56 protein-coding genes and 4 tRNA genes (2 of these 60 cut by a window edge) are annotated in these 55,992 nt (G+C 71.0%); 45 read left to right on the forward strand and 15 right to left on the reverse strand.

What is annotated here, in order from left to right; genetic code table 11:
* The 6 genes from QRN30_RS10240 to ccsB form a co-directional block, all read left to right on the forward strand.
* Positions 1-360, forward strand: partial view of a SulP family inorganic anion transporter gene (locus QRN30_RS10240; RefSeq protein ID WP_017888586.1) — the end only. Its footprint begins 1,134 nt before the window's first position; 360 of the gene's 1,494 nt are visible here — the last part of the coding sequence; the start codon falls outside the window, past its left edge; it ends in the stop codon at positions 358-360.
* Between the two features lie 67 nt (positions 361-427).
* Positions 428-1,084 (forward strand): histidine phosphatase family protein, encoded by a 657-nt coding sequence (locus QRN30_RS10245; RefSeq protein ID WP_017888587.1) that lies wholly within the window; start codon positions 428-430, stop codon positions 1,082-1,084.
* Entirely contained in the window at positions 1,081-1,707 is a 627-nt protein-coding gene (locus QRN30_RS10250) for a TlpA family protein disulfide reductase (protein ID WP_017888588.1), read from the forward strand. Before QRN30_RS10245 ends, QRN30_RS10250 begins: the two co-directional genes overlap by 4 nt.
* 45 nt (positions 1,708-1,752) lie before the next feature.
* The gene (locus QRN30_RS10255) at positions 1,753-2,451 is read left to right on the forward strand and encodes a cytochrome c biogenesis CcdA family protein (RefSeq protein WP_042538234.1); all 699 of its coding nucleotides are present in this window, start codon (positions 1,753-1,755) and stop codon (positions 2,449-2,451) included.
* Complete coding sequence (gene resB, locus QRN30_RS10260) at positions 2,435-4,159, forward strand: cytochrome c biogenesis protein ResB (RefSeq protein WP_284761047.1); 1,725 nt, start codon at positions 2,435-2,437, stop codon at positions 4,157-4,159. Before QRN30_RS10255 ends, resB begins: the two co-directional genes overlap by 17 nt.
* 5 nt (positions 4,160-4,164) lie before the next feature.
* Positions 4,165-5,184, forward strand: coding sequence for a c-type cytochrome biogenesis protein CcsB (gene ccsB, locus QRN30_RS10265; RefSeq protein WP_214584991.1), 1,020 nt, complete (start codon positions 4,165-4,167; stop codon positions 5,182-5,184).
* Between the two features lie 300 nt (positions 5,185-5,484).
* Here ccsB and QRN30_RS10270 read toward each other — a convergent pair whose 3' ends face one another.
* Complete coding sequence (locus tag QRN30_RS10270; protein WP_214518818.1) at positions 5,485-6,483, reverse strand: o-succinylbenzoate synthase; 999 nt, start codon at positions 6,481-6,483, stop codon at positions 5,485-5,487.
* A 119-nt stretch (positions 6,484-6,602) separates the two neighbouring features.
* On the opposite strand from QRN30_RS10270, the gene QRN30_RS10275 reads away from it, so the two are divergent.
* The 4 genes from QRN30_RS10275 to QRN30_RS10290 are packed head-to-tail and all read left to right on the forward strand — an operon-like array spanning position 6,603 to position 10,281.
* Positions 6,603-7,142: a hypothetical protein gene (locus QRN30_RS10275; RefSeq protein ID WP_042541201.1), complete on the forward strand. Its 540-nt coding sequence runs from the start codon at positions 6,603-6,605 to the stop codon at positions 7,140-7,142.
* 31 nt (positions 7,143-7,173) lie between these two features.
* Positions 7,174-8,103 carry a 1,4-dihydroxy-2-naphthoyl-CoA synthase gene (locus QRN30_RS10280; RefSeq protein WP_017888615.1) on the forward strand — a complete coding sequence of 310 codons (930 nt, stop codon included), beginning with the start codon at positions 7,174-7,176 and terminating at the stop codon, positions 8,101-8,103.
* A complete protein-coding gene (locus tag QRN30_RS10285; protein WP_284761048.1) occupies positions 8,103-9,242 on the forward strand; it encodes an AMP-binding protein in 1,140 nt (379 codons plus the stop codon). Before QRN30_RS10280 ends, QRN30_RS10285 begins: the two co-directional genes overlap by 1 nt.
* Positions 9,243-9,279: 37 nt before the next feature.
* A complete protein-coding gene (locus tag QRN30_RS10290) occupies positions 9,280-10,281 on the forward strand; it encodes a 1,4-dihydroxy-2-naphthoate polyprenyltransferase (protein WP_284761049.1) in 1,002 nt (333 codons plus the stop codon).
* Between the two features lie 37 nt (positions 10,282-10,318).
* On the opposite strand, the gene QRN30_RS10295 is transcribed toward QRN30_RS10290, so the two are convergent.
* A complete protein-coding gene (locus QRN30_RS10295; RefSeq protein WP_017888618.1) occupies positions 10,319-10,654 on the reverse strand; it encodes a DUF4229 domain-containing protein in 336 nt (111 codons plus the stop codon).
* A gap of 65 nt (positions 10,655-10,719) precedes the next feature.
* On the opposite strand from QRN30_RS10295, the gene QRN30_RS10300 reads away from it, so the two are divergent.
* Entirely contained in the window at positions 10,720-11,079 is a 360-nt protein-coding gene (locus QRN30_RS10300) for a PLDc N-terminal domain-containing protein (protein ID WP_284761050.1), read from the forward strand.
* Positions 11,080-11,128: 49 nt separating this feature from the next.
* Positions 11,129-12,820, forward strand: coding sequence for a 2-succinyl-5-enolpyruvyl-6-hydroxy-3-cyclohexene-1-carboxylic-acid synthase (menD, locus tag QRN30_RS10305; RefSeq protein ID WP_250894151.1), 1,692 nt, complete (start codon positions 11,129-11,131; stop codon positions 12,818-12,820).
* A gap of 58 nt (positions 12,821-12,878) precedes the next feature.
* Here the strand turns inward: menD and QRN30_RS10310 are convergent, their stop codons facing one another.
* Entirely contained in the window at positions 12,879-14,138 is a 1,260-nt protein-coding gene (locus tag QRN30_RS10310) for an isochorismate synthase (RefSeq protein WP_017888621.1), read from the reverse strand.
* A gap of 86 nt (positions 14,139-14,224) precedes the next feature.
* Here QRN30_RS10310 and QRN30_RS10315 point away from each other — a divergent pair, with 86 nt between their 5' ends.
* The 4 genes from QRN30_RS10315 (at position 14,225) to QRN30_RS10330 (ending at position 18,705) form a co-directional block, all read left to right on the forward strand.
* Complete coding sequence (locus QRN30_RS10315; protein ID WP_017888622.1) at positions 14,225-15,016, forward strand: demethylmenaquinone methyltransferase; 792 nt, start codon at positions 14,225-14,227, stop codon at positions 15,014-15,016.
* 31 nt (positions 15,017-15,047) lie between these two features.
* Positions 15,048-16,124 (forward strand): polyprenyl synthetase family protein, encoded by a 1,077-nt coding sequence (locus QRN30_RS10320; RefSeq protein ID WP_017888623.1) that lies wholly within the window; start codon positions 15,048-15,050, stop codon positions 16,122-16,124.
* A gap of 86 nt (positions 16,125-16,210) precedes the next feature.
* Positions 16,211-17,584: an FAD-dependent oxidoreductase gene (locus QRN30_RS10325; RefSeq protein ID WP_284761051.1), complete on the forward strand. Its 1,374-nt coding sequence runs from the start codon at positions 16,211-16,213 to the stop codon at positions 17,582-17,584.
* Positions 17,585-17,589: 5 nt separating this feature from the next.
* Complete coding sequence (locus tag QRN30_RS10330; protein WP_284761052.1) at positions 17,590-18,705, forward strand: heparan-alpha-glucosaminide N-acetyltransferase domain-containing protein; 1,116 nt, start codon at positions 17,590-17,592, stop codon at positions 18,703-18,705.
* Positions 18,706-18,910: 205 nt separating this feature from the next.
* Here QRN30_RS10330 and cls read toward each other — a convergent pair whose 3' ends face one another.
* Together cls and QRN30_RS10340 are read right to left on the reverse strand one after the other, a co-directional pair.
* Positions 18,911-20,371, reverse strand: coding sequence for a cardiolipin synthase (gene cls / locus QRN30_RS10335; protein ID WP_017888626.1), 1,461 nt, complete (start codon positions 20,369-20,371; stop codon positions 18,911-18,913).
* A gap of 39 nt (positions 20,372-20,410) precedes the next feature.
* On the reverse strand, positions 20,411-20,899 hold the full coding sequence (locus QRN30_RS10340) for a YajQ family cyclic di-GMP-binding protein (protein ID WP_017888627.1): 489 nt from the start codon (positions 20,897-20,899) through the stop codon (positions 20,411-20,413).
* A 137-nt stretch (positions 20,900-21,036) separates the two neighbouring features.
* Between QRN30_RS10340 and QRN30_RS10345 the strand changes: the two genes are divergently transcribed.
* From QRN30_RS10345 to QRN30_RS10365, 5 genes are all read left to right on the forward strand, one after another.
* Positions 21,037-21,121 (forward strand) — tRNA-Tyr (locus QRN30_RS10345).
* 58 nt (positions 21,122-21,179) lie between these two features.
* Positions 21,180-22,010: an inositol monophosphatase family protein gene (locus QRN30_RS10350; protein ID WP_194589778.1), complete on the forward strand. Its 831-nt coding sequence runs from the start codon at positions 21,180-21,182 to the stop codon at positions 22,008-22,010.
* A gap of 148 nt (positions 22,011-22,158) precedes the next feature.
* Positions 22,159-23,319 (forward strand): M23 family metallopeptidase, encoded by a 1,161-nt coding sequence (locus QRN30_RS10355; protein WP_052481950.1) that lies wholly within the window; start codon positions 22,159-22,161, stop codon positions 23,317-23,319.
* 93 nt (positions 23,320-23,412) lie between these two features.
* Positions 23,413-23,484 (forward strand) — tRNA-Thr (locus QRN30_RS10360).
* 32 nt (positions 23,485-23,516) lie between these two features.
* Positions 23,517-23,590, forward strand: a tRNA-Met gene (locus QRN30_RS10365).
* 101 nt (positions 23,591-23,691) lie between these two features.
* Here the strand turns inward: QRN30_RS10365 and QRN30_RS10370 are convergent.
* Both QRN30_RS10370 and QRN30_RS10375 read right to left on the reverse strand, forming a co-directional pair.
* The gene (locus QRN30_RS10370) at positions 23,692-25,590 is read right to left on the reverse strand and encodes an ABC transporter ATP-binding protein (RefSeq protein ID WP_259493981.1); all 1,899 of its coding nucleotides are present in this window, start codon (positions 25,588-25,590) and stop codon (positions 23,692-23,694) included.
* 102 nt (positions 25,591-25,692) lie between these two features.
* Positions 25,693-26,091, reverse strand: coding sequence for a hypothetical protein (locus tag QRN30_RS10375; RefSeq protein ID WP_017888631.1), 399 nt, complete (start codon positions 26,089-26,091; stop codon positions 25,693-25,695).
* 169 nt (positions 26,092-26,260) lie between these two features.
* Here QRN30_RS10375 and QRN30_RS10380 point away from each other — a divergent pair, with 169 nt between their 5' ends.
* The 3 genes from QRN30_RS10380 to QRN30_RS10390 are packed head-to-tail and all read left to right on the forward strand — an operon-like array spanning position 26,261 to position 28,163.
* Entirely contained in the window at positions 26,261-26,710 is a 450-nt protein-coding gene (locus QRN30_RS10380; protein WP_082047026.1) for an FAS1-like dehydratase domain-containing protein, read from the forward strand.
* Complete coding sequence (locus QRN30_RS10385; protein ID WP_017888633.1) at positions 26,707-27,132, forward strand: MaoC/PaaZ C-terminal domain-containing protein; 426 nt, start codon at positions 26,707-26,709, stop codon at positions 27,130-27,132. The genes QRN30_RS10380 and QRN30_RS10385 overlap by 4 nt, the downstream gene beginning before the upstream one ends.
* Before the next feature lie 2 nt (positions 27,133-27,134).
* Positions 27,135-28,163 (forward strand): UDP-N-acetylmuramate dehydrogenase, encoded by a 1,029-nt coding sequence (locus QRN30_RS10390; RefSeq protein WP_017888634.1) that lies wholly within the window; start codon positions 27,135-27,137, stop codon positions 28,161-28,163.
* A gap of 103 nt (positions 28,164-28,266) precedes the next feature.
* On the opposite strand, the gene QRN30_RS10395 is transcribed toward QRN30_RS10390, so the two are convergent.
* Positions 28,267-29,493, reverse strand: a complete 1,227-nt coding sequence (locus tag QRN30_RS10395) for a pyridoxal phosphate-dependent aminotransferase (protein ID WP_274006859.1) — start codon at positions 29,491-29,493, stop codon at positions 28,267-28,269.
* 152 nt (positions 29,494-29,645) lie between these two features.
* On the opposite strand from QRN30_RS10395, the gene QRN30_RS10400 reads away from it, so the two are divergent.
* The 6 genes from QRN30_RS10400 to QRN30_RS10425 all read left to right on the forward strand — a co-directional run bounded on the left by QRN30_RS10400 (position 29,646) and on the right by QRN30_RS10425 (position 33,268).
* A tRNA-Trp gene (locus QRN30_RS10400) sits at positions 29,646-29,718 on the forward strand.
* Positions 29,719-29,753: 35 nt separating this feature from the next.
* Positions 29,754-30,017: a preprotein translocase subunit SecE gene (gene secE / locus QRN30_RS10405; protein WP_017888636.1), complete on the forward strand. Its 264-nt coding sequence runs from the start codon at positions 29,754-29,756 to the stop codon at positions 30,015-30,017.
* A 134-nt stretch (positions 30,018-30,151) separates the two neighbouring features.
* Positions 30,152-31,204, forward strand: coding sequence for a transcription termination/antitermination protein NusG (gene nusG, locus QRN30_RS10410; protein WP_284761053.1), 1,053 nt, complete (start codon positions 30,152-30,154; stop codon positions 31,202-31,204).
* A gap of 158 nt (positions 31,205-31,362) precedes the next feature.
* Entirely contained in the window at positions 31,363-31,794 is a 432-nt protein-coding gene (gene rplK / locus QRN30_RS10415; protein WP_017888638.1) for a 50S ribosomal protein L11, read from the forward strand.
* A gap of 90 nt (positions 31,795-31,884) precedes the next feature.
* Positions 31,885-32,574, forward strand: coding sequence for a 50S ribosomal protein L1 (gene rplA / locus QRN30_RS10420; protein WP_017888639.1), 690 nt, complete (start codon positions 31,885-31,887; stop codon positions 32,572-32,574).
* Positions 32,575-32,659: 85 nt separating this feature from the next.
* A complete protein-coding gene (locus QRN30_RS10425) occupies positions 32,660-33,268 on the forward strand; it encodes a Pr6Pr family membrane protein (protein ID WP_284761054.1) in 609 nt (202 codons plus the stop codon).
* 35 nt (positions 33,269-33,303) lie between these two features.
* On the opposite strand, the gene QRN30_RS10430 is transcribed toward QRN30_RS10425, so the two are convergent.
* The gene (locus tag QRN30_RS10430; protein WP_502869534.1) at positions 33,304-33,987 is read right to left on the reverse strand and encodes a YqaJ viral recombinase family protein; all 684 of its coding nucleotides are present in this window, start codon (positions 33,985-33,987) and stop codon (positions 33,304-33,306) included.
* 68 nt (positions 33,988-34,055) lie between these two features.
* Positions 34,056-35,267: an ROK family transcriptional regulator gene (locus tag QRN30_RS10435; RefSeq protein ID WP_017888642.1), complete on the reverse strand. Its 1,212-nt coding sequence runs from the start codon at positions 35,265-35,267 to the stop codon at positions 34,056-34,058.
* 143 nt (positions 35,268-35,410) lie between these two features.
* Between QRN30_RS10435 and QRN30_RS10440 the strand changes: the two genes are divergently transcribed.
* The 6 genes from QRN30_RS10440 (at position 35,411) to QRN30_RS10465 (ending at position 41,802) form a co-directional block, all read left to right on the forward strand.
* On the forward strand, positions 35,411-36,157 hold the full coding sequence (locus tag QRN30_RS10440) for a sugar phosphate isomerase/epimerase family protein (RefSeq protein WP_042541083.1): 747 nt from the start codon (positions 35,411-35,413) through the stop codon (positions 36,155-36,157).
* Positions 36,154-37,305, forward strand: coding sequence for a Gfo/Idh/MocA family protein (locus tag QRN30_RS10445; RefSeq protein WP_071251881.1), 1,152 nt, complete (start codon positions 36,154-36,156; stop codon positions 37,303-37,305). Before QRN30_RS10440 ends, QRN30_RS10445 begins: the two co-directional genes overlap by 4 nt.
* Before the next feature lie 113 nt (positions 37,306-37,418).
* On the forward strand, positions 37,419-38,720 hold the full coding sequence (locus tag QRN30_RS10450; protein ID WP_042541086.1) for an ABC transporter substrate-binding protein: 1,302 nt from the start codon (positions 37,419-37,421) through the stop codon (positions 38,718-38,720).
* A gap of 178 nt (positions 38,721-38,898) precedes the next feature.
* Complete coding sequence (locus QRN30_RS10455; RefSeq protein ID WP_017888646.1) at positions 38,899-39,894, forward strand: carbohydrate ABC transporter permease; 996 nt, start codon at positions 38,899-38,901, stop codon at positions 39,892-39,894.
* Positions 39,887-40,726, forward strand: a complete 840-nt coding sequence (locus tag QRN30_RS10460; protein WP_017888647.1) for a carbohydrate ABC transporter permease — start codon at positions 39,887-39,889, stop codon at positions 40,724-40,726. The genes QRN30_RS10455 and QRN30_RS10460 overlap by 8 nt, the downstream gene beginning before the upstream one ends.
* A 131-nt stretch (positions 40,727-40,857) precedes the next feature.
* On the forward strand, positions 40,858-41,802 hold the full coding sequence (locus tag QRN30_RS10465) for a TolB family protein (protein WP_284761055.1): 945 nt from the start codon (positions 40,858-40,860) through the stop codon (positions 41,800-41,802).
* A 133-nt stretch (positions 41,803-41,935) separates the two neighbouring features.
* On the opposite strand, the gene QRN30_RS10470 is transcribed toward QRN30_RS10465, so the two are convergent.
* Together QRN30_RS10470 and QRN30_RS10475 are read right to left on the reverse strand one after the other, a co-directional pair.
* Positions 41,936-42,613, reverse strand: a complete 678-nt coding sequence (locus QRN30_RS10470; RefSeq protein WP_263137450.1) for an ABC transporter ATP-binding protein — start codon at positions 42,611-42,613, stop codon at positions 41,936-41,938.
* A gap of 101 nt (positions 42,614-42,714) precedes the next feature.
* On the reverse strand, positions 42,715-44,262 hold the full coding sequence (locus QRN30_RS10475; protein WP_262159524.1) for an ABC transporter permease: 1,548 nt from the start codon (positions 44,260-44,262) through the stop codon (positions 42,715-42,717).
* A gap of 161 nt (positions 44,263-44,423) precedes the next feature.
* Here QRN30_RS10475 and QRN30_RS10480 point away from each other — a divergent pair, with 161 nt between their 5' ends.
* Genes QRN30_RS10480 through QRN30_RS10505 form a run of 6 tightly spaced genes read left to right on the forward strand, consistent with a single transcriptional unit; the run spans position 44,424 to position 49,760 of the window.
* Entirely contained in the window at positions 44,424-45,878 is a 1,455-nt protein-coding gene (locus QRN30_RS10480; protein ID WP_262159525.1) for an oligosaccharide flippase family protein, read from the forward strand.
* A 22-nt stretch (positions 45,879-45,900) separates the two neighbouring features.
* Complete coding sequence (locus QRN30_RS10485; protein ID WP_071251876.1) at positions 45,901-46,647, forward strand: sugar phosphate nucleotidyltransferase; 747 nt, start codon at positions 45,901-45,903, stop codon at positions 46,645-46,647.
* 54 nt (positions 46,648-46,701) lie between these two features.
* Positions 46,702-47,337 (forward strand): D-sedoheptulose-7-phosphate isomerase, encoded by a 636-nt coding sequence (locus QRN30_RS10490; RefSeq protein ID WP_017888653.1) that lies wholly within the window; start codon positions 46,702-46,704, stop codon positions 47,335-47,337.
* Entirely contained in the window at positions 47,334-48,308 is a 975-nt protein-coding gene (locus QRN30_RS10495; protein WP_017888654.1) for a GHMP family kinase ATP-binding protein, read from the forward strand. Before QRN30_RS10490 ends, QRN30_RS10495 begins: the two co-directional genes overlap by 4 nt.
* Positions 48,292-48,885, forward strand: a complete 594-nt coding sequence (locus QRN30_RS10500; RefSeq protein WP_056070677.1) for a D-glycero-alpha-D-manno-heptose-1,7-bisphosphate 7-phosphatase — start codon at positions 48,292-48,294, stop codon at positions 48,883-48,885. The genes QRN30_RS10495 and QRN30_RS10500 overlap by 17 nt, the downstream gene beginning before the upstream one ends.
* A complete protein-coding gene (locus QRN30_RS10505; RefSeq protein WP_194589767.1) occupies positions 48,882-49,760 on the forward strand; it encodes a glycosyltransferase family 2 protein in 879 nt (292 codons plus the stop codon). The genes QRN30_RS10500 and QRN30_RS10505 overlap by 4 nt, the downstream gene beginning before the upstream one ends.
* A 5-nt stretch (positions 49,761-49,765) precedes the next feature.
* On the opposite strand, the gene QRN30_RS10510 is transcribed toward QRN30_RS10505, so the two are convergent.
* From QRN30_RS10510 to QRN30_RS10520, 3 genes are read right to left on the reverse strand one after another with little or no spacing between them, the layout of a single operon-like run.
* Complete coding sequence (locus QRN30_RS10510; RefSeq protein WP_214518830.1) at positions 49,766-50,476, reverse strand: glycosyltransferase family 2 protein; 711 nt, start codon at positions 50,474-50,476, stop codon at positions 49,766-49,768.
* On the reverse strand, positions 50,473-51,831 hold the full coding sequence (locus QRN30_RS10515; RefSeq protein ID WP_284761056.1) for a bifunctional PIG-L family deacetylase/class I SAM-dependent methyltransferase: 1,359 nt from the start codon (positions 51,829-51,831) through the stop codon (positions 50,473-50,475). Before QRN30_RS10515 ends, QRN30_RS10510 begins: the two co-directional genes overlap by 4 nt.
* Positions 51,825-52,859: an acyl-CoA dehydrogenase family protein gene (locus tag QRN30_RS10520; RefSeq protein ID WP_284761057.1), complete on the reverse strand. Its 1,035-nt coding sequence runs from the start codon at positions 52,857-52,859 to the stop codon at positions 51,825-51,827. The genes QRN30_RS10515 and QRN30_RS10520 overlap by 7 nt, the downstream gene beginning before the upstream one ends.
* 104 nt (positions 52,860-52,963) lie before the next feature.
* Here QRN30_RS10520 and QRN30_RS10525 point away from each other — a divergent pair, with 104 nt between their 5' ends.
* The 3 genes from QRN30_RS10525 to rplJ form a co-directional block, all read left to right on the forward strand.
* The gene (locus QRN30_RS10525; protein WP_284761058.1) at positions 52,964-53,704 is read left to right on the forward strand and encodes a response regulator transcription factor; all 741 of its coding nucleotides are present in this window, start codon (positions 52,964-52,966) and stop codon (positions 53,702-53,704) included.
* On the forward strand, positions 53,701-55,230 hold the full coding sequence (locus tag QRN30_RS10530; protein ID WP_284761059.1) for a sensor histidine kinase: 1,530 nt from the start codon (positions 53,701-53,703) through the stop codon (positions 55,228-55,230). The genes QRN30_RS10525 and QRN30_RS10530 overlap by 4 nt, the downstream gene beginning before the upstream one ends.
* Before the next feature lie 279 nt (positions 55,231-55,509).
* A protein-coding gene (gene rplJ / locus QRN30_RS10535) for a 50S ribosomal protein L10 (protein WP_017888663.1) crosses the window boundary here: on the forward strand, positions 55,510-55,992 show its 5' portion. The gene runs 33 nt beyond the window's last position; the window shows 483 of its 516 coding nt (coding positions 1-483); it begins with the start codon at positions 55,510-55,512; its stop codon lies beyond the right edge, outside the window.

Consider the following 55,992-nt stretch of genomic DNA (forward strand, 5'->3'; position numbering starts at 1 on the left):
CTCGCCACCGGGGTGCTCGTCGGTGTGGTCGTGGCGGCTCTGGTCTTCGCCCGACGGGTGGCGCACGTGGTGACCGTGGTGCGCGAGCCGGTCGACGACCGCACCGTGCGGTACCGGGTCCGCGGGGCGCTGTTCTTCGCCTCGTCGAACGACCTCGTCACGCGGTTCTCCTACGCAGAGGACCCGGAGCACATCATCATCGACATGGCCGACGCCCACGTGTTCGACGCGTCCACGGTCGCGGCGCTCGACGGTGTCGAACAGCGGTTCGCCAAGCACGGCTCGACGGTCGAGGTGGTGAACCTCAACACGGGGTCGATCGCGCTGCACGGACGGCTGTCCGGAGAGCTCGGCGGCTGAGTGCTTCCGCATCCGGTGAATCTCCTGAGGGGGCGGTGGGAACCGCGGGCGACCTACACTGGAACCCATGCCCGCGACCCGTCTCCACCTCGTCCGGCACGGAGAGGTGCACAACCCGGGCCGCGTCCTCTACGGCCGGCTCCCGGGCTTCGGGCTGAGTGACCTCGGCGCGCAGATGGCCGAGGCCTCAGCGACCGCCTGGAAGGACGCCGGCATCGACGTCCGTCGGGTCGTCGCGTCCCCGCTGCAGCGCACGCAGGAGTCCGCCGCGCCCTGGTCGGCGGCCTACGGGCTCGACGTGACGCTCGACGAGCGGCTGATCGAGCCGACCAACCGCTACGAGGGGCAGCCCCCCGGGTTCACGAAGCGCTCGCTCGGCCGTCCGGCGGAGTGGCCGTGGATCGCGAACCCCCTGCGCCCCAGCTGGGGCGAGGCGTACGAGTCGATCGCGAACCGCATGCTCGCGGCGATGACCACGGCGTGGGAGAGCGTCGACGAGGGCGACGTCGTCCTGGTCAGCCACCAGCTGCCGATCTGGATGGTCCACCGGAAGCTCGCGGGGGAGCCCCTGTGGCACGACCCGCGCAAGCGTCGCTGCGACCTGTCGAGCATCACCACCGTCGAGCGTGTGCCCGCCACGTCGAGCGGTCGGTTCACCGAGGTCGGGTACGCGGACCCCGCGCAGGAACTGCGCGCGACCGCCGTCGACGAAGGAGCAGTGTGAAGACCACGACCAGCAGGAAGCGCATCGCGACGATCGCGGCGACGGTCGTCGTGGCCGCCCTCGCCCTGGCGGGGTGCTCGACGGACAACAGCGACCTCGCGAAGCAGTACGGCAACGGCACGACCCAGAACTACATCTCCGGTGACGGCGCGGTGACCGAGGTCTCCGCGAAGGACCGCACCGACCCGGTGACCTTCCGGGCCGAGGACTCGAACGGCGACACCGTCTCGTCGAAGGACCTCCGGGGCAAGGTCGTCGTCCTGAACTTCTGGTACGCCAGCTGCCCGCCCTGCCGTGCCGAGGCGAAGTACCTCAACGAGGTGCACGACGAGTACGCCGACTCGGACGACGTCGCGTTCATCGGCGTCAACGTCCGCGACGAAGCAGCGACCGCGGCCGCTTTCGAGCGCACCTTCGACGTGCAGTACCCGACCGTCCTCGACCAGCGCACGGGCACGATGCAGCTCGCGATGTCCGGGCAGATCGCGCCGAACGCGGTGCCTGCGACGATCGTCCTCGACACCAAGGGGCGCGTCGCTGCCCGCGTCCTCGGTGCGGTCGACGGCACGGGCATCCTGAAGACCCTGGTCAGCGACGAGCTCGACGCCGGCAAGGCCTCCTGACCCGTGGCCTCCAACCCCTTCGCCGACGCGATCCTGAGCGGCCAGATGGCCGTGGCGCTGCCCGTGGCGGCGCTCGCCGGGCTCGTGTCGTTCCTGTCCCCGTGCGTGCTGCCGCTCGTGCCTGGGTACCTCGGGTACGTCGGCGGTGTCGCCGAGGGCGGGCAGCGTCGGGGTCGTGTGGTGCTCGGTGTGCTGCTGTTCATCGTCGGGTTCACCGCGGTGTTCGTGGCGTACACGACGGTGTTCGGGGCACTCGGCTTCTGGCTCGTCCGCTGGCGTGACCTCATCACGCAGGTCCTCGGGGTCGTCGTCATCGCGATGGGCCTGGTGTTCGTCGGACGGTTCACGTTCCTGCAGCGCACCATCAAGCCCAGCTGGACCCCCGCGACGGGGCTGCTGGGCGCACCGCTGCTCGGCATCGTGTTCGGCCTCGGCTGGACGCCGTGCCTCGGCCCGACCCTCGCGGCCATCAACCTGCTCAGCGTGCAGTCGGGCAGTGCCTGGCAGGGCATGTGGCTCGGTGTGGCGTACTGCCTCGGGCTCGGCATCCCGTTCGTCCTCGTCGCGCTCGGCGCCGGCTGGGCCACGGGAGCCATCTCGGCGGTGAAGCGTCACATGCGCACCGTCAACATCATCGGAGGAGCGATCCTGATCGTCATCGGTCTGCTCATGGTCACCGGAATCTGGTCGGCCGTCATGTCGAGCGTCGGGGCGGTGATCCAGAGCTTTGTCCCCGCGGTCTGACCCGAACGAGCACACCCCGACGGGCGCAGGCGACGGAGCCGACACCGCTTCGGACCCGCAGCGACCGTCCGACCACGTCGACGGCTCCGGCCCCACCGACGGCGGCGTCAACCAGCCGAAGCTCGGCTTCGTCGGGTACCTCCGGTTCTTCTGGCGGCAGCTGACGAGCATGCGCACGGCGCTGTTCCTGCTCATGCTGCTGGCCCTCGCGGCGATCCCGGGTTCGCTCGTGCCGCAGCGCACCGCCGACCCGAACGGCGTCGTGCAGTACAAGGCGGACCACCCGCAGCTCTTCCCGGTCCTCGACAAGCTCCAGGTCTTCGACACCTACACCTCGGTGTGGTTCTCGGCGATCTACCTGCTGCTCTTCGTCTCGCTCATCGGCTGCATCGTGCCCCGCACGAAGCACCACTGGCAGGCCCTGCGCACCCGTCCGCCGAAGACGCCCGCGCGTCTGACGCGACTGGCGGGATTCCGCACCGTAGCGGTGCAACCGGACGCGATGGTCGACGGCACCACCGGGATCGACCCGGCCACGGGCCTCCCGTCCGCCGAGCACGCGGTGACGCGCGCGATGGCGATCCTGAAGCGCTCCGGGTACCGCGTCGAACGGTTCGGCGACTCGGTGAGCGCGGAGCGCGGCTACCTGCGCGAGACCGGCAACCTGGTGTTCCACTCGGCCCTCGTCGGGGTGCTCCTGGCGGTCGGTGTCGGCGGTGGCTTCGGCTTCACCGGTCAGCGTCTGCTGGTGGAGGGCCAGACGTTCTCCAACGTGCTCGGCTCGTACGACTCGTTCAACCCCGGGCGCTGGTTCCAGCAGACCGACCTCAAGGGCTACAACCTGACCCTCGACAAGTTCGTGACGAAGTACGAGGAGCGGAACCTCGACGCCCTCGGCCAGGCGCTCGACTACTCGGCCACCGTCACGAGCACCGAGAAGGGCGGCGAGCCGAAGACCAGCCGTCTCGGCGTGAACGACCCGCTGCACGTGGGTGGCACCAACGTCTACCTGCTCGGCAACGGCTACGCGATGCAGGTCACGGTGCGCGACGGCGACGGCAACGTGGCGTTCAAGGACGTCGTGCCGTTCCTGCCGCAGGACGCGAACTACACCTCGCTCGGCGTGATCAAGGCCCCGGACGCCAAGCCGGACCAGCTCGGGATCCGCGGGTTCTTCTACCCCACGGCGGTGAAGAACGCGAGCGGCGCCTACACGTCCTCGTACCCGGACACCGAGAACCCGCTCCTGACGCTGCAGGTCTACACCGGCGACCTCGGCCTCGACGACGGCGTGCCGCAGAGCGTGTACACGCTCAACACCGGCGGGCTGAAGCAGATCGCCGGCACCGACGCATCGACGGCGAGCCTCGCGCTGAAGCCGGGGCAGACGAAGAAGCTCCCGGACGGTGCCGGATCGATCACGTTCGACGGCGTCAAGCGGTACGTCTCCCTCGACGTGCACCACGACCCGTCGCAGCTGTGGGTGGGCGGGTTCGCCCTGCTCTCCACCCTCGGTCTGCTCACCTCGCTGTTCGTCCCGCGCCGTCGCGTCTGGGTGAAGGTCGTCCCGCGCAAGGACACGCAGGGCGGCGAGTACGACCTCGAGTACGCCGGCCTCGCACGCGGCGAGGACCCGAACCTCGAACGGGCCGTCGCGGACATCGCACAGCGCCACACGTCGGACCTCGGAGTTAGGATGCCCCAGTGAACGACATGACCACGAACCTCGCGACCTACTCGGTCGTGCTCACGTACTCCGCGATGGCGGTGTACGTGGTCGCGTTCATCTCGTTCGCCCTCGACATGGCCAAACGCTCCGGCGAGGTCACGGCCGCCGCGAAGAACGCGGGCGCCGACGACAGCTCGGCGGGTGCGGCGAGCGCTTCTTCCGCACGCGCGGCGAAGACCGTCGCGACCGTCCGGGGCGGCACCGTCGTGCTCGAGCAGGTCGCCGCGCCGCCAGCGGGCGGTTCGTCCGGCCGCAGCACGAAGTTCGAACGCGTCGGCATGGCGATGACGATCCTCGCGCTCGTCCTGCACGTCGCCTCGGTCGTCCTCCGCGGCATCGCGGCCGACCGTGTCCCGTGGGGCAACATGTTCGAGTTCTCGCTGACGGGCACGGCGCTGATCACGCTGATCTTCCTGCTCGTGCAGTTCTGGCAGAACCTGAAGTTCCTCGGCGTCTTCATCACGGGCCTGACGATCATCCTGCTCGGCATCGCGACGGTGAACTACTGGGTCCCCGTCGTCCCGCTGCAGCCGGCCCTGCAGTCGTACTGGCTCGTCATCCACGTCTTCGTGGCGATCTCCGGCACCGGGTTCTTCGCGCTCGGGGCGGGGCTCGCGGTGGCGCAGCTCGTGCAGACGTACCGCCAGGGCCGCACCGCCTCCGGCAAGCTCCGCTTCATGGCGACCCTGCCCGACGCCGACCGGCTCGAGGTCCTGACCTACCGCGTCCTGCTCGTCGGCTTCGTCCTCTGGACCTTCACCCTGATCGCCGGTGCGATCTGGGCCGAGCGTGCCTGGGGTCGGTACTGGGGCTGGGACACGAAAGAGGTCTGGACCTTCATCATCTGGGTCGTCTACGCGGGCTACATCCACGCCCGTGCGACCCGCGGCTGGCGCGGTGCGCGGTCGTCCTGGCTGGCCTTGATCGGCTTCGCCGCGGTGATGTTCAACTTCTCGGTCGTGAACGTCTTCTTCAAGGGCCTGCACAGCTACTCGGGTCTGTGAACCACGCGGCTCGCTGATGCGGCCCTGGTCGCGACCACGGCCGGACGGGAGGCGCGGTGCCAGCTGGCACCGCGCCTCCCGTCCGTCGTTCGGTCGCGTCCACGGACAGGAAGACGCCGTCGTGTCGGCTGGACGCCGCGTCCTCGGCGAGACGCCGCCGTTCCCGGCGGCGTCTCGCCGACTCGGCGGCGCCGAACGGAGACGACGGCGTTCTGCGGAGACGACGGCGTCTTGCGGAGACGGCGGCGTCTTGCGGAGACGACGGCGTTCTGCGGAGACGACGGCGTCCCGCGCCCGGAGCTACTCGGCAGCAGCTGCGGCCAGCACGGTGTGCACACGTGCCACCCGCTCGCGCCACCACGCGGTGCGTTCCGGCGACGCGGCGTACCGCTCGACCATCTCCGCCGCGACGTCCACCCGACGCACCGGCACGCGGCCGTCCACCGGCAGCAGGGGCTCCGCCGTCACGTCCCCGGCGAACATCGCCGCCGTCCCGAGGCCCGCGGCGTACCCCGGGGTCATCGCCGCGGCGGCCAGGAACGCCCCCATCCCGAGTCCGACCGACGTGTCGAGCGCACTCGAGACGACGCACGGCAGCCCGGCGTCGGCGATGACCGCGCCCGCCGCGGTGATGCCCCCGAGCGGCTGGGCCTTGACCACCAGGACGTCGGCGGCACCGGCCCGGGCGACCGCGAGGGGGTCGCTCGCCTTCCGGACGCTCTCGTCCGCGGCGATCCGCACCCCGAGGCCGGCGATCCGCGTCCGGAGCTCGGCGAGCTCGGGCACCGTGGCGCAGGGCTGCTCGGCGTACTGCAGGTCGAACGGTGCGAGCCGCTCGAGTGCCGCGGCTGCCTGCTCGACGCTCCACAGCCCGTTCGCGTCGACGCGGACGGAAGCATCGGACCCCATCACCCGGCGGACGGCCGCGACACGGGCGACGTCGTCGTCGACGGTGGTGCCGGGCTCCGCGACCTTGACCTTCGCGGTGGCGCAGCCGGGGTAGCGGGCGAGCAGGTCGGCGACGTCGTCGGCGGCGATCGCCGGGACGGTGGCGTTGACCGGCACGGAGTCGGCGGCCGGCTCGTGGTCGGTCCACCCGAAGTCGACGGTGGCGCGCAGCCATGCCGCTGCCTCGGCGTCGTCGTACTCGACGAACGGCGAGAACTCCGTCCAGCCTGCGGGGCCACGCAGCACGACCGCCTCGCGCGTGGTGATGCCGCGGAACCGCACCCGCATGGGCAGGGCCACCACGTGCGCGTCGGCGAGGAGTTCGGCGAGGTCGGGGAGCACGTCCGCCATCCTCCCACCGCACCCAGGTCGCCCGCCGGTTCCTCGGAGGGGACCGCCAGGGCAGGGCACTAGCATGCATCGGTCGGCTCCGGTCGGCGAGGGGAACGACCCGGAACGAGGGAGGCTCGGTGGCGGTGGATCCGCGGCAGCGCGCAGCACAGCAGCGGGCAGCACAGCGCCAGGCCGACCCGTCGAGCGCCGGCGCTCGTCCGGCAGCCCGTCCGGCGTCTGCAGCCCGTCCGAGCGCGGATGCCCGACCCGCGGCGAACCCGTCCCGAGCGACGGCGCGTCCGACAGCCGGGTCCGACGACTTCGCCCGGCTCATGCAGCGCAACACCGTCGACGTGCGGCAGGCGGCCTCCAAGAAGCGCCGCAACCCCGTCGTCGGCAAGATCGCCCTGGGCCTCGCCGTGGTCTCCGCTGCGGTCGACGCCAGCGCGTTCGCCGTGTTCATGGGCGGTGACACGAACTTCGCGTTCGGCATCTGCTTCGTCGTCGTGTTCCTGACGCTCATCGCCGCCGTGCTCGGGTTCGTCGCCGCCGTCGGATCCTTCGGCCGCTGGTACGGCGCCATCGGGGTCGTCCTGGCGTTCTTCGCGAACCCCGTGATCCTCATCGTGATCATGGTGTTCGTCGCGCCGGAGCTCCTGACCGACATGGGCGCCTGACCCGGCAGACGCCCGGCGGTACGTTGGGGGCATGGCTGCTCCCGTCTCCGACCTGTTCGACCCCGACGTCTGGACCACCGCTCCGATCGCGGAGCAGTTCACCGACATCACGTACCACAAGCACGTCTCCAAGGGGATCGTCCGTGTCGCCTTCGACCGTCCGGAGGTCCGGAACGCCTTCCGCCCGCGCACGGTCGACGAGCTCTACCGCGCCCTCGACGACGCCCGGCAGGACCCCCGTGTCGGTGTCGTCCTGCTCACGGGCAACGGCCCGAGCCCGAAGGACGGCGGGTGGGCGTTCTGCTCCGGCGGCGACCAGCGCATCCGTGGACGGAGCGGCTACCAGTACGTCGGTGACGAGGGTGCACCGCCCGAGGGCGTCGACCCCGCGGCCGCGCAGGCGTCGATGGGGCGGCTCCACATCCTCGAGGTCCAGCGCCTCATCCGGATGATGCCCAAGGTCGTCATCGCGGTCGTCCCCGGCTGGGCCGCCGGCGGTGGGCACTCCCTGCACGCCATCTGCGACCTCACCATCGCGAGTGCCGAGCACGGCAGGTTCAAGCAGACCGACGCCGACGTCGGCTCGTTCGACGGCGGGTACGGCAGCGCCTACTACGCCAAGCAGATCGGGCAGAAGTTCGCCCGCGAGGTCTTCTTCCTCGCGCAGGAGTACTCCGCCCAGCGCGCCTACGAGATGGGTGCGGTGAACGCCGTGGTCCCCCACGAGGACCTCGAGCGTGAGGCGATCCGCTGGGGCGAGATCGTGCTCGGCAAGTCCCCGACGGCGATCCGGATGCTCAAGTACGCGTTCAACGCCGTCGACGACGGCATGGTCGGTCAGCAGGTCTTCGCGGGCGAGGCGACGCGGTTGGCGTACGGCACCGACGAGGCGGTCGAGGGCCGCGACTCGTTCCTCGAGAAGCGCGCTCCCGAGTGGACCGCGTTCCCCTGGCACTACTGATGCCCCGTCCGCTGGTCGCGACCGGTACGTCGGACCCGTCGGCCGTGCTGCGCGCCCTGGAGGCAGCGCTCGCCGGCGGCCCCGCGCTGCTCCCCGTCGCCGAGGGGGCTCCGGCGCTGCCGAAGGCACCTCCGGCCGAGGTCCGGCAGGCGGTCGCCCTGGTGGTCGAGACGAGCGGGTCCACCGGGACCGGCAAGCGCGTGGCGCTGTCGTCCGAGGCGCTCCTCGCCGGTGCGGCGGCGGCCGACGCGGCGCTCGGTGGTCCGGGGCGCTGGGTGCTCGCGCTGCCGACGCACTACATCGCCGGCCTCAACGTCCTGACCCGCTCGATCACCGCCGGCACCGAGCCCGTCGTCGTGGCACCCGGGCACTTCGCGGCCGCCGCGTTCACCGAGGCGGCCGAACGGCTCGTCACCGGTCCGGCCGCGCCCCGTCGGTACACCTCGCTGGTGCCGGTCCAGCTCGCCCGGGTGCTCGACGACCCGGACGCCACCCGCGCCCTCGCCGGGTTCGACGCGGTCCTGGTCGGCGGACAGGCGACCCCCGCGCCGCTCCGGCAGCGCGCGCGCGACGCCGGGGTCCGGATCGTGACGACGTACGGCGCGAGCGAGACGAGCGGCGGGTGCGTGTACGACGGCGTCCCGTTCGGCACGGTGCGCACCGCGCTGGTCGACGACGAGCTGCACCTGGCCGGGCCGATGCTCGCCGAGGGGTACCTCGACGACGACGACCGCACGGCATCGGCCTTCGTCGAGCGGGACGGGCTGCGGTGGTACCGGACCGGGGACACCGCGACCATGTCCGGCGGGGTCGTCCGCGTGCTCGGACGCCTCGACGACGTGGTGATCTCCGGTGGCGAGAAGGTCCAGCTCGGGGCGGTCGAACGGCTCGTCCGGGGGCTGCCCGGGCAGCAGAGCGCCGTCGTCGTGCGGCGCTCGGCGGGGGAGTGGGGCGAGGTCCCCGTCGTCGTCACCGAGCAACCGCTCGACCCGGACACCGTGCGTGCCCACGTGGGAGCCGCCCTCGGCCGTGCCGCCCGGCCGGCCGACGTGGTCCTGGTGGACCGGATCCCGATGCTGGCGTCCGGCAAACCCGACCGGCGGGCCGTGCAGGCGCTCGTCGACCCGGCAGGGCCGTAGGGGCGAGCCAGCGGGCGCCGCATCGGCAATAAGATCGGTGCTCGTGGCACGAACGAAGAACTCGACGCAGAAGCAGGGCCGGTCCGGCAACCCGGCGAAGGCCGCTGCCCCCGCCCGCACCAAGCGGAAGGCGACCGCACGCGACTGGACCGGCGGCGCGCGTCTGCGCACCCTGACCCTCGGCGTCGTCCCGGTCGTGCTGGGCACCGCCGTCGCGTTCGTCGACAGCGGTGAGCCCGGGGACTTCGGCGACTACCTGGCGAAGGGCAGCCACCTCGCCGTCGCGCTGCTCGCCCTGGCCGTGGCGCTGTTCCTGCAGATCGGCGTGAACTACAGCAACGACTACTCCGACGGGGTCCGCGGCACCGACGAGTACCGCGTCGGACCCGCACGGCTCACGGGTGCCGGGCTGGCCAAGCCCCGGACGGTGCTCACGGTCGCCCTGACGTTCTTCGGCCTGGCAGCCGTCGCCGGCCTGGTCATCGTGCTGCTCACCCAGCTGTGGTGGCTGCTGCTCGTCGGGGCCGCCGCCATCGTCGCCGCCTGGTTCTACACGGGCGGCAAGAAGCCGTACGGGTACAACGCCCTCGGCGAGGTGTTCGTGTTCGTGTTCTTCGGACTCGTCGCCGTGCTCGGTACGCAGTTCGTGCAGATCCGCGAGGTCACGCTGAGTGGCTGGGCAGCTGCGGTGGCCGCCGGGTTCTTCGCCTGCGCGGTCCTGATGGTGAACAACATCCGCGACATCGACGAGGACCAGCTGGCGGGCAAGCGGACACTCGCCGTGGTTGTCGGCCGTCCGGTCGCCCGCGTGCTCTTCGGCCTGTTCCTGATGCTGCCGTACGTCGTGCTGCTCTGGTTCGTGCTGCTGTACTTCCGCACGGGCTTCACGTACTTCTCGCTGCTGCTGGCGCTGCCGGCCCTGGCGATCGGGGTGTCGTCGCGGAAGCCCCGCGAGCTCATCACGGCGCTGCAGCTGTCGTCGTTCGGGTCGCTCGCCTTCGGCGTGGTGCTCGGGATCACCCTGGCCGTGCAGCCGTAACCGTTCCGGCTCCGACCTGACGACCCCGTGCCCGGGGTCAGTCGGCGTCGGCGTCGCGGCGTGCTTCGTGCCGGTCCGCGTCGGACACCGGACGGACGACGGGAGCGGCCGCGGCATCCGAGTCGGCGGCGTCGACGAAGTCGTCCTCGAAGTCCGAGTCGGCGTCGCGCTCGGGGACGCCGCGGCGGTTCGCCAGGCTCAGGGCGACCTGCGTGCGGAGTCCGGACAGTGCGATGTACGAGATGAGCAGACCCACCAGGGCGGCGATGATCGTCGCCCAGTACCACTTCAGCGGCGTCAGGAGCAGGAGGAGCACGAGCGCCACCACGAAGATGCCGAGCCGAGCCAGGGTGTACAGGAGCCACGCTTTCACACGGTGAGTCTACGGAAGCGCCGACCGGCAGGGGCATCACAGGGTCGCGACCTAGACTTCACCGCATGGTCCGCTTGTGGTTGATCGTCGTCGTGGCCGCCGTTGCCTTCACGGTGTACGCGGCCATCGACTGCGGCACGATGCCCCGTCAGCGCATCCGTTCCCTGCGTCGCGGTGTGTGGCTGCTGCTCGTGATCATCCTGCCCGTGCTGGGCGGCGTCCTGTGGTTCCTGCTCGGTCGCACCCCCGCGACGGCCCCCGGTGCATCCGCCCGGTACCGTGGACCCGAAGACGACCCGGACTTCCTCGGCACCACGCCGGAGCCGGGCGACACCCTCACGGACAAGGACCAGGACGACGCGACCCTCCGAGACCTCGAAGACCAGTTCCACGAGCGCGACGACGACGGCCGCACCGATCGCTGACGGCCCCGCCGGCTCGGGCAGCCCGGCGACCGACACCGCGCTCGCGCTCCTGCAGGAACTCGTCCGCGCCGGCGTCACCGACGTCGTGGTCAGCCCCGGCTCCCGGTCCCAGGCGCTCGCGCTCGCCGCGGTCGCCCTCGAACGTGCCGGCGGACTGACCGTGCACGTCCGGTTGGACGAACGGACCGCCGGGTTCTTCGCGCTCGGGCTCGCGGTCGAGACGCACCGACCCCCCGCGGTCGTGACCACGTCGGGCACCGCGGTGGCGAACCTGCACCCCGCCGTGCTCGAGGCGCACCACTCGGGCGTGCCGATGATCGTGCTGAGTGCGGACCGCCCCGACGAGCTCCGCGGCATCGGGAGCAACCAGACCACGGTGCAACCGGGGATCTTCGGCGAGGCCGTCGCCTTCGTCCGCGACGTCGAGGCCCCGTCGGCGCACGGCGTCGATGCCTCGGTCCGCGACACCCTGCGCGCCCTCGCCCGACAGGCGGTCGCCGCCGCAGCCGGTCACACCGGGCAGCCGGGGCCCGCACAGCTCAACGTCGCGTTCCGTGAGCCGCTCTCCGCCGGGCTCACCCCGGAGCACGTCACCGCCGTCCCCGACGACGAGATCGACCTCGCCTTCGCCACCCGCCGCGCCCACACCGGTCTGCCGGTCGCCGAACTCACCCCGGACGACGAGCCGGCCACCGTCGTCATCGCCGGGCACGACGCCGGCGATGAAGCTGAGCGGATCGCCTGGGAACTCGGGGCGCCGCTCCTCGCCGAGGTCTCCAGCGGCGCGCGCTTCGGCCGCAACCTGGTCGTGGCCTACCGCGAACTGCTGCGCGACGCGGACCACGGCGGCGCCGTCCGCCGCGCCGTCGTGCTCGGCCACCCGACCCTCAGCAGAGAGGTCCCCGCGCTCCTGCAGCGCGACGGGGTCGAGACGATCGTCGTCCGCGGACCGGCGGCCGACCCCTTCGACCCGGCCCGTGCCTCCCGACCGGACGCCGCGACCACCTTCGTGTCCGACGTCCGCGTGACGGGCCGCACCCGCCCGGAGCACCGTGCGTGGGTCGGCCGCTGGGTGGGTGCCAGCCGACGGATCCTGGGGGACGGCGACGCCGGCCCGGACCTCGACGCCAAGCGTTCCGCCGACCGCGCCGAGCGGAACAAGTTCCTGCGTGACGAGGTCGCGCTCCGTCGCCGACCCGTCGACCGGGCCATGCTCGCCGACGCCGTCTGGGGGGTGACCTGGCCGCACGACCGCCTGGTCCTCGGCGCCTCGCAGCTCATCCGCGAAGCCGATGCCCGGGTGCTCGGCAAGAAGATCCGGGTGCACGCGAACCGCGGACTGGCCGGCATCGACGGCACCGTCTCGACCGCGCTCGGCATCGCCGCGGCACTCGAGCAGTCCTCCGCCTCGGTGGGCACCACGCGCGTGCTCCTCGGCGACCTGACGCTGCTGCACGACCTCGGCGCGTTCGTCACCGGCACCGAGGAACGCACCCACCGGGTGCAGGTCGTCGTCGGCAACGACCACGGTGGCGCCATCTTCCGCGGGCTCGAGGTCGCGAAGACCACGCCGGACGCCGACATGCGCCGGATGATGTCGACCCCGCAGCACGTCGACGTCGAACGGGTCGTCACGGGTCTCGGGTGGGAGTACCGCCGGGCGGCCACGTGGGGCGACCTCGAACGGGTGCTGACGGACCCCGCCGAGCGCGTCGTGATCGAAGTACCGCTGGCCGACTGACCGGCCACGGGTGCCCCGGCCTCGCCGCGACCCGGTCTCCGCGCGGCCCCTGGGTGCTTCAGGCCAGGGCGTCGGTGATCGGTCGGAACTTCAAGGCCGTCTCGGCGACCTCGCGCTCGGGCTCCGAGCCGGCGACGATCCCGGCGCCCGCCCAGGCGCGGACGCTGCCGTCGTCGTCGATCCGTGCGCTGCGCAGCGCGAGCATCCACTCACCGTCGCCCGTCGCGCTCATCCAGCCGACCGGCCCGGCGTAGCGACCGCGGTCGACGCCCTCGAGCTCGGCGACGAGCCGCACCGCGACGTCGGTCGGGGTGCCCGCGACCGCGGCCGTCGGGTGCAGCGCGTCGGCGACGTCGAGCGAGGTCGTGTCGGGCGGCAGCGTCGCCTGCACGTCCGTCGCCAGGTGCCACAGGTTCGGCAGCTGCAGCCGGAACGGTTCGGCGTCGGCGCGCAGGTCCGTGGCGAGCGGTGCGAGGGCCGCGAGCAGGCTGTCGATCGCGAAGGCGTGCTCCTCGACGTCCTTGGCGCTGCTGGCCAGGGCCTCGGCGGCGGCACGGTCGGAGACCTCGTCGGTGCCGCGTGCGGCGCTGCCGGCGAGCACCCGCGCGGTCAGTCGCGTGCCGTCGGTGCGGGCGAGGGTCTCCGGCGTGGCACCGACCAGCCCGTCCACTGCGAAGGTCACGCACTGCGGGTAGGCGGCGGCGAGGTCGAGCAGGACGGCTCGTCGATCGGCCCCCGACGGCAGCGTGCCGACCAGGTCGCGGGCGAGCACCACCTTCTGGGCGCTCCCGGCCACGATGCGGCGGACGGCCTCGGACACGTTGGCGGCGTAGGTGGCTTCGTCGATCTGCCCGGGACGCAGCTCGACGGAGACGTGCGGTCCGACCCGGGGGACCGGGACCGAGGTCCGGGTGAAGGCCAGGGGCTCCGCGCCGGCCGTGGTGTCGATGGCCGTCAGCCAGGCCTTGCCCCGACGGCGGCCGAGGACCACCCGGGGCACGATGAGCACGCTCTCGTCGGCGGAGTCGTCGGCGAACGCGAACGACCCGAAGGCGACGAGCCCCGAGCCGCGCAGCTGGACGGGGTCGTCGACGACGGCGGTCGCGACGACACTGCGCCAGAGCGCGGCCGCGTCACGCATCCGGTCGGGGCCGGTGAAGGTGAACCGAAGCGCCTCACCGATGCCGACGATGCCGTCGCCGTTCCGGACGAAGGCGAGGGGTCGGTCGCGGAGCGTGTGGCGGAGGACGGTGCCCGGGTCGTCGAGGATCCGGGTCGAGACCGTCAGCGGGGGCGCCGCCGTGGTGGTTCGGGTCACGGCTCCGATGCTACGCGCCGATCCCGCACCGCCCGGGTGGCTGCGAGTCCGGTGAACGCTCGGTCGGGACCTCTAGGATTGACCACGTGAGCAGAGCGGACCTGAACAAGCGCCCGGACGAGGTGGCGGCGATGTTCGACGACGTCGCGGCCAAGTACGACCTCACGAACGACATCCTGTCGGCGGGCAACGCCCCGCTGTGGCGTGTCGCCACCGTCCGCGCGGTCGACCCCCAGCCCGGCGAGAAGGTCCTCGACATCGCCGCGGGCACGGGCACCAGCGCGGCGGCCTTCGCCAAGAAGGGCGCCGAGGTCACCGCGCTCGACCTGTCCGCGGGCATGATCGCCGTCGGCCGTGAGCGTCACCCCGAGATCACCTTCGTCGAAGGCGACGCCGAGCAGCTGCCCTTCGACGACGACACGTTCGACGCCGTCACGATCTCGTTCGGACTGCGCAACGTCAACGACCCGAAGCAGGCGCTCGCCGAGATGCTCCGCGTCCTGAAGCCCGGTGGCCGAGTCGTCATCTGTGAGTTCTCGACGCCGCCGCGTGCGCTGCTGCGCTTCGGCTACGGCACCTACCTGAAGCGCGTGCTCCCGGGCATCGCGCGGCTCTCGAGCAGCAACCCGGCTGCCTACCGGTACCTCGCCGAGTCCATCGACGCGTGGCCCGACCAGCAGGTGCTGACCCAGTGGCTCCGCGGTGTCGGCTTCTCGGTGGTCGCCTACCGCAACCTGACGGCCGGTATCGTCGCACTGCACCGTGGCCGCAAGCCCGTCGCCGACACGGTGCGCGAGTCCGCGGCACGGCGTGCGAAGGCCCGCCGTGACCACCAGAACACCGGCGAGCAGCCGCGCGTCGACCCGGCCGCCGACTGACCGGTCACCACCCCCGAAGACGGAGCAGCACTTGAATCCGAGCGTCCCGGTCGCACGTCGCGCGCCGAGCCTGCGCGCGTCGCTGGGCATCGGCGAGCGGTTGTTCGCCACGCCCGCCGACCGTCGCTTCATCTCCGCGGTCGACGACGGGCTCGAGCTCGTCGAGCAGGGGCTCGAGGACGCCATGCGCTCCACCGACACCCTCGCCGACACCACCAGCCGGTACCTGCTCTCCGCCGGGGGCAAGCGCATCCGTCCGACGCTGACGCTCCTCATCGCGCAGCTCGGCGACGGCGTGACCGACGCGGTGGTCAAGGCCGCGGTGAGCATCGAGACCACCCACTTGGCGTCGCTCTACCACGACGACGTCATGGACGAGGCGCCGGTGCGCCGCGGGGTCCCCGCCGCGCAGATCACCTACGGCAACAACGTGGCGATCCTGACCGGCGACCTGCTCTTCGCCCGCGCCAGCCTGATCACCGCGGACCTCGGCACCGAGGGCATCCGGATGCAGGCCGAGACGTTCCAGCGCCTCTGCATGGGCCAGCTGCACGAGACCACCGGTCCGCAGTCGCACGACGACCCGCTGGAGCACTACATCCAGGTGCTCAGCGACAAGACCGGTTCGCTCATCGCCACCGCCGCCCGCGCGGGTGTGATGTTCTCCGGTGCCGACCGTGCCTACCTCGACGCCGTCGGCACCTTCGGCGAGAAGGTCGGTGTGGCCTTCCAGCTCGTCGACGACGTCATCGACCTCGCCCCCGCGACGGACAAGACCGGCAAGATCGCCGGCAACGACCTGCGCGCAGGCGTCGACACCCTGCCGATGCTGCAACTGCGGCGGATGGCCGTGACGGACCCCTCCGCGCAGCACCTGGTCGAGCGCATCGAGCGCGACGTCAACGGCGCCCCCGACGACGTGGTCGACTCCGCTCCGTACCAGTCGGCCGTCTCCGCCCTCCGTGAGCACGAGGCCACCGCAGCGACCCGTGCGGTCGCCGTCGCTTGGGCCCGCGAAGCCGTCGACGCCCTCGCTCCGCTGCCCGACGGCATCGTGAAACGGGCGCTCACCCGCTTCGCGGACTCCGTCGTCGACCGAAGCCGCTGAACACCCCTCCCGACACGGCACGCCCACCGCGGCACGGTCGGGAGGCACCCCCGGGAACCCCCACCCGAACGAACTGGAGACGATCAGTGCCCACCCTCCGACTCGCCATCGTCGGCGCCGGCCCGGCCGGCATCTACGCCGCGGACATCCTGCTGCGCGAGGCCCGCGGTTACGACGTGTCGATCGACCTGTTCGAGCAGCTCCCGGCGCCCTACGGCCTGGTCCGGTACGGCGTCGCCCCCGACCACCCGCGGATCAAGGGCATCATCAACGCCCTGCGCGACGTCCTCGACCGCGGGGTCGTCCGGCTGTTCGGCAACGTTCGCTACGGCGAGGACATCACTCTCGACGACCTCAAGAAGCACTACAACGCCGTCGTCTTCTCGACGGGGGCGATCAAGGACGCCGACCTCGACATCCCCGGCGTCGACCTCGACGGCTCGTACGGTGCAGCCGAGTTCGTGAGCTGGTTCGACGGCCACCCCGACGTCCCGCGCACCTGGCCGCTCGAGGCCGAGAGCGTCGCGGTCATCGGTGTCGGCAACGTGGCCCTCGACGTGTCGCGCATCCTGGCGAAGCACGCCGACGACCTGCTGCCGACCGAGATCCCAGAGAACGTGTACCAGGGACTCAAGGCCTCGCCGGTCACGGACGTGCACGTCTTCGGCCGCCGCGGCCCGGCGCAGGTGAAGTTCACACCCCTCGAGCTCCGTGAGCTCGGCGAGGTCCGCGACGTCGACATGGTCGTCTACGACGAGGACTTCGACCACGACGAGGCATCGAAGACCGCGATCGCGACGAACAAGCAGGTCATGGTCATCAACCGTGTCCTCGAGCAGTGGCGCACGCGCGAGGTCGGCCAGGCCAGCCGTCGGCTCCACCTGCACTTCTACGCGAAGCCGATCGAGTTCATCGGCGACGAGCAGGGCAAGCTGACCGCCATCCGCTACGAGCGCACCCGTCCGAACGGCGAGGGCGGCGTCGAGGGCACCGGCGAGATCCGCGAGATCCCGATCCAGGCCGCCTACCGCGCCGTCGGGTACTTCGGTTCCCCGCTGCCCGGTGTCCCGTTCGACGAGCGGCACGGCGTCATCCCGAACCACGAGGGCCAGGTCCTCGACGACGACAACCAGCAGATCCCCGGTGTGTACGCCACCGGCTGGATCAAGCGTGGTCCGGTCGGGCTCATCGGGCACACCAAGTCCGACGCCATGGAGACCGTGCAGCACATCGTCAACGACCAGGCGAGCTGGTGGACGCCGGAGGACCCCTCGGACGAGGCGATCCCGGCCCTGCTCCGCGAGCGCGGTGTCGAGTACACCGACCTCGAGGGCTGGCACCGCCTCGACACCCACGAGCAGGCCCTCGGGTCGATCGACGGCCGTGAGCGCATCAAGGTCGTCCCGCGCGACGAGATGATCGACGTCTCGCTCGGCCGCGTCGACGCACCGACGAGCTGACTGCCGTGACCGACACGCGCCCCGTCCCGCCCACCGCGGTGCGGGGCGCGTCTGCGCCGGGGGTCCGGTTGCAGGGCGTCGACGTGGCGCGCGCGATCGCGCTGCTCGGCATGGTGGCCGCCCACGTCGGCGGCATCGCGGAGCAGCTCGAGTGGACCGACCCGGCGACCTGGACCGCCGTCGCCCACGGCCGCCCGTCGACCCTGTTCGCAGTCCTGGCCGGTGTCTCGATCGGCTTGACGAGCGGCCGCACGGACCCGCCCGGCCCGCCGACGATCGGACGGATCCGCGCCCGGCTCGCGATCCGTGCGGTGGTGGTGGTCGTCATCGGCTTCGCGCTGATGGCGCTCGACACCCCGGTCTACGTGATCCTGCCGACGTACGGGGTGCTGTTCCTGCTCGTGGTCCCGGTGCTCCGCCTCCGGCCGGCGGCGCTGCTCGGCATCGCCGCCGTCTGCGCGCTGCTGTCGCCCGTCGCCGCGCTGGCGATCGCCCCCGCCTACGCGGATGCGGGCATGGTCGGTGTCCAGCTCGGCCTGGTCTACCCCGTGGTCACCTTCTTGGCGTACGTCCTGGTGGGGCTCGCGGTCGCCCGGGTCGGCCTGGAGGACCGTGGCCGGCAGGTCGCGCTCCTCGTGTCCGGCGCACTGGTCGCCGCCACCGCGTACGTCGCGGGCTCGTTCCTCGCCCCGCTGCCGGACGACGCGGCCCTGGCGTTCCCCGGCGTGCCGTACGCGGGCGAGGGCTCGACCCCCGGCCAGGCGCTCGCCCAGCTGTTCCTGTCCCCGCGTGACCACTCGTCGTCGGTCGTCGACGTGCTCGGGACGGCCGGCGTCGCGGTCACGCTCATCGCGCTCTGCGTGCTCGTGTTCGACGGCCGCGGGCGGGTCGCCGAGCGGATCGCGTTCCCGCTCGCCGCTGTCGGGTCGATGCCCCTGACGGTGTACTCGGGGCACCTCGTGGTCCTCGCGACGCTGCCGACGTCCCCCGAGTCGGCCGAGGCCTGGGGCTGGTTCGCCCTCGGCTCGGTGGTCTTCGCGATGCTGTGGCGGCGGTTCCTCGGCCGCGGCCCGCTCGAGCGGGTGGTGGGAGCCCTGGCGTCCCTCGTCCCGCTGCGCTGAGCGCACCTGGCGGACCCGCGCCGGCCACGGAACGCTTACCGCACGGTGCAGGGCTGTCCGTTCGCCGCGGGCTTGCTCGCCGGGTGCCCCGCTGTCGCGACGCACGGTGCGGCCAAGGTCGCACCGGGTGGAGGACGACGCACGGTGCGCGCCGCCACGGTGCGCGCTGCGACGCTGCGACGCTGCGACGCTGCGACAGCGTCGGCTACTGCAGCGCTGCCGTGAGCCGCGCGACGTTGTCGAGCACCTTGGAACGGCGCGGACGGTCGACCCACTCGTCGAGCGTGAGCTCGAAGCTGTGCTCCTTGTACGCTTCCTGCACCTCGCGCAGGGCGTCGACGAAGCGGTGACCGCGCACCATCACGGAGACCTCGAGGTTCAGGCTGAACGAGCGCATGTCCATGTTGCTCGAGCCGATCACCGACACCTCGTCGTCGATCGTGAAGTGCTTGGCGTGCAGGATCGTCGGCGCGCGGTAGAGCCAGATCTTCACGCCGGCCCGCAGGAGTCCCTCGTAGTAGGAGCGCTGCGCGTGCCAGGTCATCGTGTGGTCGCCCATCTCGCCGACGAACAGTTCGACCTCGACCCCGCGCTGCGCCGTCGTGGTGATGGCGTAGAGCATCGAGTCGTCCGGCACGAAGTACGGCGAGGTGATCGACACCTTCTGCTGCGCGGAGTAGAGCAGCGCGTTGAACAGGCGCAGGTTGTTCTCGCCGTCGAACCCCGGCCCGGACGGCACCACCTGGCAGTCGAGCGCGTCGCCGCGGTCGGCCCGCTGGACGGGGTCGCTCTCACGCAGCAGCAGCTCGTCGGTCTCGCTGTACCAGTCGGTGACGAACAGGGCGTTGAGCCCGGCGACGACCGGCCCCTCGAACCGGGCGAACAGGTCCTTGTAGACCATGCCCTTCTCGACGTGGGACCTGATGTCGTAGGAGGCGTCGATCAGGTTCTGCGAGCCGGTGAACGCGACCGAGCCGTCGAGCACCATGATCTTCCGGTGGTTGCGGAGGTCGGGACGCTGGAACTTGCCCTGCAGCGGCAGGAGCGGGAGCATCAGGTGCCACTCGATGCCCGCCTGGTCCATGAACGCCAGGGTGTCCTTGTACCCCGGGTACCCGCGGCTGGCCCAGTGGTCGAGCAGGAACCGCACGGTCACACCGCGGGACTGCGCCCGCGCGAGCGCCTCGAAGAAGGGCCGGGTGGTGTCGTCGAGCGTCGCGATGTAGAACTCGACGTGCACGAAGCGGCGGGACTGGTCGATCGCCCGGGTCATCTCGGCAATGGACTCCTCGGAGTCGGGGTAGAGCTCCGCCGAGTTGCCCCCGACCAACGGCATCGCTCCGAGCTCGCGGTTCAGCCGTGTGACGCTCTCCAGCCACGCCGGCCACGGGTGGTCACGGCGGACCCGCTCGATGCCCTCGGTCTGCTCGAGGATGTACGCGTTGATCTCGGTCTGCTTCTCGCGTCGGGCGCGCGGGAGCTTCGTCGACCCGATGACCAGGAAGACGATGAAGCCGATGTAGGGGATGAGGAAGATCGCGAGCAGCCACGCCGTCGCGGTCTGCGGCTTCCGGTTGATCGGGACGTAGATGATCGAGAAGACGCGGATCGCCAGGTCCAGCAGGACGAGCAGGACGGTGATGACGACGGTGAGCCAGTGCTCCACGGGGTGCCGGTGTCGGGTGTCGTTCGCAGGGGCCGCGGGTCAGCGGAAGTTGATGAACTGCAACGGGACGTCGAACTCTTCACCCTTGAGGAGCTGGATCGTGTTCTGCAGGTCGTCACGGCTCTTCGACGAGACGCGGAGCTCGTCACCCTGGATCTGGCTCTTCACGGTCTTCGGGGCGTTGGCACGCAGGAACGCACCGATCTTCTTCGCCACGTCCTGCTCGATGCCGTTCTTGAACTTGACCTCGATGCGGTACTCCTTGCCCGAGGGGTACGGGTCGCCGGCGTCCAGGCTCTTCAGGCTGATGTTGCGCTTGATCGCCTTGCTCTGCAGCACGTCGAGGACCGCCTTGGCGCGCTCTTCCGAGTTCGCCTTGATCAGGACGTCCTCACCGCTGAACGCGACCGAGGCGTCGGCACCCTTGAAGTCGTACCGCTGCTCGATCTCCTTGGCCGCCTGGTTGAGGGCGTTCTCCGCCTCCATCTTGTCGACCTTGCTGACCACGTCGAAGGAACTGTCTGCCATGCGGAACAGCCTAACGGCGGACAGGAGGCCCGGTTCCGGTCGCGCGGATCGGCTGACGGTGGTCACGACCACCGTCAGCGATCCGCTATGCTTTTGTGCGCGCCTTCGGTTGGTGATCACACCGGCTGGGTGCGCATGGCAAGTTACCCAAGCGGCCAAAGGGATCTGACTGTAAATCAGCCGGCGTAGCCTTCGGGGGTTCGAATCCCTCACTTGCCACCATCTGATCGGCCCCGTCCACTGCGGACGGGGCCGATGGTGTTTCCGGGAGGATGGGTGCATGGCCTCCGACCTCACCCCCGCCCAGTTCGCCGACCTCGCCGAGTCGATCGCCCGTGACGCCGCGGCGCTGGCCGCACGGCGCCGTGCCGAGGGGGTCGAGGTCGCGGACCGGAAGTCGAGCATCGTCGACGTGGTCACGGCCGCTGACCGCGAGGTCGAGGCGCTGATCCGTGCCCGCATCGCCGAGGCCCGTCCCGACGACGCTTTCCACGGCGAGGAGTCCGGATCCGCCTCGGGGGCCTCGGGCATCACGTGGGTGGTGGACCCGATCGACGGCACGGTCAACTACCTGTACGGCAGCGACGAGTACGGCGTGAGCATCGGTGTCGTCCGCGGCGGGGCCGATCCGATGACCTGGGAGCCGATCGCGGGCGTCGTCGTGGCACCGGCGACGGGCACCGTCTTCCGCGCGGCCGCCGGACAGGGTGCGACGCGTGACGGGGAGCCGTTGTCCGTCGCCGCGCCCGGGTCGCTGGCGGAGACGCTCGTCGCCACCGGGTTCGGGTACACGGCAGACCGTCGTCGCGAGCAGGTGGCGGTGCTCGCCGGTCTCATCGGCGAGGTGCGGGACATCCGCCGTGGGGGAGCGGCGTCGCTCGACTGCTGCGCGGTCGGGGCGGGGACGGTGGACGCCTACTACGAACGCGGGATCAACCCGTGGGACATGGCGGGCGGGGCCCTCGTGGCACAGGAGGCCGGCGCGACCATCCGCATCTGGGAGGCCGGGGGGACCCGCTCCTTCCTGTTCGCGAGCCCCGCCGTCGCCGACGAACTCGAGGCGCTGGTGCGTCGGCTCGAGGCCGGTGCGCTCGGATCCGTGCCGGCCTGACGACCCGCCGGGCACCACCTCCGGGGGTCCTGGGTGGACATGACCACGACTGGCGACCTGGGACGTCGCCTGCTAGCGTGCTCAGGTCCCGTTATCTGCTCGTTACCAACGAGTGGGCCCTTCTCCGATCAGGATCGCCACCGCACGCATGCCCCGTACTCCTCTGTCGTCCGCTCCCACCGACGGTTCCGTCGACGCCGCCACCCCGGTCGTCCACCAGACCCGACGCGCTCGGATCGAGGCAGAACGAGCAGCGGCCAAGGGCTCGACCACGGCGCAGGACTCGACGGGTCCGAGCTTCGACGACGTCATCGGAGCGGCCACGCCGGGGACCCCTGCGGCCCCCGTGTCGCCGATCGACTTCGCGCCGGCGTCGCCCGCGCGCCCGGCCTCGCGCATCCAGACGCCGCCGGCACCCACCTCGCCCGACGTGCAGGCGCAGTCCGTCGCCCCCGTCGCTCCCACATCTGCGCCCCGCCGCGTGGCCGGTCAGGTCCCCGCCTCGCGCCGCCGCAACGGCCGGACAGCCACGACGGCCCCGGCCCCGGTCGACCGCGCAACGCGCCACATCCCCTCCACCAGCACGCCCGTCGCAGCGCCGACCCGGAAGCGGGGCGCGTCGTTCCGCCGGTCGGCCTCGCGCGTGACCGCCGTCGGCGCCCTGCTCTTCGCGGCCGGCCTGGTCGTCTCGACCTCCCTGCCGGCGCAGGCCCTCTGGGTGCCCGAGTCCGGGTCGACCGCGGCTCGTGCCACCTCCGGTGGTGCCACCCAGTCGATGCAGGTCGGGGCTGCCGCCGACGGTTCCACCGCCCGAGACCAGTTCACGGTGTCCGATGCCACGCAGTACGCGAACGTCGACTCCTCGAGCTTCACGAACGACCCGACGGGCACGATCCAGTGGCCGTTCCTGACCGGCGTCCCGATCACCTCGGGCTTCGGGGGCCGCCAGGTCGCCGGGTGCTCGTTCTGCTCGACGAACCACATGGGCGTCGACTTCGCACCGGGTGAGGGCACCCCGATCGGTGTCATCGCCGCCGGCACCGTGATCAAGGTGCAGGCGAACGACGGCGGCTTCGGCAACGACGTCTGGGTGGAGCACGACGTCGACGGCAAGCAGTTCGTCAGCGTCTACGGCCACATGGAGGACAACTCCTTCAAGGTGGTCACCGGCCAGCACGTCGAGGTCGGCGACATCCTCGGTCTCGTCGGCAGCACGGGCAACTCCACTGGCCCGCACCTGCACCTCGAGGTCCACGTCGACGGAGTCCCGGTGGACCCGCTGGCGTGGCTCAAGGCCAACGCGAACTAGCGGCCCACGACGCGGCACGCCCGGGCGTCTCGTCCGGTTCCGGAGCAGCGTCGGAGGTCTGCTATCCTCGTGTGGTGCCGTTCGCGGCACATCGCCCCGATAGCTCAGTGGTAGAGCACCTCCATGGTAAGGAGGGGGTCGTCAGTTCAATCCTGACTCGGGGCTCCGACCCGGTGCGCACGCCGCCCCGGATCTCTGGCGGGGTAGCTCAGTTGGTTAGAGCACACGACTCATAATCGTGGGGTCGCGGGTTCAAGTCCCGCCCTCGCTACGCGCAAGGCCCTCTCGTCCAGGATCCCCTGGGTCAGGGGGCCTTCTCTGTTGGTGGCGGCGCAGACCCCTGCTGCGCCGCCCGACTGCCCGACTGCCCGCTCAGTCCACCGCTGCTTCCGCGTCGGTATCGACGTTCTCCTGCGCGGCGAACTGGGTCCGGTGCAGCTCCTCGTACCGCCCACCGGCGGCCAGCAGCTCGTCGTGCGTACCGCGCTCCACGATCGAGCCGTCCTCGACCACCAGGATCAGGTCCGCGCTGCGGATGGTGGAGAGTCGGTGGGCGATCACCATCGCGGTCCGTCCCTCGAGCGCCTCGCCGAGTGCGGCCTGCACGGCGGCCTCGGACGTCGAGTCCAGCGCTGCCGTCGCCTCGTCGAGGATGACGACGCGCGGCTGGGCGAGCAGCAGCCGCGCGATGGTCATGCGCTGCCGCTCACCGCCGGACAGCCGGTAGCCGCGTTCTCCCACCATCGTGTCCAGCTGGTCGGGCAGGGACCGGATGAGCGGTTCGAGACGAGCGCGACGGACGGCGTCCCACACCTCGTCCTCGGTCGCCTCGGGCCGCGCGAACCGCAGGTTGGAGCGGATGGTCTCGTGGAACAGGTGGCCGTCCTGCGTCACCATGCCGAGGGTGTGCCGCATCGAGGCGAAGGTGACGTCGCGGACGTCCGTGCCCGCCAGGCGGACGGTGCCGCTGTCGACGTCGTACAGGCGCGAGAGCAACTGCGCGACCGTGGACTTGCCCGCACCCGACGTCCCGACGAGGGCGACGGTCTGGCCCGGCTCGATCCGGAAGGACAGCCCGTGCAGGACCTCCTCGCCGCCGCGGGTGTCGAGCGTCGCAACCTCCTCGAGCGAGGCGAGGGACACCTTGTCGGCGGACGGGTAGGCGAACCGGACGTCGTCGAACTCGACGGACACCGGCCCGTCGGGGATGGTGACCGCGTCCGGCTGCTCCTGGATGAGCGGTTCGAGGTCCAGGACCTCGAAGACGCGCTCGAAGCTGACCACCGCGCTCATGATCTCCACCCGGGCGTTCGCCAGGCTGGTCAGCGGCGCGTACAGGCGGGTGAGCAGGAGCGCCAGGGTGACGACCTCGCCGGTGTCCAGCCGCCCGGCGAGCGCGAGGAAGCCGCCGAGCCCGTACACGAGCGCCAGGGCGAGTGCGGAGACGAGCATCAGTGCGGTGAAGAAGACGAACTGCAGCATCGCGGTCCGGACCCCGATGTCGCGGACGCGGGCAGCGCGGACGCGGAACTCCTCGGCCTCCTCGTCGGGCCGACCGAACAGCTTGACGAGGGTGGCGCCGGGTGCCGAGAAGCGCTCGGTCATCTGGGTGCTCATCGCGGAGTTGTGGTCGGCGGCCTCGCGGCGCAGTGCGGCCAGGCGGCTGCCCATCCGGCGCGCGGGGACCAGGAAGAGCGGCAACATCACCACGGCGAGGACCGTCACGAGCCACGAGGTGCTGAGCATGACGATCAGGGTGAGGACCAGCGCCACCAGGTTCGTGACGACGCCGGACAGGGTGCCGCTGAAGGCCTGCTGCGCACCGATCACGTCGTTGTTCAGGCGGCTCACGAGCGCGCCGGTCCGGGTGCGGGTGAAGAACGCGATCGGCATCTTCTGCACGTGGTCGAAGACGGCGGTGCGGAGGTCCAGGATCACGCCCTCGCCGATCCGTGCCGAGTACCAGCGTGTCGTCAGCGACACGGCGGCGTCGGCGACGGCGACCAGGGCGATGACCACGGCCAGCCGGACGATGGTGGCGACCTCGCCCCGGGCGACGATGACGTCGACCACCCGTCCCGCGAGCACCGGCGTCGCGACGGCGAGGAAGGCACCGACGACGGAGAGGGCGATGAACACCAGCAGCTTCGCCCGGTACGGCACCGCGAACGTCAGGATCCGTCTAACGGTCGCGCGGGAGAACCCGTGCTTGCCGCCCTGCGCGGACGAGATCTTGTACAGCGAGCTCCAGGCAGCGCTCTCCATGCTCATGGCGGTTCCTTTCCCGGGCCCCGCGCCCAACCTAGATGGCCGACGGGGTCATCGGTGACCGATCCGGGCACGGTGCGCCGGGCGGCCACGTGCTGCAGCCCGCTACCGGGTGCGGTGGGAGCCGGTGTCTGTCCGGGTCGCGAGCACCCCGGCGGTGCGGAACGCGTCCTCGACGGCGGCGGTGACCTCGTGCCAGGCGGCCCGACGCCGGTTCGCTCCGATGCTGCCGCCGGACACGGCCGTGCCGTGCCCGGCCCGGCGCAGCGAGATCGTCGTGGTGGCACCGTCCACGACGGTGGACAGCTCGTACCGGCGGTACTCCCGGGCCGGCTGCACGAGCGCGCCGAGCAGGATGGTGAGTGCCCGGCTGCCTGCCGTCGCGGTCATCGTGCCACCGGTCGACTCGACGTGGTGACCGGTGCGGCGCAGCGCGGCGGCGGCGACCTCCATGGCGGTGCACCGGTCGCCCGTGTGCACGGCGAACTCCGTCGTGGTGTCCATCGGCCCTCCCCGTCCCGAACGAACGCGTGCCGAACGGCACGCACCGATTCCCCCGAATCGGTCTCAGACAGTCTAACTGATGCGTTCTCATGGACGACAGTGCGGCCCGAGCGCCAGACGGACCCGCCCGGACGGACCCGCCCGCACGGGCCTTCAGTAGACTGCCGTGGTGTCAGTGAACCCCGAGCTCGTCGGCAGGACGTTCCCGCCGGCCCAGCCCTACCTGGTCGGCCGCGAGAAGGTGCGCGAGTTCTCTCGTGCGGTGTTCGCGACCAACCCCGTCCACCACGATCCGGACGCCGCCCGCGCCGCCGGGTACGCCGACGTGGTCGCACCCCCGACGTTCGCCGTCGTCGTGCAGGAAGCCACGCTCGCGCAGCTCCTGAACGAGCCCGACGCCGGCATCGACTTCTCCCGCGTGGTCCACGGCGAGCAGTCCTTCACCTACGACCGTCCGATCGTCGCCGGTGACGAGCTCACCGCGACCCTGACGGTGACCAGCGTGAAGACCCTCGGCGGCAACGCGATGGTCACGGCCCAGAGCACCATGAACGACGCCGAGGGGGAGCACGTCGTCACGGCGACCTCCACCCTCGTGGTCCGAGGAGACGACGCATGACCGCCGCACCCGCCACCGCGCTCGAGGTCGGCACCGTCGTCGCCGAACGTGCCGTGCACCTCACCCGTGATTCGCTCGTCCGGTACGCCGGCGCCTCGGGCGACTTCAACCCGATCCACTACCGCGACGACGTCGCCGCCTCGGTCGGTCTGCCCGGCGTCCTCGCCCACGGCATGCTCACCATGGGGATCGCCGTGCAGCCGGTGGCCGAGTGGCTCGGCGACAGCGGCTGGGTCGCGGGCTACGGCGTCCGTTTCACGCGCCCCGTCGTCGTCGACCCGGAGCAGGGTGCCACGGTCGGCATCGTCGCGAAGGTCGGCACCGTCGACGAGGACGGCCGTCCGAAGCGCATCGACCTCACCGTGACCGCCGCCGGGCAGACCGTGCTCGGCAAGGCGCAGGTCACGGTGGTGTTCCACTGACCGTGTCCGAGCCGGTGCTGGCCGACCTGACGACGCTCCGCGTCGGCGGGCCCGCCACCCGGCTGCTGACGGCGACGACGACCGACGAGCTCGTCGCCCACGCGACCGACGCCTTCGACGACCACGAGTGGCTCGTCCTCGGCGGCGGCAGCAACCTGCTGGTCGCCGACCAGGGCTTCGACGGCACCGTCGTGCTGGTCCGCACGACGGGCGTCGACGCGGACCGCGACGCCGACGGCGTCACCGTCCGCGTCGCCGCCGGTGAACCGTGGGACCCGTTCGTCGCCACGACCGTCGCGAACGGCTGGACCGGCCTGGAGGCCCTCAGCGGCATCCCGGGCACGGTCGGTGCGTCCCCGGTGCAGAACATCGGCGCCTACGGGGTCGAACTCGCCGACGTGCTCACCCGCGTCGAGTTCCTGGATGCAGCCACGGGGGAGCGGGCGTGGGTCCCGGCAGCCGAGCTGGCGCTCGGCTACCGCACGTCGACCCTCAAGCACGGTCGGCGCGGTGTCGTGCTGACGGTGGAGTTCCGGCTCGGACTCGCGGGGGAGCACGGCGTGCCCGTGCAGTACGCGCAGCTCGCCGGTTCGCTCGGTGTCGACCTCGGCGCGCTCGTGCCGCCCACGACCGTCCGCGACGAGGTCCTGCGGCTGCGCGGTTCCAAGGGCATGGTGCTCGACGGGGACGACCACGACACCTGGAGCGCCGGATCGTTCTTCACGAACCCGATCGTCTCGCCCGCGTTCGCCGAGACCCTGCCAGCTGATGCTCCGCGCTGGCCCGCGGGCGACGACGTCAAGCTCAGTGCGGCCTGGCTCATCGAGCACGCCGGCGTCCACCGGGGGTACGCGGTGCCGGGTTCGCGCGCGGCGATCTCGTCGAAGCACACCCTCGCACTGACGAACCGCGGCGGGGCGACGGCCGCGCAGGTGGCCGAGCTCGCCCGGTACGTGCAGGTGAGCGTCCTGAACCGCTTCGGTGTCTCGCTCGTCCCGGAACCCGTGGTGGTGGGGGACCTGCTCGGCTGAGCGTCCGCGCGACGGGACCGACGAGCACGACGCTCCACGGGCCTCCCGGAACGGGAAGAACGGGCCACCTCGACGAGGTGGCCCGTTCCGTGTCCGGCAGTGTCTACGCGAAGAACTCCGCCAGTCGGGCGACGCCCTCGGCGATGTCGTCGTCGCCCAGCGCGTACGACAGACGCAGGTAGCCGGACGGACCGAAGGCCTCACCGGGGACGACCGCGACCTCGGCGTGCTCGAGGATCAGGTCCGCCAGCTCGAGCGTGGTCGTCGGGGTGGCGCCGGCCCATTCGCGGCCGAGCAGTTCGGTGACGTCCGGGTAGACGTAGAAGGCACCCTGCGGGGTCGGCGTGCGGAACCCCGGGATCGCGTTGAGGCCGTCCACGATCGACCGACGCCGACGATCGAAGGCCTCGCGCATCGCGGCGACGGGTTCCTGGGGACCGGTCAGCGCGGCGATGGCGGCACGCTGCGACACGTTCGAGACGTTGGACGACAGGTGCGACTGCAGGTTGGAAGCAGCCTTGACGGCGTCGGTCGGGCCGATGAACCAGCCGACGCGCCAGCCCGTCATGGCGTAGGTCTTCGCGACGCCGTTCACCAGGATCGTGGTGTCGGCGAGGGCGGGGACCTCGGCCAGGATGCCGGCGAAGCGGACGCCGTCGTACACCAGATCCTGGTAGATCTCGTCGCTGATCACCCAGATGCCGTGCTCGAGCGCCCACTCGCCGATCGCCCGGGTCTGCTCGGCCGAGTACACCGCGCCGGTGGGGTTCGACGGCGAGCAGAACAGCAGTGCCTTGGTCTTCGGGGTGCGCGCTGCCTCGAGCTGCTCGACGGTCACCAGGTAGTCCTGGTCGCTGCCGGCGAAGACCTCGACCGGCTCGCCACCGGCCAGACGGATGGCCTCGGGGTAGGTGGTCCAGTACGGCGCGGGCAGCAGGACCTCGTCACCGGCGTCGACGATGGTCTGGAACGCCTGGTAGACCGCCTGCTTGCCGCCGTTCGTCACGATGACCTGCGACGGCTCGACCGTGACGCCGGACACCCGGGCGGTCTTGTCGGCGATGGCCTGCTTCAGTTCGGGCAGGCCGGTCGCGGGGGTGTAGCGGTGGTTCTTCGGGTCCCGCGCCGCGGCGACGGCGGCATCGACGACGTGCTGCGGGGTCGCGAAGTCGGGCTCGCCGGCGGCGAACGAGATCACCGGGCGCCCGGCGGCCTTGAGCGCCTTGGCCTTGGCATCGACCTTGAGCGTCGCGGACTCGGCGATGGCGGCGATGCGGGACGCGATGCGCGGGCGATCGGCCGACGCGGTGGCGAGGGTGTCGGGGGACACGTGGGCGGTGGACTCGGGGCCTGGGGCTGCGGTGCTCACGGGGCTCAGCCTACCGGCGCGGCACGCCGTGGAAGGGGTCAAGTGGACACCGTGTGACGGACTCCCGTAGACTCGTCCACCGGAACGCGGATCGGTGACGAACCGTGTTGCGAAGGGCGGTGGCTCAATTGGTAGAGCAGCGGTCTCCAAAACCGCAGGTTGCAGGTTCGAGTCCTGTCCGCCCTGCAACTCTGGAAGGGTAGAAGTTGGCGAGCAAAGACATGGAGACGACGGCGGACGACGTCGTCGCCCAGGCGAAGCAGGACCGGGCCGAGCGCCGCGGGCCCATCGCTGCCATCGTGCTCTTCATCCGTCAGGTGATCGGCGAGCTGCGCAAGGTCGTGACGCCGACCCGCAAGGAACTCTTCAGCTACACGGGCGTCGTGCTCGTGTTCGTCGTCGTCATGATGATCCTGGTGTCGATCCTCGACTTCGTGTTCGGTCTCGGCGTCGGGTACGTCTTCGGCAACGGGCCCACGGCCTGACCCCGACGTCGGTTGCCGTGCGCAGCCGTTCCGAGGAGTACGGTCGCCCGAGACGGCGTCGATCGTGACGGCGTCGATCGTGACCATGACCGACCGCCAACCCGACCCGAACCACCGAACGGAAAGAATCGACTGTGTCTGACAACTCCCGCGATGACATCGACCTCGCGACGGCTGCCGAGCAGTCCTCCGAGGTCGAGGAGAACCAGGAAGGCGACGTCGAGACCGGCGAAGGACGCTCCGTCGAGTCCGCTGAAGAGCGTGCGATCTCGATCGAGGGCGACGACGACGAGTCGCTCGGCCTCAGCTCCGAGCCCGACGACGGCACCGTCGACGCCGGCCTCGACGAAGCGCTGACGGCTCTGCAGGAGTCCCGCGACCCCGAAGCCGACGCCGTCGTGGACGACGCCCTCGAGATCGACTCCGCCGACGAGGCCGAGGCCGCCGTCGAGGCCGTCGAGGATGCGGAAGAAGTCGAGCTCGAGTCCGAGACCGCCGCCGAGGCCAACGAGACGCTCGCTGCCGACGAGGCACTCGACGCCGAGGACGAGGACGACGAGCCCGCCGAGGTCGACCCGTACGAGGCCTTCAAGGCCGAGCTGCGGATGAAGCCGGGCAAGTGGTACGTCATCCACTCCTACGCGGGCTTCGAGCGCCGCGTGAAGTCGAACATCGAGAACCGCATGGTCTCGATGTCGATGGAGGACTACATCTACCAGGTCGAGGTCCCGATGGAGGACGTCGTCGAGATCAAGAACGGGCAGCGCAAGCTGGTCACCCGCGTCCGGATCCCCTCGTACGTGCTCGTCCGCATGGACCTCAACGAGGACTCGTGGTCGGTCGTCCGCCACACCCCGGGTGTCACCGGCTTCGTCGGCAACGCCCACAACCCGACCCCGCTCCGCTTCGACGAGGCGTTCGGGATGCTGAAGTCCCTGGTGCAGGTGGCCGAGGCCGCCCCGACCAAGGGTGGCGCGAAGGGCAGCGGCTCGCTGCAGGCACAGCCCGCAGCCGAGGTCGACTTCGAGATCGGCGAGACGATCACCATCAAGGAAGGCTCGTTCGCGGGTCTTCCGGGTTCGATCTCCGAGATCAAGCCGGAGAGCGGCAAGCTCACCGTCCTCGTCTCGCTGTTCGAGCGCGAGACCCCGGTCGAGCTCAGCTTCGACCAGGTCACCAAGCTCTAGCGACCACCACGCTGTAGCGATCACCGAGATCGACTACACTGAACGGGTTTGGGCCCGCGCGCCTCGTGCGAGCGGGCCTTCACCGCTGTCCGGAACGGCCGGACCAGCGGGAGAGTGCACGGATCCCCGTGTGTTCGATTCCAGGAGGAAGACAAGTCATGGCACCGAAGAAGAAGGTCACGGGCCTGATCAAGCTGCAGATCAACGCGGGAGCCGCCAACCCGGCACCCCCGATCGGTCCGGCGCTCGGTCAGCACGGCGTCAACATCATGGAGTTCTGCAAGGCGTACAACGCGGCGACCGAGTCGCAGCGTGGCAACGTCGTGCCGGTCGAGATCACCGTCTACGAGGACCGTTCGTTCACGTTCGTCCTGAAGACCCCGCCGGCCGCCGAGCTCATCAAGAAGGCTGCTGGTGTGCAGAAGGGGTCCTCGACCCCGCACACGGTCAAGGTCGCGAAGATCTCGATGGACCAGGTCCGTCAGATCGCCGAGACCAAGCAGGCCGACCTGAACGCCAACGACATCGAGCAGGCCGCGAAGATCATCGCCGGCACCGCACGCTCGATGGGCATCACGGTCGAGGCCTAAGCACCGATCGGGCTCCGGCCCACCACCAGACACCTTTCCGTGGGAGAGCCTCGCCGGCTCGCCAACCACGTATCTCGCAAGGAGACCACCATGGCGAAGAAGTCCAAGGCCTACCAGGCCGCGGCCGCGAAGATCGAGGCCGACAAGTTCTACACCCCGACCGAGGCCGTCGCCCTGGCCAAGGAGACCGGTTCCTCGAAGACCGACTCCACGGTCGAGGTCGCGCTCAAGCTCGGCGTCGACCCCCGCAAGGCCGACCAGATGGTCCGCGGCACGGTCATCCTGCCGCACGGCACGGGCAAGACCGCCCGCGTCATCGTCTTCGCGACGGGCGCGGCTGCTGAGGCCGCCATCGCCGCCGGCGCCGACGAGGTCGGTGGCGACGAGCTCATCGCGAAGGTCGCCGAGGGCTACACCTCGTTCGACTCCGCCGTCTCGACCCCGGAGCTCATGGGCAAGGTCGGTCGTCTCGGCAAGGTGCTCGGCCCGCGTGGCCTCATGCCCAACCCGAAGACCGGCACCGTGACCCCGAACGTCGCGCAGGCAGTCAACGACATCAAGGGCGGCAAGATCGAGTTCCGCGTCGACAAGCACGCCAACGTGCACTTCGTCGTCGGCAAGGCCTCGTTCACGCCGGAGCAGCTCGACGAGAACATCTCGACCGCGCTCGAGGAGATCAACCGCCTCAAGCCGTCGTCCTCGAAGGGCCGTTACGTCATGAAGGGCGCCGTCTCGACGACCTTCGGTCCCGGCATCCCGCTGGACGTCAACAGCATCTGAGTCCACTGACTCGTGGAAGGACCCGCACCGGCAACGGTGCGGGTCCTTTCCGCATGTGGGGCGCGTGTCCCGATAACGTGGTGTGGTGCGCACCCTCGTGAACTCGCTCCGGCTGATCGCCGTCATCGCCATCGTCGTCGCGGTCGTCGCGCAGTGGCTCGAGAGCGCGAAGACCCCGACCTACTCGTTCTGGAACTTCTTCGGCTACTTCACGATCCAGTCGAACCTGATCATCGCCGTGGCCCTTGCGGTGACGCTCGTCGCCGCGGCACGTCGCAAGCGGGCGGACCTCGCCGTCTCGGTGCTCCGCGGTGCCGCCACGGTGTACATCGCGACGACGGGCATCGTCTACAACACGCTGCTCACGGGCGCGAACGTGTCGGCCTCGGTGCCGTGGTCGAACGACATCGTGCACAAGATCATCCCGGTGTACGCGGTGCTCGACTGGCTGCTGTTCTCGGACCGAGCACGGCTGCTGCTCCGGCACGTGTGGTGGTTCCTGCTCTACCCGGCGGTCTGGACCACCGTGGTGCTCGTCCGCGGTGCGACCGACGGGTGGGTGCCGTACCCGTTCCTCGACCCCGCGCAGGGCTACGGTGTCGTCGCGATCTACGTCGTCGGGATCGCGGTGTCGATCACCTTGCTCGGGATCCTGGTCGTGGGGATGAGCCGGTTGCGGCTGGTGACGGTCTAGCTGGTGACGGTCCAGCAGACGGTCCAGCTGACGGTCTAGGAGCGGAAGCCGCGCAGTTTGTCGAGCACCAGGTCGGCGAGCTGCACCAGCCCCCGGATCTGGTCGTCGTCGCGGTCGACCCAGCGGCACTCGGGTTCGTCGGCGACCGGCACGAACCCGTCGTGGCGTTCCCAGACGAACAGGGTGCGGTCGGCACCGAGCACGTACTGCTGCCACCAGATCTGCCGCAGGTAGTGCCGCGGGATGCTCCGCCAGGCCTTGCCGGTGGTCTTGATCTCGGCGAGCACCACGCGGGACGACTCGTCGACCCCGACGCCGTCCGGGGTGGCGAGGTGCGCGCGGTTCGCGGCGGCGTGGAACAGGTGCGCCGAGGGCTGGATGCCGTGTGTGGCGGCCACCCAGGCGGCGATGACCGGTTCGCGGTCCTTCCCGTGCTCGGTGAACGCGTTGCCGGAGAACCGGGAGCCGTAGCGCTTCTCGGTGACGACGGCCTCGACGGCGCGCAGGGAGGCGAGCCGGGCGACGTCGGTGGCGGTGATGCCCATGGCGCGGGCGCGGAGCCACGCGACGCGGTCCGAGGAGTGCGCGACGATGCGCTCGGTGTGGCCGCGCAGGGCGGTGAACGCGTCACGCGCGGCCGGGACCGGCGTACCGGGGGCGGGATACGCCTCCAGACCGGGGTCCAGGTCGCCCCACAGGGTGGGCTGCACGATCGTCACCCCATGATTGTCCCCCCGACCACCGGCAGGACCGAAACCGACGCGCTCACGCGGCGGGCGGGTGTGCGTCAGGAGGCCAGTTCGCGGCCCTCGGCGAAGGCGACGAGCTCGTCGACCCCGGCGGGGGAGAGGGCGTAGCCGATGGCGAGGGCCGCGGCACCCTGCAGCGCTGCGAGGGAGCCCGCACGGGACTGCACGATGACGAGGTGCTCGCTGGCGAGGGGCATCGAGCGGGAGTAGACGACCTCACGGACGCCGGCGAGCAGGTGCTCACCCGCCTGCGTGATCGATCCGCCGAGCGCGATGACGGACGGGTTGATGAGCGAGATGCACGTCGCCAGCACTTCGCCGATGTCACGGCCCGCCTGCCGGACGGCGTAGATCGCGTCGAGGTCCGATCGGTTCACCAGGTCGATGACGTCGGCTCCGGTGTGCACGTCGTGCCCCTTCGCGCGGAGGGCCCGGGCGATGGCCGGACCGGAGGCGACGGCCTCGAGGCAGCCGGTGTTGCCGCAGTGGCACGGGACGTCGCCGGCGCGCGAGACGCGCACGTGCCCGATGTCCCCGGCGGTGCCCTGGGCGCCGCGCTGCAGTCGGCCCTCGGACACGATGCCGGAACCGATGCCGGTGGCGACCTTCACGAACAGCAGGTGGTCGATGTCCGGCCAGCCGTGCTCCCGTTCGCCGAGCGCGGCGATGTTCACGTCGTTGTCGAGCAGGACGTGGGCGGCGATGTGCTGGCGGAGCCACGAGGGCACGTCGAAGCCGTCCCAGCCGGGCATGATCGGCGGGTTGGCCGGTCGTCCGGTGGAGAACTCGACGGGTCCGGGGACGCCGATGCCGATCGCGATGACGTCCTGTCGGTTGCGCCCGACCTCGGCGAGCAGGTCGTCGATCGTCTCGACGAGCCACGACAGCGTCGGTACCGGGCCGGCCGCGATGTCGATCCGGGCATCACGGGTGGCGAGCGGTGCCGCGACCAGGTCGGTGACGGCGACGCGGCCGTGCGACGCACCGAGGTCGGCGGCGATGACGAGCCGGGCGCGGGGCTTCAGCGCCACCTGGGCGGGCGGACGGCCGCCGGTGGAGACGGCGGTGTCGACGGCACCGACGAGTCCGATGTCGATCAGGGAGTCGAGGCGCACGCCGATGGTGGAGCGTGCGAGTCCTGTCAGTGCGGCGAGCTCGGCCCTGGTGCGCGGCACGCCGTCGCGGAGGATCTGGAAGAGCTCGCTCGTCCCGACCGGAGGCGACGCTGCCGTCCGGTTCAAGTCGACCATGTGGGGAGTGAAGCACACATCGTTCGCGCCACGCAATGAAGTCCGTCGACATTCCTTCGACTTCTGCTTGACCGCCGACAAAAGTGCTCGTAGTGTGACGATCGGTCACTGACGACCGCACCATCTCGACGAGGAGAACCCTGGTGACCCAACCGCTCTCGGTCCAGCTCTACACGGTCCGCGATGCCCTCAGCGCCGATCTGCCCGGCACCCTGCAGCGCATCGCCGACATCGGCTACACGAACGTCGAGGCCTTCGGCTTCGTCGACGACGCCGACGAACTCGCCGCCGCCCTGCGGAGCGCAGGCCTCGCCGCCCCGAGCGGCCACGCCCGGCTGCTCGACGCCGGCGAGCAGGACCTCGAGCGCATCTTCCACGCGTCCACAACCCTCGGGTTCGGGACGCTCATCGACCCGCACATCGACGAGGCCCGCTGGACCACCCGCGAGGACGTCGAGGCGATCGCCCGCGAACTCAGCGCGCTCGCCCCGCGGGCGGCCGACCACGGTCTGGTGCTCGGCTACCACAACCACGCGTTCGAGTTCTCGAACCGCATCGACGGCGTCAGCGCCTACGAGGTCTTCGCCGACGCCCTGTCCGACGACGTCGTGCTCGAGCTCGACACCTACTGGGTGCAGGTCGGCGGGGACGACCCGGTCGCGGTCATCGGCAAGTACGGCGACAAGGTCCGGTTCCTGCACGTCAAGGACGGCGACGGCTCGCACGACGACAAGCAGCAGGTCGCCGTCGGCAACGGCATCATGCCGATCCGCGACATCATCGCCGCCGCACCCGACGCCCTGCACGTCGTCGAGCTCGACGACCACGACGGTGACGTCCTCCAGGCCGTCGCCGACTCCTACACGTTCCTCGAGGGGGCCCGCGCATGACCGACACCACGACCGCCGCTGCGACGGCGACCGACAGCACGCTGCGCACCGGCCCGGTCGGCGTCGGCGTCATCGGCGCCGGGGTCATCTCGGACCAGTACCTGTCGAACCTCACGGTCTTCCCCGACGTGACGGTCCGCTTCATCGCCGACATCGACCTGCCGCGCGCTGCCGCCCAGGCCGAGAAGTGGGGCGTCCCCGGCTCGGGCACCGTCGAGGAGCTCCTGGCCGACGACGACATCGAGATCGTCGTGAACCTGACGATCCCGGCTGCCCACGTCGAGGTCGCGCTGCAGGCCCTGGCCGCAGGCAAGCACGTCTGGGGCGAGAAGCCCTACGCCCTCGACCGTGCCAGCGCCGCGGAGCTCCGTGACGCCGCGGTCGCCGCGGGCAAGACGGTCAGCGTCGCCCCGGACACGTTCCTCGGCGCCGGCCTGCAGACCGCGCTCCGCACCATCCGCGATGGCCGCATCGGCACGCCGCTCAACGGCCTGACGCTGTTCCAGAGCCCCGGACCCGAGTCGTGGCACCCGAGCCCCGAGTTCCTCTTCGCGTACGGCGCCGGTCCGCTGTTCGACATCGGCCCGTACTACATCACCACCCTCGTCCAGGCGTTCGGACCGGTGAAGAAGGTCACGGCGACGGCGTCGAAGTCCCGCGCCACCCGCACCATCGGCTCCGGACCGAAGGCTGGCACCGAGTTCCCGGTGGACGTCCCGACGAACCACTCCGCGCTCATCGAGTTCGAGAACGGCGGGAGCGCGCAGAGCGTCTTCTCGTTCGAGTCCGACCGGGGCCGGACCGGCTTCGTCGAGATCGCGGGGGAGACCGGCACCGTCGTGTTCCCCGACCCGAACAACTTCGACGGCGACACCGAGCTGTACCGGCTCGGTGCCGAGGAGCCCGAGACGATCCCCGCGGTCGGCTCCACCTCCTCGCGCGGCACCGGCGTGGTCGACCTGGCCCGCTCGCTGCGGGCCGGCGAGACGAACCGCGTCCCCGGCGCGCTCGCCTTCCACGTCCTCGACGTGATGGTCTCCATCGCCGAGGCAGCAGAACGTGGCGAGGCGGTGCTCGTCGAGAGCACCGTGTCGCCCTCCCCGACCCTCCCCGAGGGCTGGGACCCCGCGGAACGCACCCTGGCCTGACCGCCGGGGCGCTGCCCGCAACCCACAGCAGCACCCGACCAGCACCATCCGCAGCACCAGCTCCACCTCTGCACCATCCCTGCACCATCTCAACGACGAGAAAGTAGAGAGTCATGCGCACTGCCATCCGCGCACTGGCCATCACCGCGGCCGCCGCACTCACCGTGACCGGCCTCGCAGCCTGCTCCTCCGGATCGTCCGGCGACGCCGGCGACTCCAAGACGCTCACCTACTGGGCGTCCAACCAGGGCACGTCCCTGCAGAACGACAAGGAGGTGCTGACCCCCGTCCTCGAGAAGTTCACCAAGGAGACCGGGATCAAGGTCGACCTCCAGGTCATCGGCTGGAACGACCTGCAGAACAAGATCCAGACCGCCGTCAGCTCGGGCCAGGGCCCGGACGTCGTCAACATCGGCAACACCTGGGCGACCTCGCTCCAGGCCACCGGCGCCTTCCAGGAGTTCGGTGACGCCGAGATGAAGGCGATCGGCGGCGCGGACAAGTTCGGCAAGGTCGCCCTGTCCACCGGTGGCGCGCCCGACAAGACGGTCACGAGCGTCCCGCTCTACGGCCTCGCCTACGGCCTGTACTACAACAAGAAGATGCTGTCCGACGCCGGCATCACCCCGCCCACCACGTGGGAGGAGATGGTCTCGGACGCCGAGAAGCTGACCAAGGGTGACACCTACGGCTTCAGCCTCGCAGGCGGTTCGTACACCGAGAACTCGCACTTCGCGTTCATCAACTCGGCGCAGAACGGTGGCGAGTGGTTCGACAAGGACGGCAAGCCGACCTTCACCTCGAAGGCCAACGTCGACGGCATCAAGCGGTACCTCGACCTCATGCAGGACTCGAAGGTCGCCAACCCGTCGAACGCGCAGTACGACAACGCGACGCAGTCCACCACGGACTTCGCGAAGAAGAAGGCCGCGTTCATCCTCAACCAGAACAACGCGAACGCGACCATCGAGTCGCTCGGCATGAAGTCGTCCGAGTACGGCGTCGTGGCCCTGCCCGCCCCGAGCGGTGGCGAGCAGATCGCCTCGTTCCCCGCTGGCATCAACCTGTCGGTCTTCAAGAACACGAAGAACAAGGACGGCGCGCTCGAGTTCGTCAAGTACATGACGAGCATGGACACGCAGACGACGCTGGACAAGCCGTACTCGGCCCTGCCGGTGCTCGCCAAGGCTGCTGACTCCGTCACGGACGAGCAGACGAAGACGTTCCTCGACATCTACAACAACAAGGCGAAGCCGCTCCCGCTGGTGCCCGCCGAGGACCAGTTCGAGTCCACGGTCGGCAAGGCGATGAACGACATGTTCGCCAAGATCGCGACCGGTTCCAAGGTCTCCGAGGCCGACATCAAGTCGGCTCTGCAGACCGCCCAGGACCAGGTGTCCCAGGCCGCCGGTTGATCCACCCTGGAGGCCCGGGTCGCGTCCGCAGGACGCGCCCGGGCCTCCAGCCCCTGACGCTCCAGAGCCGACCACCCGTCGGCCGTGAGGCACACGCCCCACGCATCCCGCGCCTCCCGGCTGCCACGGCACGCGCGGACCGCACCTGCACGCCCCTCCTGCCGAAAGGCCCCACCAGATGTCCACGACGGTCCTGCCCGACTCGGAGCGCATCGACCTGACGCACACGAAGGCCCCGACGATGTCGGGCCGTCCGCCAGGTCGCAAGCGCAAGACCCACTGGCTGCCCTACGCGCTCGTCGCGCCGGCCATCCTGTTCGAGCTGCTCATCCACATCGTCCCGATGCTCACCGGCATCTGGATCTCGTTCATCCAGCTCACCAAGTACTTCATCGCGAACTGGGGCGCCGCGCCCTTCGCCGGGTTCCGGAACTACCAGGTCGTGGTCGACTTCGACCAGGCGATCGGCCGCGGGGTCCTCAACTCGTTCCTCATCACGTGTGCCTTCACGGTCCTCGTGGTCGGGCTCTCCTGGACGTTCGGCATGGCCGCAGCCGTCGCGCTGCAGAAGCCGTTCGCCGGACGCGGGCTGTTCCGCACCCTGTTCCTCGTGCCGTACGCGCTGCCGATGTACGCCGGCGTCATCACCTGGAAGTTCATGTTCCAGCGGGACTCGGGGGCACTGAACCACCTGCTGGTCGACCAGCTCGGACTGTTCGGAGGCAACGCCCCGTTCTGGCTCATCGGCAACAACGCCTTCGTCGCGGTCGTCGTCGTGGCCATCTGGAAGACCTGGCCGTTCGCGTTCCTGATGCTGATGGCCGGCCTGCAGTCCGTGCCGAACGACGTGTACGAGGCCGCCTCGGTCGACGGCGCGAAGCCGTTCCGGCAGTGGCGCTCGATCACGCTGCCGATGGTCCGTCCGGTCAACGTGACGCTCGTGCTCGTGATGTTCCTGTGGACGTTCAACGACTTCAACACCCCGTTCGTGCTGTTCGGCTCGACCGCGCAGCCACCGGCCGCGGACCTGCTGAGCTTCCACATCTACAACGCGTCGTTCATCACCTGGAACTTCGGTTCCGGCGCAGCGATGAGCGTCCTGCTCCTGCTCTTCCTGCTCGTCGTCACCGGCATCTACCTCGCCGTGACCAACCGGAGGTCCGTCCGTGCGTGAGACAACTGGCGCCAAGTCCTTCAAGATCATCACCCTGGTCGTCCTGACGCTGTTCACGGTCGTGCCGCTCTACGTGATGATCACCACGGCCATCAAGCCCCTCGGCGACGTGCAGGACAACTTCACGTGGATCCCGTCGCGGATCACCTTCCAGCCGTTCATCGACATGTGGTCGACGGTGCCGCTCGGCCGGTACTTCATCAACTCGCTCGTCGTGTGCACGGTGGCGACGGTGTTCTCGCTGATCATCGCGACGTTCGCCGCCTACGGTGTCTCGCGCTGGAACTTCAAGGGCAAGAGCACCTTCACCACCGCGGTGCTCTCCACGCAGATGTTCCCCGGCGTGCTGTTCCTGCTGCCGCTGTTCCTGATCTTCACGAACCTCGGCAACACCCTGGGGATCCAGCTCGTCGGGTCGTGGCTCGGGCTGATCATCACGTACCTGACGTTCACGCTCCCGTTCTCGATCTGGATGCTCGCCGGGTACTTCGAGACCATCCCGCGCGAGCTCGACGAGGCCGCGATGGTCGACGGTTCGGGTCCGATGGGTGCCCTGTTCCGGGTCATCCTGCCGTCGGCCCGTCCGGGTCTGGTGGCGGTCGGGATCTACTCGTTCATGACGGCCTGGGGTGAGGTCCTCTTCGCCTCGGTCATGACGAACGGGCTCGGTTCGACCCTGGCGGTCGGTCTGCAGCAGTACTCGACGCAGACGAACGTGTACTGGAACCAGGTCATGGCGGCGTCGCTCGTCGTGTCGATCCCGGTCGTGGCCGCGTTCCTCGTGGTCCAGCGCCAGTTCGTGGCCGGCCTGACCGCGGGCGCCGTGAAGTAGGCGGAGCCCCTTTCCGCAAGACACCGGTGTTCACGCTCGACACCCCCGCATCACGCGGTGCGCAGCGTGAACACCGGTGTTCTGCCGTTCCCCACCGACCCCGACCACCCGACGACCGACAGGATGGAAGCATGAGCGACGAGACCCGGGGGCGGCAGCTGCTGCCCGGACAGACCAGCCGCGTGCACGTGTACGACGTCGGGTCACGGACCGCGCGGCTCGTGTTCGAGTCGGCAACGGTGCTCGTCGAGGCGCCGAACGTCCTGGACGCCGACACCCTGGTGCTGAACGGCGACGGCGACCTCTGGCTGCTGCGGTTGCCGTCGGCCGACAGCGGCACCGTGCTCGACGAGACCGCGCTCGTGCCGGTGCCGATGGACGGCGTCGACGAGATCAACAACGACCACGTGCTCGACCCGTCCAGCACCTCGATCGTGGTGAGCGCCCGCGACGGCGAGCTGTACCGGGTCCCGTTGCCGGACGGCGGCCCCGCGACCCGGATCACCGACGTCGCTGCGGCCCTGCCGACCAAGCGGAAGTTCTACCTGCACGGCATCGCCCCGGACGGCAGCGCGCTCGCCGCGATCGTGGGGGAGCTGTCCGAGGGCGGCGTCTGGACGACCGACGTCGCGATGGTCGACCCCGCGACCGGTGAGCCGACGTTCGTCACGCGGGACGAGCACGCCGACGACGGCTGCACGATCACCGCCGACGGCACGCTGCTCTGGAACACCGAGCGCTTCACACCGGGGACCGCGCAGCTCGCGTCACTCCGGCCCGGCGCCGACGACCCCGTGCGGATCACGAACGACGAGCGGGTGAACTGGTTCCCGCACCTGTCGCCCGACGGCGCACACCTGCTGTCCCTGTCGTACGAGCCCGGCGTGCAGGGCCACCCGGCCGACCACCGCGTCGAGCTCCGGCTGCTGCCCGGCTCGCTCGTCCGCGGCGCCCGGATCGCCGTGCAGCCGGAGACCCTGGTGGCGCTCGACGGCGGGCAGGGGACGGTCAACGTGCCGCCGTGGGCGCCGGACTCGACGTGGTTCGCGTACTGCGACTACCCGGTGGCGCGGTAGCGGGAGCGCCGGGGGGATCGGCGGCGTCCTCACGCGCTGAGCGACAGTCCACGCGCTCCTGGAGGCGTGGACTGTCGCTCAGCGCGAAACGCGGGCGGACGCCCCGCGCCTGCCCGCGCACCCGCCTGCCCCGCTAGACCTCGCACACCTGCCCCTGCTTGATGTGCAGGCGCCGCTCGGCCCGCTTCGCAACCCACGAGTCGTGCGTGACGATGACGACGGTCAGCCCGCGCTCCCGCCACTGCTTCTCGATGAGCGCCATGATCTCGTCGCGGGTCGACTCGTCGAGCGCACCCGTCGGCTCGTCGGCGAGCAGCACGCTCGGGTTCTTCACCAGCGCCCGGGCGATCGCCACCCGCTGCTGCTGTCCGCCGGAGAGCTCGGCCGGCAGGTGCTCCATCCGCTCACCCAGCCCGACCTCGCCGAGGGCAGCCACCGCACGCTCGCGGACCTCGGTCCGGGACCGGTTCGCGAGCGACCCCGCGAACGCCGTCTCGACGTTCTCGAGCGCCGTCAGCGTCGGTATCAGGTTGAAGCTCTGGAACACGAAGCCGATCTCGGTCGCCCGCAGGTCGGTCAGCGCGCCGTCGCCGAGCTTCGCCACGTCCCGGTCGCCACCGAGGTGGATCGACCCGGCACTCGGCCGGTCGAGCGCTCCGAGCATCTGCAGCAGCGTCGACTTCCCGCCGCCGGTCGGCCCCTGGACGGCCACGAGCTGCCCCTGCGGGATCGTCAGGTGGACGTTCGTCAGGGCGGTGACGGTCCGGTTCTTCTGCTGGTAGGTCTTGCTGACGTTCGTCAGCCGGTACATCGGACTGGAGGCACGGCGCGCCTCCGCCTCGCCGGTCGCGGTGTCGGTGCTGGTCACGGGTGCTCCTGTCGTCGGTTCGGTCGTGTCGGTGCGGCCGGGCATCAGGCCACGCTCCGGAGCGCTTCGGCCGGACGGAGCCGGCTCGCACGCCAGCCGCCGAGCGCGCCGGCGATGAGCCCGCCGAGGATCGCCAGGCCGATCGCCAGCAGGACGATCTCGACGGTCACCGGGGCGTGCAGCACCACGTCGGTCGTCGACGCGGTGCTCGCGCCGCCGCCGAAGCCACCGGCCGGTGCACCGCCCGTCGTGCCGCTGCCCGCGGCCGCGGTCGCTGCGCCGCCGGGCATGCCACCGCCGCCACCGGCACCCCCGCCGGTCGTGCTCGAGGCGCTCGCCGAGATCGTCGGGCTGATGACGTTCACCACGAGGATGCCGATCAGGCCGGCCGCAGCGCCGAGCACGCCGCCGATCAGGCCCTGCACCAGGGACTCGCCCGCCACCTGTCGGGTGATGCGGCCGTTCGACCAGCCGATCGCCTTGAGGGTCCCGAACTCGCGGGTGCGGCGGGTCACGCCGGAGATCGTGAAGAGGATCGCGATGAGGAACGCCGCGGCGAGCACGACGATCGACAGCCACGTGCCGAGGTTCGCGACCAGGCTCGACGCGGTGCTGAGCGACCCGGACACGCTCGAGGCCAGGTCGGCCTCGGTGGAGACGGTGGCGCTCGTCAGCTTCGCCTGCAGTGCGGACTTGATGGTGCTGACGTCGGACGACGACTCGGCGGAGACGGAGATCGAGGTGACCTTGCCGTCGAGGTCGGCGAGCGCCTGCGCGGTGTCGAGCGGGATGTAGGTGTTCGAGCCCGTGGTCGAGGCCGAACCGGTGGAGCTGACGATGCCGATGACGGTGAAGTCCGTGCCGCCGATGTCGACGGTGTCGCCGACCGCCTTCGACTCGCTCTTCGCGTACGACGCATCGAGCACGACGACGTCCTTTCCCGCGTCCTCCGCGGCGAAGGTGCGCCCCTTCGTGAGCTCGGTGCTCGTGAGCGGACCGACCGTCGCGCCGGACACCGGGATGCCGGTCACCGTGAACGAGTCGACGCTGAACGACCCACCGCCGAACCCGCCGCCAACGCCGGTGTCCCCGCTCGGTGGGCCCTGCTGGGTCGTGCTGTCGCTGCTGGAGTCGCTGCTGCCGTCCGTGCTGCTGTCGTCGGTCGACTGCTGCTGGACCTGGCCGGAGAACGTGCTGTTCTCGAGGGTCAGGACACCCGTCGCGGCCTTGACGCCGTCGGTGCTCGTGATCGTCGACAGGTTCGCGGCGTCCAGGGTGCTCGTACCGCGCGCGACCGCGAGCCGCGACTGCGACAGGTCGGTCGAACCGCTGTCGTCGTCGCTGTCGCCCCGGCTGCCGAAGTCGAAGCTCGGACGCCCGCCGTTCGTCGACGCCGTCGCGGTCTTGGTGACGGTGATGTCGGTGCCGACGCCGTAGACGGACTGCAGGACGCTCGACTGCGCTGCCTGCACGCCACCCGAGATCGACGACACGATCACCACGAGGGCGATGGCCAGGGCCATCCCGATCGCGATGATGACCGTCTGCTTCTTGCGGTTCGTGAGTTCGCGCCTGAGGTAGGTCAGGAACATGGTTCTCCTCGGTGGTGGCCGGCTGGGGTCACCGGCCGCGCAGAGCACGCGGCGGGGCCGACGGAGGAGAACCTAGGCAGCGTGGTTGTGGCGGTCACTGCTGCTTCCGATGAACCGCGTAAGCGCCCCCGGCAAAGGATGACACGTGATATTCTGGATGCGTGGCGATCGTACGGAGTGGGGTGTTCAGCATCGCCGCGACCGCTTTCCGGGCCTCCGTGCAGATCGTCTCGAACGTCGTCGTGGCACGCGTCTTGGGGCCGGACGCCTACGGGGTCGCCGCGGCGGTGCTCGCGCTCGGTGTCGTCCTCGAGCTGGTCCGCAACAGCGGGTTCGCTGCGGTCGTCCTGCGTTCGGGTGCGCTCCCGGCGGACGTCCACGTCGCACTCCACCGGGCGAGCTCCCTGACTGGGATCCTGCTGGGGGCCCTCGTCGCCGCCTCAGGTCTCCTCGTCCTCCGGGCGCTGCCGTCGTCGCCGTCCGGCGGGCTGCTCCTGGCGATCGCAGTGGCCTTCCCGCTCGCCGGCCTCGTCGCCGTCCCGATCGCCTCGATGGTGCGCCAGCACGAGATGGGACGGGTCGCACTCGTCGAGTCGATCGCCGTGGTGCTCGGATCCACGCTGTCGATCGGTCTCGCGCTCGTCGGCGCCGGACCCGTCGCGATGGTGGCGCAGGTGGTGGCCCTGTGGATCGTGATCACGGTCGGCGTCGTCGTCCTGCGCCGCGTACCCCGCGGCACGGCAGCACCGTGGCGTTCGGTCCGCACCATGGCCGCGCTCGCGCGGGACGTGTCCTTGGTCCAGCTGGTCTCGCTCGTCGCCAGGGCAGGGGACCGCGTGCTGGTGGCGGCGCTCTTCGGCCCGGCGGCGTCCGGCTTGTGGGTCCAGGCCGTGCAGCTGATGACCTTGCCGCTGGACCAGATCGGGGCGGCTGTCCAACGGATCGCGGTCCCGGCGATGGCGGGCGTCGACGCCGTGGTGCTCCGTGAGCGGTTCCGGCGACTCGTCGGCACGGTGACGCTCCTGGCGTGGCCGGTCCTCGCCGTGCTCGGGGTGCTCGCCGGCCCGATCGTCCACCTGCTGTTCGGTGACGACTGGCTCGGCTCCGCGGCACTCCTGCCGCCCCTCGTCGTCGCGGGCGGGGCGCAGGCGCTCGGGTTCGCGGCCGTCTGGTACTTCATCGCCAGTGGCCGCGCCGGGCGGCAGGTCCGTTGGGCGCTGGTCACCCAGCCGGTCCTCGTCGGCGCCCTCGTCGTCGGCACCGTCTGGGGGCCGCAGGGCATGGCTGCCGGGTACGCGGTGGCCTGCTCCGGGCTCGTGGTGCCGGCCTTCCTGGTGGCGACGAAGGGATCCGGTCTGCGGTTGCGCGACCTCGGACTCCCGGTCCTCCCCGCGGCCGCGGCCACGAGCGCCGCGGTCCTCGTGTCGGCCGTGGTCCGAAGCGGGTTCGGTGCTGATCCGATCGGCTCCGTGCTCGTGCCGGGCATCCTGGCAGCACTGGCGGCACTGCTCGTCGCCCTCGTCTTCCCCGACGTCCGATCGGCCCTGCCCCGTCGGCGCCGACGACCTCCCCGTCCCCGTCCCAGGAAGGCGCTCGCCCGTGGCCCGGTTCCCTGATCCCGTCCCCCCGGTCCCACCCGTGCGGACGGCTGTCATCCCCGCCGCCGGTCGCGGCACCCGACTCGGTCGCCTGACGCAAGCGATCCCGAAGGAGCTGCTGCCACTCGGCGACCGGCCGACGCTGGACATCGTGGTCGACGAACTGATCGGCGCCGGGATCGAGCGCATCGTCCTCGTCACCCGGCCGGACAAGACGGCCTTGAACGACTACGTCACGGACGTCCTCCGGCCGGACGCCCGAGCCCGGGGTGTCGAGTTGGAGACCTGTCTCCAGACCGCCGGGCCGGGCAACGGGGGAGCAATCCTGTCGGCTGCGACCCGCGTGCGCGATGAGTCCTTCCTCGTGCTCTGGGGTGACGAGGTCGTCTTCGGTGAGAACCGCAGCGCCGTCGTGCTCGACCGTCACCGCAGGACCGGACTGCCCGTCATCGCTGTCGTGCGTGCTCCGCGTGCGGCGCTCCGACGCTGCGGTGTCGCTCGTGTGGACGCCAGCGGGAGGGTCGTCGAACTCGTCGAGAAGCCGGTCGACCCGCCCGTCGACGGGCTCGCTTCGGTCGGTGGGTACGTGGTCACGCCAGCGGTGCTCGGAGCGCTGCGCGCCGTGGCTCCCGCGGCCGACGGGGAGCTCTACCTCAGTGCTGCGCTCGGCGCGCTCGCACTCGACGGGGGCGTGCAGGCCGCACGGATCCACGGCGACTGGCACGAGACCGGGTCGATCGACGGCTACACGACCGCGTTCGCCGCAGCGGTTGCCTTTCGCCGTTGATATTTCGCATGTGTAATGGGTATGCTGGTCGTCGACACCGAACGAAGGACAGCCATGCTCACCACCACAGCCCCTGACCTGCGGGCCGCCGCGCAGATCGTCGAGGCGTACTCCGTCCAGGTCGACCGGTTCGCCCGTCGGTTCCCCGTCGACGAGATCGCGCGCATCGCGGCCGTGCTCGTCGACGCCCACCGCGACGGACGCTCGGTCTTCGTCTTCGGCAACGGGGCCTGCGCGGCGTTGGCGAGCCACATGGCGGCCGACCTCGCGAAGAGCCTGGCTCCGTCCCGTCAGGCCGACCCGCTCGCTCCGGTCGCCGAGCGGCTGCGGATCCTCGCCCTGACCGACAACGCCGCAATGATGACCGCCGTCGGCAACGACTTCGACTACGACGACGTCTTCCTCGAGCAGCTGCGGGTCCTCATGCGCACCGGGGACGTCGTGTTCGGGCTCAGCGCCTCCGGGGGATCCGCCAACGTGCTGCGCGCGCTCGACTTCGCCCGCGACCGCGGCGCCGTCACGCTCGCCTTCACCGGGGCGATGCAGGGACTCCCGCCGATCCTCGACCTCGTCGACGTCGCCGCCGTGGTGCCGTCGTGTGACATCGACGTCATCGAGGACTTCCACGTCGCGTACCACCACGCGCTCACCCGTGCCTTCGTCGCCGGCGTCCAGGTCGCCCGCTCGTGATCATCGCCCGCTCCCCGCTCCGCGTCTCCTTCTTCGGTGGGGGCAGCGACCTCCCCGCGTACTTCTCCGAGCAGCCCGGGTGCGTGGTCAGCACCACGATCGACCTGGCCGTCGAGACCGTCGTCCGCCCCCGTGCACGTGGTGGGATCCGCGTCGTGACCGACGGCGTGCAGACGGCGGACTCCCCGGCAGCCATCGAGCACGACTTCGTGCGCGAAGCCCTGCTGCACGACACCCCGGCGGTCCCGGTCGACGTCTCGATCCACTCCGACGTCCGGAGCTCCGGGACCGGCCTCGGCACCTCCGGCGCGGTCGTCACCAGCCTGGTGGCGGCGTTGGCGGCACTCCGCGGTGCCGACCTCGAGCCGAGCGCGCTCGCCGCCACGGCCAGTGAGATCGAGATGATCCGCTGCGCGCGTCCGGTGGGCCTGCAGGACCAGACCGCGTCCGCCCACGGGGGACTCCGTCGCTACGACTTCGGCACCGACGGCTCGACGGTCGCGACGCCCATCGACATGCCGGAGCGTGCCAGGCAGGACCTCGAATCGTCGCTCGTGCTGGTCGACACCCTGATCGGGCGGGACGCCGGACAGCAACTCGGCCGCCAGTCCCGCACGATGTCGCGGCCGGGCGGAGCGCGGGACCGCGTGACACGGATGGTGGAGCTCGCCCGGGTGATGGGCGACGAGCTCGCCGCCGGTCGCACCGACTCGTTCGGCCCGGCCCTGCACGAGGCATGGACGCTCAAGGCCGCGGTGCTCGGAACGACGGCGAGCCCCGTCGTCGAGCTGTACGAGCACGGACGCACGCTCGGGGCCACCGGCGGGAAACTGCTCGGTGCCGGCGGAGGCGGGCACATGCTGTTCGTCGTGCCCCCGTCCGAGCGTGCTGCGTTCGTCCGGGCCCTCGGCCCCGAACGCGTCGTCCCGTTCGCCTTCTCGGAGACCGGGACCCGTGTCCGCGTCGCGTGACCGCCACCGGTCGTTGGAACGGCTCTCCGAACGGCCGCTCGACGGCGTCGATGCACTGTTCCTCGACCGGGACGGTGTGCTCATCGTCGACCACGGACACGTCGGGTCGCTCGACCGCACCGAGCTCGTCCCCGACGCCATCGAATCGGCTGCTGCGGCCTGGCACGACGGCGTCCCGGTGGTCGTCGTGACGAACCAGAGCGGCATCGCCCGGGGCTGGTACGACTGGTCCGGCTTCGACACCGTGAACGGGCGCATCCGCCGAGCCATGCAGTCCCACGGCGCGGACGTCGACGTGATCGTCGGGAGTGCTCGACTGCCCGGTGACCCGGACCCGTGGCGGAAGCCCGGACCCGGCATGGTCCTCGCGGCGGCAGCGACGTTCGGCATCCGGCTCGCCGGGTCCTGGATCGTCGGTGACCGTCCGTCCGACCTCGCCTGTGGTCGGACCGCCGGGCTCGCCGGCGGTGTCCTCGTCGGCGACCTCCACGCCACGGGGGTGACCCCCGCCGCCGGGATCACCACGGCGGCCACGATGATCGGCGCGACGGCCGGACGACGGGAACCCGCACGATGAGCGGCGTCGCACCCCAGCCCACGGTCGGCGTGGTCATCCCGGTCGGACAGCGCACCACTGTCGAGCTCGGCCCCCAGTTCGCAGCGCTCGCCCGGCAGACGTGGACCGGACCCGTCGAGATCGTGGTCAGTTGCAACGGTGAACCCCGTCACCTGGTCGATGCGCGGATCGCTGCAGAGGAGTGGCCGCGCGGCTGGACGGTCCGCTCCATCGACTCGTCCGCGATCCGAGGCGCTGCCCCGGCGCGGAACGCCGGTTGGCGGGCACTCCGCTCCGACATCGTGCTGTTCTGCGACGCTGACGACGTCGTGGCGGACACCTGGATCGCGGGGATGGTCCGCGGGCTGGCCGATGCCGGTGTCTGCACGGGGCCGCTGCTGCACGACGCGCTCAACGAGCCGTGGATGTGGGAAGCGCCCGAGCAGGCGTGGCCGATCGTGCGGTTCGGGCACCTCCCGCACACGTCCGCTGCCAACCTCGGCATGCGGCGCACCGTCCTCGAGGCCACCGGGGGCTTCGACACGTCGCTCGGTGCCGCCGAGGACATCGACCTGGCATGGCGTGCGACCTACCTCGGGTTCCCGACCCACTTCGAACCGTCCGCATCGGTCCAGTACCGACTCCGCCGAGGCACCCGGGAGCTGTTCCGGAACAACCGGCACTACGCGCGCTGGGACCGTGTCCTCGTCGACAAGCACCGAGCGGACGGCGCCGCCTGGCGTCCCCGCGAGGTCCTCCGTCACCTCCTGGCGACCGGATGGGCGCTCGTGGGCGCACCGTTCGGCCGGCGGCGACGACGTGCTGCGGCGATCCGCCTCGGGACGGTCGCCGGCTGGGTGGAGCGGTTCACCGGCCGACGCCCCACCTCCACCTAGGACGGTCAGCCGACGTCGCCGTACTGCTGGCGCAGGTGTTCGGCGTACCCGCCCGGGGTCCTGCCCGCGAAGCGCCCGCTCGTCACCACCGGCAGCTCGACGGTCGCGTCCACGCGGAACCCGAGTGCTCGGGCCCGGGTGACCAGGCGGGCGTCCTCGTGTTCGGGGACGGGGTCGAACCCGCCGAGCGTGACGTACGCCGCGGCGAGCACGCCGAGGTTGGCGCCGTGCACGTGACCGAGCGCGGCGCCCGGCGGGTGCGCCCGCGTCCACCGGTCGAACACCGCGGGCGCCAGGTCGTCCGGGTCCGGGACGACGGCGCCGACGAGCACCTGCGCGCCGGATGCCAGTGCGTCGGACTGCTGGACGAGCCACCGCTCGTGCACGCGCGAATCGGCGTCGGTGTGCGCGAGCCACCGAGCCACCGGGTCGCCGTCGTGCGCTCGCAGCGCGTGCGTCGCCCCGATGGACCGTGCCCGACCGACCCCGACCCGGTCCGTGGTCAGGACGTCGACCGGGTACCGATCGACCACGGCAGCGGTGTCGTCCGTGCAACCGTCCAGCACCACCGTGATCGCCGCGTCGACCCCGGGCCGCTCCGTGGCGAGCCGGTCGACCGCCACCAGGAGCGATCCGAGGCACGCGGCGATCCGGTCGGCCTCGTCGTGCGCCGGGACGACCACGTCGATGCGCGGTCGGTGGTGGGGTCCGGTCACCGGACGATCCCCTCGGCCCGGGCCACCGAGGTGACCGCCGGGCCGGGCAGCACGCTCAGCACGAAGTCCGCTTCCACGTGCCGGAGCAGGGCGGGACGCGGCCAGCGTTCGGTCAGCCGCGCGTCCACCGCGTCGCCGCTCGACACGGCCTCGTCGTCGGGGTGCCGCCAGTGACAGGCGACGAGCACGCCGTCGTCGTCGAGCGAGGTGAGCACGCGGTCGATCGTGGCGTCGAGGTCGGCCGGGGACAGGTAGTACCCGACCTCGGACATCACCACCAGGTCCCAGCGGCCCTCCGGCCACTCGGACGGCAGGGCCGCCTGCACGAACCGCGCGGTCGGGGCACGGCGGGCGGCACGCTCGAGCGGTGCCGCCGAGATGTCGGTGCCGAGCACGTCGTCCGCGCGTTCGGCCAGGGCGGCGGTCAGGACGCCGGTCGCACAACCGAGCTCGAGCGCCGAGCGGAAACGCGGGCGGGGGAGCGCCGCCAGTGTCACTGCCCGCTTGCGCTGCTCGTACCAGGACCCGTCGAAGTCCCACCCCTCGGGCTTCCGGTCGTAGTGCGCGTCGAACGACTCGCGAGACCGCGACGCGGCGGACTCCGGCACGAAGAACCACTCGGTCGTCCGCAGGTGGTGTGCGGCGTGCCGGTCGTCGACGATCGCCTCGTCGCCGACCGCGGGCGAGAGCGGCCGGGTCTGCGACGGGTAGGCATCGAGGGCGGCGCGCTTCCGGGCGACGAGGTCCTCGGTCAGCGGCAGCGCTCGAGCGCGGTCCCACGGGGCGACGGTGTGCTCCGGCTCGTCCCAGTGCCACGCCCAGATCGGGTACGCGAGCAGGTCGACGTCGGGGGCGCTCGCCGCGGCGGCCTCGGTGACCTCGCCGGCGATGCGGTGGTCACGGTGCCCGTCTCCAGGCCACGGTGCGACGAGGAGCACCGGGTGCGCGGCCGCGGCCAGCGCCTGGTCGACGGCCTCCGTCACGCGGTCGCGGTGTTCGCGGGTCGTGCCGTCCGGGATCCCGACCGAGGTCGACGTGACGTCGGGGTGCAGGACGCGCACGGCCGCAACGAACTCCGTGTCGCGGGCGGCGGCGAGTGCCTCCGGGGTCGTCGTGGGGGAGTCCGGGTGGGAGCGCTCGCCGCGGGTGAGGAGCAGCACGTGCACGGGGGTGCCAGCCTGCGCTGCAGCCGCGATCAGGCCACCGGCACCGAGGGTCTCGTCGTCGGGGTGCGGTGCGACGACGAGCACGGACCCGGTGTCGGCCAGGTCGATCGCCGGTGCGTCCACGCCGTCGAGGAACCGTGTCCACGCCGCCGGGTCGGTCCCCGGTTCGCGGTGGTCGAAGTTCACCACGCGACACCGCCGCGCTCGAGCACCGTCCGGCCGATGCGGGCGAGGTCGCGTGCGCCGTGGTCCTGCAGGACGTAGAGCTCGAGGTCGGCGACCCGCGCGGCGACGGCGGCATCGGCGGTCAGCGGTGCCGGGCCGATCGTCGCGACCACCCGTTCGCGCACCGCGTCGACCGACCGGCGCACCCGCGATCGCACCGTCTGGGCGAGCAGCCGCCAGTCGGTGTCGTCGGAGGCCGGGTCGGAGCCGTCGATCCGGGCAGCGGCGTCGGCGAGGGCGTCCTCGGCGTCGGCGAGGTCGGCGACGGTGGCACCGAGGGCCGCCTGCAGCAGCTCGGACTCCGGGTGCGCGGCCGCGGCGTCGCGGAGCACCCGTGCAAGCGCGACCGCGCCGCCCCACCAGCAGGCCGCGACGCCGATGCCGCCCCACGCGAAGCCCGGACGCTCCAGGTACCAGCCGGGGGCGCCGACGGGCCGTGCCCGGACACCGTCGAAGTCGACCGGTCCGCTCGGCACGTCGGGCATGCCGCGTGCGACCCAGGCCTCGTCGTGCAGGGTGACTCCCGGCTGTCGCAGGTCCACGGCGACCAGGACGCGCTCGTCACCCAGGTGCGCGGTGACCAGGGCGTGCGAGAGCGTCGAGGCGAGCGAGCACCACGGCTTCCTGCCGTGGAGCAGGACCGTGCCGTCGTCCTGTGGTGCGGCGTCGAGCCGCAGCCCCGGGCCCTCGGCTGCGAAGACGCCCCACGTGGAACCGTCCGGGGCGTCGACCCCGGCCTGCGCCAGGATCCCGAGGGCGTCCAGGTGCGGTTCGACGGTGCGGGCAGTGGCGACGTCCGCCGCGGCGACCGCGGCGAGCGTGCCGAAGAAGCCGCCGGCCGTGCCGGCGGACAGGGGCGGGGTGGTGGCGGCGACCGCCTGCGCGACCGCCAGGCGGTCCGTCGGTGTCGAGCCGGGCCTCCCGGTCGTCCGTTCGATCCGCGCGGTTTCCAGGTGCCGGGCCGACGACGGCCAGGCTGCAGATCGCAACATGCTCCCAACGTACGGAGCGTCGGGCCGTGGACGTGTCCTCGATCCACAGAACGCACTGGGCCGGGCCACAGACGACTCATAGGAACTTCTCGATACTCGAAGACGTGACCATCTCCCAGCCCGCAGCAGCCCCGCGCCTCACACGTGCCGACGGAACCCCGTTGCGCATCCTGGTCGTCGACGACGAAGCCAGCCTCACCGACCTGTTGTCCATGGCGCTGCGGTACGAGGGCTGGGACGTGAAGAGCGCGAACGGCGGGCAGGACGCCCTGACGACCGCGCGGGAGTTCAAGCCCGACGCGATGGTGCTCGACGTGATGATGCCCGACCTCGACGGGCTGCAGGTGCTGAGCCGGCTGCGGCAGAACAACGACGACACCCCGGTGCTGTTCCTCACCGCCAAGGACTCCGTCGAGGACCGTGTCACCGGACTCACCGCCGGTGGTGACGACTACGTCACGAAGCCGTTCTCCCTGGAAGAGGTCGTGGCGCGTCTGCGCGGGCTCATCCGCCGCTCGCAGATCTCGATCTCCGAGGCCGGAGACTCCCGCATCGTCGTCGGCGACCTGGTGCTCGACGAGGAGTCGTACGAGGTGCACCGCGCCGGCCGGCCGATCGAACTGACGGCCACCGAGTTCGAACTCCTTCGCTTCCTGATGCGGAACCCCCGTCGCGTGCTCTCGAAGGCGCAGATCCTGGACCGCGTGTGGTCGTACGACTTCGGCGGCAAGTCCTCGGTCGTCGAGATCTACATCTCCTACCTGCGCAAGAAGATCGACGCCGGCGAGACGCCGATGATCCACACGGTGCGCGGCGTCGGGTACGTCATCAAGCCGACCCCGTGACCCTGCGGCGTCGGCTCGTCCTGAGCATCGTCGCCCTCGTCGTCGCCGTGAGTGCGGTGATCGGGGCGGGGAGCATCATCGCGTTGTTCTCGATCCAGCGCTCCGCGATCGACGAGCAGCTGCAGTTCGCCACGAACCGTGCGCAGCGATCCGTCGAGCAGCAGGGCGGGAGCGGCCCGGGTCTGGACATCGGCCGCCCGTCCGGACAGGCGTCCGGGACCCTGACGGTCTACTTCCTCAACGGGGACGTCATCGTCGGGAGCGTGCTGGACAACGCCGGGGGGATCGAGCGTCTCTCGGCGCCGGTGGTCGCGCCGCTCGGCGGGGTGCACGTCGACGGGCGTCCACACACCATCGACCTCGGCGGTGACCTCGGTCGCTACCGGGTGACCGCGGCGACCGTCGGGCCTGCCGTGCTCGTGGTCGGCCTGCCGATGGCACCCGTCTACGAGAGCGTCTGGAAGCTCCTGGGCGTCGTGCTGGTCGTCACCGGACTCGCACTCCTCGCCGCCTCACTGGTCGCCGCCCTCGTGGTCCGGCGCTCCCTGCGGCCGCTCGACCGCGTCGCCGAGACCGCCTCGACCGTCGCGCGCATGCCGCTCGACCGCAGTGACGCCCTCGACGGTGTCCGTGTGCCCGACACCGACCCCCGCACCGAGGTCGGCCGGGTCGGCAGCGCCTTCAACCGGATGCTCGGGCACATCGGCAGTGCGATGCAGGCGCGGGAACGCTCGGAACAGAAGGTGCGCCAGTTCGTCGCCGACGCCTCGCACGAGCTCCGGACCCCGCTCGCCTCGGTGCGCGGGTACGCCGAGCTCACCCGGCGCATGGGCGGCGACCTGCCGAAGGACGTCGTCTACGCGATGAGCCGCATCGAGTCCGAGTCCATCCGGATGACCTCGATGGTGGAGGACCTGCTGCTCCTCGCGCGGCTCGACGAGGGCCGTGAGATCCAGTTCGCCGAGGTCGACCTGACCGGCCTGGTGCTCGACGCCGTGAACGACGCCCACGCCGCCTCACCCGAACACCCCATCGAGGTCGACGTCCCACCGGAGCCGGTCACCATCACGGGGGACGCCGCACGCCTGCACCAGGTCATCGTCAACCTCGTCACGAACGCCCGGACCCACACGCCCGAGGGCACCCGCATCACGGTCGGGCTCGCCCCGGTCGACGGCGGCGTGGACCTGACCGTGCGCGACACCGGCCAGGGCATCGACCCGGAGTTCCTGCCGAAGCTGTTCGAGCGGTTCGCCCGTGCCGACAGCTCGCGCTCCCGCACGGTCGGGTCGACCGGGCTCGGGCTCGCCATCGTCGCCGCGGTCGTGCAGGCGCACGGCGGGCGGGTCGAGGTCACGAGCGAGCCCGGGGACACGGTGTTCACGGTGCACCTGCCGCGCGACCCCGCTGCGGCTGCTGCCGCGGCGGGGTCGGTCGCGTCGTCGTCGTCGTCGGCCGAGCCGGCCGAGCGGGCTGGGTCCGCCGACTGGTCGGCGACGCCCGCTGCGGTGGACCGCACCCACTGACGGAGGGGAGGCGCGGGGCGGGCCCGCACCGCGCCTCCCGACCGCTGTTTGGTCTCGTCCACAGCATCTGCTACTGTTCTCGAAGCCAAAGACCGCCGGATGTCGTGCTGCTTGCAACGTGTTTGTGAACATCGTGACCGAAGGTCCTCACTCGTGAGGCATCCCGCGCAGGTGTTCCGAACCACTCCCACCATCTGGTGAGAGCAGCTCCGAGCCTCTGCGCCGGAGCTTTTTTCGTTCGTGGACCTGGGGCTGCCGGCAAGACCCCCAAGGAGAACCATGGCGAACAAGGAAGCTGCGGTCGCCGAGCTCACGGAGTCCTTCCGTAGCTCGAACGCCGTTCTGCTCACCGAGTACCGCGGTCTCACGGTCGCGCAGCTCAAGGAGCTCCGCAACTCGATCCGTGAGCACGCCACGTACGCCGTGGTGAAGAACACGCTGACCAAGATCGCGGCGAACAACGCCGGCATCTCGTCGTTCGACGACGAACTCGCCGGTCCGTCCGCTCTCGCCTTCGTCCACGGTGACACCGTCGCCGTCGCGAAGTCGCTGCGTGCATTCGCCAAGGCGAACCCCGAGCTCGTGGTGAAGGGCGGTTACTTCGACGGTAACCCGCTCACCGCGACCGAGGTGGACAAGCTCGCCGACCTCGAGTCCCGTGAAGTGCTGCTCGGCAAGCTCGCCGGCGCACTCAAGGCCTCGCTGTTCGGTGCTGCGTACCTGTTCCAGGCACCCCTCTCGCAGGCCGTCCGCACCGTGGAC

Source organism: Curtobacterium sp. MEB011 (assembly GCF_030209655.1).
GTDB classification, from domain to species: Bacteria; Actinomycetota; Actinomycetes; order Actinomycetales; family Microbacteriaceae; genus Curtobacterium; species Curtobacterium poinsettiae.

What these genes read in the sequence shown, in the direction of transcription:
- QRN30_RS10245 (WP_017888587.1), top strand. Translation starts at nt 428, where the DNA reads ATGCCCGCGACCCGTCTCCACCTCGTCCGGCACGGAGAGGTGCACAAC.
- QRN30_RS10255 (WP_042538234.1), top strand. Translation starts at nt 1,753, where the DNA reads ATGGCCGTGGCGCTGCCCGTGGCGGCGCTCGCCGGGCTCGTGTCGTTC.
- ccsB (WP_214584991.1), top strand. Translation starts at nt 4,165, where the DNA reads ATGACCACGAACCTCGCGACCTACTCGGTCGTGCTCACGTACTCCGCG.
- QRN30_RS10270 (WP_214518818.1), bottom strand. Translation starts at nt 6,483, where the DNA reads ATGGCGGACGTGCTCCCCGACCTCGCCGAACTCCTCGCCGACGCGCAC.
- QRN30_RS10280 (WP_017888615.1), top strand. Translation starts at nt 7,174, where the DNA reads ATGGCTGCTCCCGTCTCCGACCTGTTCGACCCCGACGTCTGGACCACC.
- QRN30_RS10285 (WP_284761048.1), top strand. Translation starts at nt 8,103, where the DNA reads ATGCCCCGTCCGCTGGTCGCGACCGGTACGTCGGACCCGTCGGCCGTG.
- QRN30_RS10300 (WP_284761050.1), top strand. Translation starts at nt 10,720, where the DNA reads ATGGTCCGCTTGTGGTTGATCGTCGTCGTGGCCGCCGTTGCCTTCACG.
- QRN30_RS10340 (WP_017888627.1), bottom strand. Translation starts at nt 20,899, where the DNA reads ATGGCAGACAGTTCCTTCGACGTGGTCAGCAAGGTCGACAAGATGGAG.
- QRN30_RS10350 (WP_194589778.1), top strand. Translation starts at nt 21,180, where the DNA reads ATGGCCTCCGACCTCACCCCCGCCCAGTTCGCCGACCTCGCCGAGTCG.
- QRN30_RS10355 (WP_052481950.1), top strand. Translation starts at nt 22,159, where the DNA reads ATGCCCCGTACTCCTCTGTCGTCCGCTCCCACCGACGGTTCCGTCGAC.
- QRN30_RS10370 (WP_259493981.1), bottom strand. Translation starts at nt 25,590, where the DNA reads ATGAGCATGGAGAGCGCTGCCTGGAGCTCGCTGTACAAGATCTCGTCC.
- QRN30_RS10375 (WP_017888631.1), bottom strand. Translation starts at nt 26,091, where the DNA reads ATGGACACCACGACGGAGTTCGCCGTGCACACGGGCGACCGGTGCACC.
- QRN30_RS10385 (WP_017888633.1), top strand. Translation starts at nt 26,707, where the DNA reads ATGACCGCCGCACCCGCCACCGCGCTCGAGGTCGGCACCGTCGTCGCC.
- secE (WP_017888636.1), top strand. Translation starts at nt 29,754, where the DNA reads ATGGAGACGACGGCGGACGACGTCGTCGCCCAGGCGAAGCAGGACCGG.
- rplK (WP_017888638.1), top strand. Translation starts at nt 31,363, where the DNA reads ATGGCACCGAAGAAGAAGGTCACGGGCCTGATCAAGCTGCAGATCAAC.
- rplA (WP_017888639.1), top strand. Translation starts at nt 31,885, where the DNA reads ATGGCGAAGAAGTCCAAGGCCTACCAGGCCGCGGCCGCGAAGATCGAG.
- QRN30_RS10435 (WP_017888642.1), bottom strand. Translation starts at nt 35,267, where the DNA reads ATGGTCGACTTGAACCGGACGGCAGCGTCGCCTCCGGTCGGGACGAGC.
- QRN30_RS10445 (WP_071251881.1), top strand. Translation starts at nt 36,154, where the DNA reads ATGACCGACACCACGACCGCCGCTGCGACGGCGACCGACAGCACGCTG.
- QRN30_RS10450 (WP_042541086.1), top strand. Translation starts at nt 37,419, where the DNA reads ATGCGCACTGCCATCCGCGCACTGGCCATCACCGCGGCCGCCGCACTC.
- QRN30_RS10455 (WP_017888646.1), top strand. Translation starts at nt 38,899, where the DNA reads ATGTCCACGACGGTCCTGCCCGACTCGGAGCGCATCGACCTGACGCAC.
- QRN30_RS10465 (WP_284761055.1), top strand. Translation starts at nt 40,858, where the DNA reads ATGAGCGACGAGACCCGGGGGCGGCAGCTGCTGCCCGGACAGACCAGC.
- QRN30_RS10470 (WP_263137450.1), bottom strand. Translation starts at nt 42,613, where the DNA reads ATGTACCGGCTGACGAACGTCAGCAAGACCTACCAGCAGAAGAACCGG.
- QRN30_RS10475 (WP_262159524.1), bottom strand. Translation starts at nt 44,262, where the DNA reads ATGTTCCTGACCTACCTCAGGCGCGAACTCACGAACCGCAAGAAGCAG.
- QRN30_RS10490 (WP_017888653.1), top strand. Translation starts at nt 46,702, where the DNA reads ATGCTCACCACCACAGCCCCTGACCTGCGGGCCGCCGCGCAGATCGTC.
- QRN30_RS10505 (WP_194589767.1), top strand. Translation starts at nt 48,882, where the DNA reads ATGAGCGGCGTCGCACCCCAGCCCACGGTCGGCGTGGTCATCCCGGTC.
- QRN30_RS10520 (WP_284761057.1), bottom strand. Translation starts at nt 52,859, where the DNA reads ATGTTGCGATCTGCAGCCTGGCCGTCGTCGGCCCGGCACCTGGAAACC.